Origin of the sequence: Streptomyces sp. NPDC048436 (genome assembly GCF_043200355.1) — a bacterium.
Taxonomy (GTDB): Bacteria; Actinomycetota; Actinomycetes; order Streptomycetales; family Streptomycetaceae; genus Streptomyces.
On record NZ_JBICXP010000005.1, the window covers coordinates 278,692 to 336,362 of the forward strand.

At 69.1% G+C, this 57,671-nt stretch carries 46 protein-coding genes (2 of these 46 only partly in view); 32 read left to right on the top strand and 14 right to left on the bottom strand.

Going from position 1 to position 57,671, the window contains the following annotated elements; genetic code table 11:
• On the bottom strand, positions 1–659 hold the 5' portion of the coding sequence (locus ACGFX9_RS19855; protein ID WP_393473194.1) for a methyltransferase domain-containing protein. It extends 556 nt beyond the left edge of the window; the window shows 659 of its 1,215 coding nt (coding positions 1–659); its start codon is at positions 657–659; its stop codon lies off the left edge, out of view.
• A gap of 253 nt (positions 660–912) precedes the next feature.
• On the opposite strand from ACGFX9_RS19855, the gene ACGFX9_RS19860 reads away from it, so the two are divergent.
• From ACGFX9_RS19860 to groL, 3 genes are all read left to right on the top strand, one after another.
• Complete coding sequence (locus tag ACGFX9_RS19860; protein WP_393473197.1) at positions 913–1,797, top strand: polysaccharide deacetylase family protein; 885 nt, start codon at positions 913–915, stop codon at positions 1,795–1,797.
• A 569-nt stretch (positions 1,798–2,366) separates the two neighbouring features.
• Positions 2,367–2,675, top strand: a complete 309-nt coding sequence (gene groES, locus ACGFX9_RS19865; RefSeq protein ID WP_006347174.1) for a co-chaperone GroES — start codon at positions 2,367–2,369, stop codon at positions 2,673–2,675.
• A 149-nt stretch (positions 2,676–2,824) separates the two neighbouring features.
• Positions 2,825–4,450, top strand: a complete 1,626-nt coding sequence (gene groL, locus ACGFX9_RS19870) for a chaperonin GroEL (protein WP_393473199.1) — start codon at positions 2,825–2,827, stop codon at positions 4,448–4,450.
• Positions 4,451–4,627: 177 nt separating this feature from the next.
• Here groL and ACGFX9_RS19875 read toward each other — a convergent pair whose 3' ends face one another.
• From ACGFX9_RS19875 to ACGFX9_RS19885, 3 genes are all read right to left on the bottom strand, one after another.
• Positions 4,628–5,401: an SDR family NAD(P)-dependent oxidoreductase gene (locus tag ACGFX9_RS19875; RefSeq protein WP_393473202.1), complete on the bottom strand. Its 774-nt coding sequence runs from the start codon at positions 5,399–5,401 to the stop codon at positions 4,628–4,630.
• A gap of 68 nt (positions 5,402–5,469) precedes the next feature.
• Positions 5,470–5,796 (bottom strand): hypothetical protein, encoded by a 327-nt coding sequence (locus tag ACGFX9_RS19880; protein WP_393473204.1) that lies wholly within the window; start codon positions 5,794–5,796, stop codon positions 5,470–5,472.
• A 34-nt stretch (positions 5,797–5,830) separates the two neighbouring features.
• The gene (locus ACGFX9_RS19885) at positions 5,831–6,571 is read right to left on the bottom strand and encodes an MOSC domain-containing protein (RefSeq protein WP_393473206.1); all 741 of its coding nucleotides are present in this window, start codon (positions 6,569–6,571) and stop codon (positions 5,831–5,833) included.
• A gap of 79 nt (positions 6,572–6,650) precedes the next feature.
• Between ACGFX9_RS19885 and ACGFX9_RS19890 the strand changes: the two genes are divergently transcribed.
• Complete coding sequence (locus ACGFX9_RS19890) at positions 6,651–7,547, top strand: LysR family transcriptional regulator (protein ID WP_393473209.1); 897 nt, start codon at positions 6,651–6,653, stop codon at positions 7,545–7,547.
• A gap of 39 nt (positions 7,548–7,586) precedes the next feature.
• Here ACGFX9_RS19890 and ACGFX9_RS19895 read toward each other — a convergent pair whose 3' ends face one another.
• The gene (locus tag ACGFX9_RS19895) at positions 7,587–7,958 is read right to left on the bottom strand and encodes a WhiB family transcriptional regulator (RefSeq protein WP_393473212.1); all 372 of its coding nucleotides are present in this window, start codon (positions 7,956–7,958) and stop codon (positions 7,587–7,589) included.
• A gap of 389 nt (positions 7,959–8,347) precedes the next feature.
• Here ACGFX9_RS19895 and ACGFX9_RS19900 point away from each other — a divergent pair, with 389 nt between their 5' ends.
• From ACGFX9_RS19900 to ACGFX9_RS19915, 4 genes are all read left to right on the top strand, one after another.
• Positions 8,348–8,959: a response regulator transcription factor gene (locus ACGFX9_RS19900; protein WP_003948568.1), complete on the top strand. Its 612-nt coding sequence runs from the start codon at positions 8,348–8,350 to the stop codon at positions 8,957–8,959.
• A 266-nt stretch (positions 8,960–9,225) separates the two neighbouring features.
• A complete protein-coding gene (locus ACGFX9_RS19905) occupies positions 9,226–9,801 on the top strand; it encodes a sigma-70 family RNA polymerase sigma factor (RefSeq protein ID WP_393473215.1) in 576 nt (191 codons plus the stop codon).
• A 151-nt stretch (positions 9,802–9,952) separates the two neighbouring features.
• Positions 9,953–11,458 carry an IMP dehydrogenase gene (gene guaB / locus ACGFX9_RS19910; protein ID WP_393473217.1) on the top strand — a complete coding sequence of 502 codons (1,506 nt, stop codon included), beginning with the start codon at positions 9,953–9,955 and terminating at the stop codon, positions 11,456–11,458.
• Between the two features lie 168 nt (positions 11,459–11,626).
• Complete coding sequence (locus tag ACGFX9_RS19915; RefSeq protein WP_393473220.1) at positions 11,627–12,751, top strand: GuaB3 family IMP dehydrogenase-related protein; 1,125 nt, start codon at positions 11,627–11,629, stop codon at positions 12,749–12,751.
• A gap of 62 nt (positions 12,752–12,813) precedes the next feature.
• On the opposite strand, the gene ACGFX9_RS19920 is transcribed toward ACGFX9_RS19915, so the two are convergent.
• Positions 12,814–14,067: a nucleotide sugar dehydrogenase gene (locus ACGFX9_RS19920; RefSeq protein WP_393473222.1), complete on the bottom strand. Its 1,254-nt coding sequence runs from the start codon at positions 14,065–14,067 to the stop codon at positions 12,814–12,816.
• Between the two features lie 228 nt (positions 14,068–14,295).
• Here ACGFX9_RS19920 and ACGFX9_RS19925 point away from each other — a divergent pair, with 228 nt between their 5' ends.
• Entirely contained in the window at positions 14,296–16,002 is a 1,707-nt protein-coding gene (locus ACGFX9_RS19925; RefSeq protein ID WP_393473224.1) for a glycerol-3-phosphate dehydrogenase/oxidase, read from the top strand.
• Between the two features lie 14 nt (positions 16,003–16,016).
• Here ACGFX9_RS19925 and ACGFX9_RS19930 read toward each other — a convergent pair whose 3' ends face one another.
• Positions 16,017–17,309 carry a serine hydrolase domain-containing protein gene (locus ACGFX9_RS19930; RefSeq protein ID WP_393473227.1) on the bottom strand — a complete coding sequence of 431 codons (1,293 nt, stop codon included), beginning with the start codon at positions 17,307–17,309 and terminating at the stop codon, positions 16,017–16,019.
• 135 nt (positions 17,310–17,444) lie between these two features.
• Between ACGFX9_RS19930 and ACGFX9_RS19935 the strand changes: the two genes are divergently transcribed.
• The 5 genes from ACGFX9_RS19935 to ACGFX9_RS19955 all read left to right on the top strand — a co-directional run bounded on the left by ACGFX9_RS19935 (position 17,445) and on the right by ACGFX9_RS19955 (position 28,221).
• Positions 17,445–19,667 (top strand): serine/threonine-protein kinase, encoded by a 2,223-nt coding sequence (locus ACGFX9_RS19935; RefSeq protein ID WP_393473229.1) that lies wholly within the window; start codon positions 17,445–17,447, stop codon positions 19,665–19,667.
• A gap of 160 nt (positions 19,668–19,827) precedes the next feature.
• Positions 19,828–22,821, top strand: a complete 2,994-nt coding sequence (locus ACGFX9_RS19940; RefSeq protein ID WP_393473232.1) for a protein kinase — start codon at positions 19,828–19,830, stop codon at positions 22,819–22,821.
• Between the two features lie 199 nt (positions 22,822–23,020).
• Entirely contained in the window at positions 23,021–24,679 is a 1,659-nt protein-coding gene (locus ACGFX9_RS19945) for a serine/threonine-protein kinase (protein ID WP_393473978.1), read from the top strand.
• Between the two features lie 112 nt (positions 24,680–24,791).
• A complete protein-coding gene (locus ACGFX9_RS19950; protein ID WP_393473234.1) occupies positions 24,792–26,432 on the top strand; it encodes a serine/threonine-protein kinase in 1,641 nt (546 codons plus the stop codon).
• 91 nt (positions 26,433–26,523) lie between these two features.
• Positions 26,524–28,221, top strand: coding sequence for a serine/threonine-protein kinase (locus ACGFX9_RS19955; RefSeq protein WP_393473236.1), 1,698 nt, complete (start codon positions 26,524–26,526; stop codon positions 28,219–28,221).
• 58 nt (positions 28,222–28,279) lie between these two features.
• On the opposite strand, the gene ACGFX9_RS19960 is transcribed toward ACGFX9_RS19955, so the two are convergent.
• A complete protein-coding gene (locus ACGFX9_RS19960; protein ID WP_393473238.1) occupies positions 28,280–28,681 on the bottom strand; it encodes a hypothetical protein in 402 nt (133 codons plus the stop codon).
• Between the two features lie 350 nt (positions 28,682–29,031).
• On the opposite strand from ACGFX9_RS19960, the gene ACGFX9_RS19965 reads away from it, so the two are divergent.
• Positions 29,032–30,648 (top strand): succinic semialdehyde dehydrogenase, encoded by a 1,617-nt coding sequence (locus ACGFX9_RS19965; RefSeq protein ID WP_393473241.1) that lies wholly within the window; start codon positions 29,032–29,034, stop codon positions 30,646–30,648.
• 81 nt (positions 30,649–30,729) lie between these two features.
• On the top strand, positions 30,730–32,577 hold the full coding sequence (locus tag ACGFX9_RS19970) for a GMC oxidoreductase (protein ID WP_393473244.1): 1,848 nt from the start codon (positions 30,730–30,732) through the stop codon (positions 32,575–32,577).
• 137 nt (positions 32,578–32,714) lie between these two features.
• Here ACGFX9_RS19970 and ACGFX9_RS19975 read toward each other — a convergent pair whose 3' ends face one another.
• The gene (locus tag ACGFX9_RS19975) at positions 32,715–33,821 is read right to left on the bottom strand and encodes an LAETG motif-containing sortase-dependent surface protein (protein ID WP_393473246.1); all 1,107 of its coding nucleotides are present in this window, start codon (positions 33,819–33,821) and stop codon (positions 32,715–32,717) included.
• 154 nt (positions 33,822–33,975) lie between these two features.
• Here ACGFX9_RS19975 and ACGFX9_RS19980 point away from each other — a divergent pair, with 154 nt between their 5' ends.
• Together ACGFX9_RS19980 and ACGFX9_RS19985 are read left to right on the top strand one after the other, a co-directional pair.
• Positions 33,976–34,437 carry a hypothetical protein gene (locus ACGFX9_RS19980; RefSeq protein WP_393473248.1) on the top strand — a complete coding sequence of 154 codons (462 nt, stop codon included), beginning with the start codon at positions 33,976–33,978 and terminating at the stop codon, positions 34,435–34,437.
• Positions 34,438–34,562: 125 nt separating this feature from the next.
• Positions 34,563–35,354, top strand: coding sequence for a hypothetical protein (locus tag ACGFX9_RS19985; protein WP_393473251.1), 792 nt, complete (start codon positions 34,563–34,565; stop codon positions 35,352–35,354).
• A 664-nt stretch (positions 35,355–36,018) separates the two neighbouring features.
• Here ACGFX9_RS19985 and ACGFX9_RS19990 read toward each other — a convergent pair.
• On the bottom strand, positions 36,019–36,369 hold the full coding sequence (locus ACGFX9_RS19990; protein WP_393473980.1) for a chorismate mutase: 351 nt from the start codon (positions 36,367–36,369) through the stop codon (positions 36,019–36,021).
• A gap of 414 nt (positions 36,370–36,783) precedes the next feature.
• Here ACGFX9_RS19990 and guaA point away from each other — a divergent pair, with 414 nt between their 5' ends.
• Complete coding sequence (gene guaA / locus ACGFX9_RS19995) at positions 36,784–38,370, top strand: glutamine-hydrolyzing GMP synthase (RefSeq protein WP_393473253.1); 1,587 nt, start codon at positions 36,784–36,786, stop codon at positions 38,368–38,370.
• 95 nt (positions 38,371–38,465) lie between these two features.
• Here guaA and ACGFX9_RS20000 read toward each other — a convergent pair whose 3' ends face one another.
• A complete protein-coding gene (locus ACGFX9_RS20000) occupies positions 38,466–38,939 on the bottom strand; it encodes a pyridoxamine 5'-phosphate oxidase family protein (protein WP_393473256.1) in 474 nt (157 codons plus the stop codon).
• A 151-nt stretch (positions 38,940–39,090) separates the two neighbouring features.
• Between ACGFX9_RS20000 and ACGFX9_RS20005 the strand changes: the two genes are divergently transcribed.
• The 3 genes from ACGFX9_RS20005 to ACGFX9_RS20015 all read left to right on the top strand — a co-directional run bounded on the left by ACGFX9_RS20005 (position 39,091) and on the right by ACGFX9_RS20015 (position 42,013).
• Positions 39,091–39,876, top strand: a complete 786-nt coding sequence (locus ACGFX9_RS20005) for a class II aldolase/adducin family protein (RefSeq protein WP_393473258.1) — start codon at positions 39,091–39,093, stop codon at positions 39,874–39,876.
• Between the two features lie 157 nt (positions 39,877–40,033).
• The gene (locus tag ACGFX9_RS20010; RefSeq protein ID WP_393473261.1) at positions 40,034–41,299 is read left to right on the top strand and encodes a hypothetical protein; all 1,266 of its coding nucleotides are present in this window, start codon (positions 40,034–40,036) and stop codon (positions 41,297–41,299) included.
• 189 nt (positions 41,300–41,488) lie between these two features.
• A complete protein-coding gene (locus tag ACGFX9_RS20015) occupies positions 41,489–42,013 on the top strand; it encodes a DoxX family protein (RefSeq protein WP_393473264.1) in 525 nt (174 codons plus the stop codon).
• 19 nt (positions 42,014–42,032) lie between these two features.
• Here ACGFX9_RS20015 and ACGFX9_RS20020 read toward each other — a convergent pair whose 3' ends face one another.
• A complete protein-coding gene (locus ACGFX9_RS20020; RefSeq protein WP_393473266.1) occupies positions 42,033–42,296 on the bottom strand; it encodes a hypothetical protein in 264 nt (87 codons plus the stop codon).
• Positions 42,283–43,620: a PspC domain-containing protein gene (locus tag ACGFX9_RS20025; RefSeq protein WP_393473269.1), complete on the bottom strand. Its 1,338-nt coding sequence runs from the start codon at positions 43,618–43,620 to the stop codon at positions 42,283–42,285. Before ACGFX9_RS20025 ends, ACGFX9_RS20020 begins: the two co-directional genes overlap by 14 nt.
• Positions 43,621–43,803: 183 nt before the next feature.
• On the opposite strand from ACGFX9_RS20025, the gene ACGFX9_RS20030 reads away from it, so the two are divergent.
• The 6 genes from ACGFX9_RS20030 to ACGFX9_RS20055 all read left to right on the top strand — a co-directional run bounded on the left by ACGFX9_RS20030 (position 43,804) and on the right by ACGFX9_RS20055 (position 52,175).
• Positions 43,804–45,093, top strand: coding sequence for a PspC domain-containing protein (locus ACGFX9_RS20030; protein WP_393473271.1), 1,290 nt, complete (start codon positions 43,804–43,806; stop codon positions 45,091–45,093).
• Entirely contained in the window at positions 45,090–45,944 is an 855-nt protein-coding gene (locus tag ACGFX9_RS20035; protein WP_393473274.1) for a LuxR C-terminal-related transcriptional regulator, read from the top strand. The genes ACGFX9_RS20030 and ACGFX9_RS20035 overlap by 4 nt, the downstream gene beginning before the upstream one ends.
• Before the next feature lie 66 nt (positions 45,945–46,010).
• Complete coding sequence (locus ACGFX9_RS20040; protein WP_393473276.1) at positions 46,011–47,270, top strand: ATP/GTP-binding protein; 1,260 nt, start codon at positions 46,011–46,013, stop codon at positions 47,268–47,270.
• A complete protein-coding gene (locus ACGFX9_RS20045) occupies positions 47,270–47,977 on the top strand; it encodes an RloB family protein (RefSeq protein ID WP_393473279.1) in 708 nt (235 codons plus the stop codon). Before ACGFX9_RS20040 ends, ACGFX9_RS20045 begins: the two co-directional genes overlap by 1 nt.
• A gap of 99 nt (positions 47,978–48,076) precedes the next feature.
• Entirely contained in the window at positions 48,077–50,947 is a 2,871-nt protein-coding gene (locus ACGFX9_RS20050; protein ID WP_393473281.1) for an N-6 DNA methylase, read from the top strand.
• Positions 50,937–52,175 (top strand): restriction endonuclease subunit S, encoded by a 1,239-nt coding sequence (locus ACGFX9_RS20055; RefSeq protein WP_393473284.1) that lies wholly within the window; start codon positions 50,937–50,939, stop codon positions 52,173–52,175. Before ACGFX9_RS20050 ends, ACGFX9_RS20055 begins: the two co-directional genes overlap by 11 nt.
• A 2-nt stretch (positions 52,176–52,177) precedes the next feature.
• On the opposite strand, the gene ACGFX9_RS20060 is transcribed toward ACGFX9_RS20055, so the two are convergent.
• Positions 52,178–52,630: an ATP-binding protein gene (locus tag ACGFX9_RS20060; protein ID WP_393473287.1), complete on the bottom strand. Its 453-nt coding sequence runs from the start codon at positions 52,628–52,630 to the stop codon at positions 52,178–52,180.
• Between the two features lie 129 nt (positions 52,631–52,759).
• Here ACGFX9_RS20060 and ACGFX9_RS20065 point away from each other — a divergent pair, with 129 nt between their 5' ends.
• From ACGFX9_RS20065 to ACGFX9_RS20080, 4 genes are all read left to right on the top strand, one after another.
• Entirely contained in the window at positions 52,760–53,575 is an 816-nt protein-coding gene (locus ACGFX9_RS20065; RefSeq protein ID WP_393473290.1) for a Scr1 family TA system antitoxin-like transcriptional regulator, read from the top strand.
• Positions 53,572–53,820, top strand: a complete 249-nt coding sequence (locus ACGFX9_RS20070) for a DUF397 domain-containing protein (RefSeq protein ID WP_393473293.1) — start codon at positions 53,572–53,574, stop codon at positions 53,818–53,820. Before ACGFX9_RS20065 ends, ACGFX9_RS20070 begins: the two co-directional genes overlap by 4 nt.
• A 377-nt stretch (positions 53,821–54,197) precedes the next feature.
• The gene (locus ACGFX9_RS20075; protein WP_393473296.1) at positions 54,198–55,220 is read left to right on the top strand and encodes a hypothetical protein; all 1,023 of its coding nucleotides are present in this window, start codon (positions 54,198–54,200) and stop codon (positions 55,218–55,220) included.
• A gap of 152 nt (positions 55,221–55,372) precedes the next feature.
• Positions 55,373–57,671: the 5' portion of a type I restriction endonuclease subunit R gene (locus tag ACGFX9_RS20080; RefSeq protein WP_393473298.1), read on the top strand. It continues 1,364 nt past the right edge of the window; 2,299 of the gene's 3,663 nt are visible here — the first part of the coding sequence; it begins with the start codon at positions 55,373–55,375; its stop codon lies off the right edge, out of view.

Sequence of the window (57,671 nt, forward strand, 5' to 3'; positions counted from 1 at the left end):
ATGCCGGGAGCGATCTTCAGTGCCGCGTGCGGAGCCTTGAGGGCGGTGTCGACGGCCCAGGAGAGGGGCGGGGAGTAGGCCTCGGGATCGAAGATGCGGCCTCTGCCGCCACGCCGCGCCGGGTCCACGAACACCGCGTCGTACGCCGATGTGTCCACCTCGGTGACATCGGCCTCGCGGACCTCGATGAGCTCGTCGAGGCCGAGGGCGCGCGCGTTCGCGCGGGCCACCTCGCAGGTAAGCGGGTCGCGGTCGACGGCAAGGACGCTGATCCCGGCCCGCGCGAGCGCGATCGCGTCGCCGCCGATGCCACAGCAGAGATCGGCCACGCTGCGTACGCCGAGGGCCCGGAAACGCTCGGCGCGGTGCGCCGCCACGCTCGTACGCGTCGCCTGCTCGACGCCGTTCGGCGTGAAGAACATCCGCCCCGCGTCCTCGACCCCGAACTTCGCCACTGCCCGCCGCCGCAGTCGCGCCTGCGCGAGCACCGCCGTGACCAGCTCCGCCGGATGGTCCCGGCGCAGGCGGGTGGCGACGGCCAGCTCCCGGGCCGGATCGGCCTCCCGCACCTCGTCGAGATCGAGCAGGGACCGCCCCTCGGGGGTGAGCAGCGCGGAGAAGGCGGTCAGGGCGCGGTCGAGGTCGTTCACCCGGCCCATTGTGGGCCAGTCGGTGGATGGTGCGCGCCCGGCGGCGGTGTCGCCCCCTCGGCAGGGCCGTGAGCTGCAAAGATCCGGCGCCATGCAACTAGTACGACAAAACGATAAATTCGGCGGAAGAGGGAAGAGACGGGCGGGCGTTTCGGCGGGCGGTTCGGCGAGAGCTTCGGTGGGCGGTCGGGAGAGCACTTCCGCGGACGGCTCGGCGAACCCTTCGGCAGGCCGCTCGACCCGCGGATCACGGGGGTGGCCGGTGAGGGGGCGGGCGCGGGCCGGCCTCGCCGCTCTCTGCGTCGCCGCGATCGCCTCCGGCTGCGCCTCGGGATCCGACGGCGGAGTCAACCCCGCCCCGGGTCAGCAGCCGCTCCAGGCTCCGCCCGCCCGCGCCCTCGACTCCTACGCCCAGAAGCTCGCGATCACCCAGGCCGCTCGCGCCGCCGCCGCGAAACGCTGGGGCCTGGCGAAGACCCCGCTGACCGCGCCGGCCGCACCGGCCGAGAAGCCCCGGATCACCACCCGCAAGGGGTTCGAGGTCAAGGGGCAGGCGAGCCTGCCGCCCGTCTTCACGACGATCCCGACCAAGCGGAAAGTCGTCTTCCTGACCATCGACGACGGTGCCGAGAAGGACCCGGCCCTGCTGAAGATGATGAGCGAGCTGAAGATCCCGTACACCGCGTTCCTCAGCGACTACCTGGTCAAGGAGGACTACGGCTACTTCAAGAAGATGCAGTCCCGCGGCGTCTCGCTGAACAACCACACCCTCCACCACCGCTATATGCCGGGACTTTCGTACAAGGGCCAGCGCGGCGAGATCTGCGGCATGCAGGACATCATCGAGAAGCACTACGGCAAGCGGCCCGAACTCTTCCGCCCGCCGTACGGCAACTACAACGTGGACACCCTGCGCGCCGCCAAGTCCTGCGGCATCAAGGCTGTTCCGCTGTGGGCTTCGGAGGCCTTCCCCGACCACATGGAGTGGCGCGAATGGGACCGGGACCTGCACCCCGGCGACATCATCCTCACGCACTTCAGGGGGCGCGAGGACTGGAAGGGCGCGATGCCCGACATGGTCCGCAAGGTCATGAAGACGGTCACCGACAAGGGGTACGCGGTGGCCAGGCTGGAGGACTACCTGTGACCGGGCGGGCGCGGGTGCGGCGGGTCCTTGTCGGCGTCCTCGCGGCAGGCGTGCTCGCGCCCGCACTGCTCACGGGGTGCGCACAGTCGGTGGACCCGATCGAACGGCTGGGCAGAAAGGCGGCGCAGAAGGTCCCGCCGAGAAAGCCGGGGCAGTCGGCGCTGCCCGGCTGCGGGCAGGCGTTGCGCAAGGCGGAGGCGCTGCGCGAGGCGGAGGGAATGGGTACCGCTTCACCCGCGAGCTCGCCGGAATCAGGACGTCAGGGCGGCGGGCCGCCGGGGCCGCGGCAAGAACTCCCCGACCAGGCAAAACGTTGCGCGGGCGCGGCCAACAGCCCTGGCGATCCCTCGTTCGGACCGCCGGAGAAGCCCTCGCTCAGATAAGACCCGCGTCAGCGAATTGGCACTCCGCTTGACCGAGTGCTAATCGCCGTCCTAGTGTCAACCCTGGCACTCACCACTGGAGAGTGCCAACAGCGACAGGCAGGTCCGGCACCCGCGACGACGGATCCACCTGGTCGCCACCCCAGACTGTTAACCCCGTAGATCTCCGAAGGGGGAGACCGGATCGTGACGACCGCCAGCTCCAAGGTTGCCATCAAGCCGCTTGAGGACCGCATTGTGGTCCAGCCGCTCGACGCCGAGCAGACCACGGCCTCCGGCCTGGTCATTCCGGACACCGCGAAGGAGAAGCCCCAGGAGGGTGCTGTCCTCGCGGTGGGCCCGGGCCGCTTCGAGAACGGCGAGCGCCTGCCGCTCGACGTCAAGGTCGGCGACGTCGTGCTGTACAGCAAGTACGGCGGTACCGAGGTGAAGTACAACGGCGACGAGTACCTCGTCCTCTCGGCTCGCGACGTGCTCGCGATCGTCGAGAAGTAATTCACCTGCTTCATCAAGCAGATGTGCTTTTGAGCTGCGCCCCTGGTCACCCTGCTGCTGCCGGGCGGCGAGGGGCGCAGTTCGTTGCCGCATTTTCCGGGGGTTCCCCCCGGTCCCCCCTGAGTATCCGAGAGGGCTGAACCGCTCCCATGGCGAAGATCCTGAAGTTCGACGAGGACGCCCGTCGCGCCCTCGAGCGCGGCGTCAACAAGCTTGCCGACACGGTCAAGGTGACGATCGGCCCCCGCGGCCGCAACGTCGTCATCGACAAGAAGTTCGGTGCCCCCACCATCACCAACGACGGTGTCACGATCGCCCGCGAGGTCGAGCTCGACGACCCGTACGAGAACCTTGGCGCGCAGCTCGTCAAGGAGGTGGCGACCAAGACCAACGACATCGCGGGTGACGGCACCACCACCGCGACCGTGCTCGCCCAGGCCCTGGTCAAGGAAGGCCTGCGCAACGTAGCCGCCGGCGCTTCCCCGGCCGCCCTGAAGAAGGGCATCGACGCCGCCGTCAAGGCCGTGTCCGAGGAGCTCCTCGCGACCGCGCGCCCGATCGACGACAAGGCCGACATCGCGGCCGTCGCCGGTCTGTCCGCCCAGGACCCGCAGGTCGGCGAGCTCATCGCCGAGGCGATGGACAAGGTCGGCAAGGACGGTGTCATCACCGTCGAGGAGTCCAACACCTTCGGCCTGGAGCTCGACTTCACCGAGGGCATGGCCTTCGACAAGGGCTACCTGTCGCCGTACATGGTGTCCGACCAGGAGCGTATGGAGGCCGTCCTCGACGACCCGTACATCCTCATCCACCAGGGCAAGATCTCGTCCATCCAGGACCTGCTCCCGCTGCTCGAGAAGGTCATCCAGACCAACGCCTCGAAGCCGCTCCTGATCATCGCCGAGGACGTCGAGGGCGAGGCCCTGTCGACCCTGGTCGTGAACAAGATCCGCGGCACCTTCAACGCCGTCGCGGTGAAGGCCCCCGGCTTCGGCGACCGCCGCAAGGCCATGCTCGGTGACCTCGCCACCCTCACCGGCGCCACCGTCATCGCCGAAGAGGTCGGCCTCAAGCTCGACCAGGTCGGCCTCGACGTGCTCGGCACCGCCCGCCGCGTGACCGTCACCAAGGACGACACCACCGTCGTCGACGGCGGCGGCGACTCCTCCGAGGTCGCGGGCCGCGTCAACCAGATCAAGGCCGAGATCGAGTCCACGGACTCCGACTGGGACCGCGAGAAGCTCCAGGAGCGCCTCGCGAAGCTGGCCGGCGGCGTGTGCGTGATCAAGGTCGGCGCCGCCACCGAGGTGGAGCTCAAGGAGAAGAAGCACCGTCTGGAGGACGCCATCTCCGCGACCCGCGCCGCGGTCGAGGAGGGCATCGTCTCCGGTGGTGGCTCCGCCCTTGTGCACGCCGCCAAGGTGCTCGGTGACTCCCTCGGCAAGGAGGGCGACGAGGCCACCGGTGTCGCCGTCGTCCGCCGCGCCGTCGTCGAGCCGCTGCGCTGGATCGCCGAGAACGCCGGCCTCGAGGGCTACGTCATCACCTCGAAGGTCGCCGAGCTCGACAAGGGCTTCGGCTTCAACGCCGCGACCGGCGAGTACGGCGACCTGGTCAAGGCCGGCGTCATCGACCCGGTCAAGGTCACCCGCTCCGCCCTGGAGAACGCCGCGTCCATCGCGTCGCTGCTCCTGACGACCGAGACCCTGGTCGTCGAGAAGCCGGCCGAGGAAGAGGGCGACGCCGGTCACGGTGGCCACGGCCACTCCCACTGACCCGCTCCGCTCGCTCGACCTGAGGCCCGGTACCCCGCGGTGGGGTGCCGGGCCTCCGGGTTTTCTCGGGTACGGGCCCGTCGTGGCTTGTCGCGCAGTTCCCCGCGCCCCTTCAGGGCGCAGTTGCCCGGGAGCCCTTGGGTGTCCTTGGGGTGCCCTTTCAGCGGGCATACCTCCCTACTGCGGGCCGTACTTCCTGCCCGTCCGTGACGTCACGCCGCCCAGCACCGCCCGCGGCAGCACCTTCACCACACCCATCAGCGCCTTGTACCGCGGATCCGGGATGGACAGGGACTTGCCCCGCGCCAGGTCGGCCAGCGCGGCCGCGACCAGTTTGTCCGCGTCGAGCCACATCCAGCTGGGGATGTTGGACGTCCCCATCCCGGCGCGCTCGTGGAACTCGGTCCGTACGAAGCCGGGGCACAGTGCCATCAGCCGCACCCCGGAGCCGGCCAGATCCTTCGCCGCCCCCTGGGTGAACTGCACGACCCACGCCTTCGACGCGCCGTACGTCCCGCGCGGCACGAACGCCGCCACCGACGCGACGTTGACCACGCCCCCGCGGCCCCGCTCCCGCATCGACTCCGTCGCCGCCGATGTCAGCCGCAGCACCGCCTCGCAGTGCACCTTGAGCATCGTCAGCTCGTCTTCGATCGACACCTCCAGATACTGACCCTTGTTGCCGAACCCCGCGTTGTTCACCAGCAGGTCGACCGGGTTCCTGCGGTCCGCGAGCCGCTTCTCGACCGCGCCGATCCCGACGTCTGTCGCGAGGTCCGCGGTCAGCACCTCCGCCTCGATGCCGTGCCGGTCGTGCAGTTCCGTCGCCTGTTCCCGCAGCCGCTCGGTGTTCCGTGCCACCAGGACCAGGTTGTGGCCGTCACCGGCGAGCCGCCGGGCGAATGCTGAGCCGATACCGGCGGTCGATCCCGTAATCAGAGCCGTAGTCATGGTCCAAGGCTAGTGAGATCCAGGGACCACTGTTGAGCGCGGACGTCCTGCCGGCCGCTGCCCCTCATCTACGCGACCACGAACTGCCCCATCCCATACCGCCTCGGCGCCTCCAACTCGCCTATTCGCTCCCTCAGTTCGTCCGAGGCATGCGGGGCGGCCTGCTCGTCCGGCTTCGTCCGCGGGCCACGAACGCGCGCGCCGCCCCTGCTCACACGGGACTTGGCGCCGTGCCACAGCCGCAGGACGCCCCCGCCGAACGCCAACGCGGCGACGGCGACGGTGAAGGTGACGGCGACGCTGAGGGTGACGACGACGGCGGCGACGAACGAGCCGAGGGCGATGGCGACGATGGGGACGATAGAGACGATGGGGCCGCGCTTGAGTCGGGACATGCTTCAAGATTCGCGGCTCGCCCCGCCCCGCGCATCAGGGGCGGCCCCCCACCTGACCCCGATTCAACCCTCGTACACCATCAGGGCCTTCCCCTACCCTCGCCGCATGCCGAGCGGACTTCGCCAGGTACTTCCGCGCCCCCTCGACCGACTCGGGATGCAGCGCGTCGCCGGCGGCGAGCAGGCTCGGCAGCAGCGTCCTTTCCGTGGTGACGGCCCTAAACTGGAGGGCGACGGTGACGTCGTGCTCCGGCCGGTGCACGATCTCCATCGCGTCCCCGGCCCGGATCTCCCCCGGCTCGATCACCCGCAGATAGGCACCCGGAACGCCCTGCTGGGTGAAGCGCTTGACCCACCCCTTCTCGCCGAGATGGCCCTGGAACGTGCGGCAGGGGATGCGGCCCGAGGTCACCTCCAGGAGCAGATCGGGGCCGACGCGCCAGCGCTCGCCGATCTTCGCGCCGCTCACGTCGAGCCCGGAGGTCGTGAGGTTCTCGCCGAAGGAACCATTGGCCAGCGGGCGGCCGAGCAGGCGCTCCCAGGCGTCGAGGTCCTCGCGCGCGTAGGCGTACACCGCCTGGTCATCCCCGCCGTGGTGCCGCAGGTCGCAGACCTCGTCCCCGGCGAGTCCGCTTCCGGCGGCACCCTTCGCGCCGGGGGCAGCCACCCGTATGGCCCCTTCGGCGGGCTGTTTGTCGATGCCGGTGCGGCCTGAGGGGGCGTCGGTGTAGTCGACGGCTTTGGACCGGCCAAGGTTCACGGAGAGAAGCTTCATGGGGAAAGGCTAGGCAGCCGCGCTCAAAGCGTCGACGCAATATTCGACGCCCTACCCAAGATTCGCTTATGCTCGAATCATGATCGAGGCCCGTCATCTCCGCGTCCTGCGTGCGGTCGCCACCACCGGCTCCTTCTCGGCCGCGGCGCGCGAGCTCGGCTGCACCCAGCCCGCCGTCAGCCAGCAGATGAAGGCCCTCGAAGCCTCCGTCGGTACTCCGCTGCTGATCCGCACCGGCCGTGAGATGCGCCTGACCCAGGCGGGCGAGGCCCTGGTCAGGCACGCCACGGGGATTCTCGCCGGGCTGACCGCAGCCGAGGAGGAGGTCGCCGCCATCGCGGGCCTGCGGGCGGGCCGCGTCCGCCTCGTCTCCTTCCCCAGCGGCAGCTCGACGCTGGTCCCGAGCGCGCTGGCCGCCCTGCGCGCAGCGCACCCCGGCACCCGGGTCTCCCTCGTGGATGCCGAACCGCCGCGCTCGGTCGAGATGCTGCGTGAAGGCGACTGCGATGTGGCGCTGGCCTTCCGTTATGAAGGCGCGTCCGCTGCCGAAGAGTGGGACGACCTGATCGTGCGCCCCCTGCTCGCCGACCGGCTCGTCGGTCTCGTGCCCGAGGGGCACCGGCTCGCCAAGGCGGGCTCGGTGGCCATCGGGGAGCTCGCCGACGAACCGTGGATCGCGGGCTGTCCGCGCTGTCGCAGGCAGTTGGTCGAGGTCTGCGAGGGGGCGGGTTTCGTGCCCCGGATCGATTTCGCGACCGACGACTATCCGGCGGTGATCGGCTTGGTCGGCGCGGGCCTGGGAGTCGCGGTGCTGCCCGAACTCGCTATCGAGTCCGTACGCCCCAAAGGTGCACGCACAGTGACGGTGGAGCCTGCCGTGCAACGCGAGATCGTCGCGCTCACCCTGCCGGATCTGGCACAGGTACCCGCCGTGGCGGCCACGCTGGACCACCTCGCGCGGGCCGCGGAGCGCTGAGCGGACCGGCGCGTTCGGCGCCTCAGAAGAAACGTTCCTTCAGTGCCGCGTGACCATGCCGCCGCCGATCGCGGACGCGGCTGCCGCCGAGGTCGGCGCTGAGGTCGTCGGCGCGGACGTCGTGACGAGGCGGTTGCGGGCGCGGCCCATGAGTTCCTCGCGCTCGTCCTCGGTGAGACCGCCCCAGACGCCGTACGGCTCCCGTACGGCGAGGGCGTGAGCGGCGCACTCCGCGCGTACCGGGCACCGCATGCAGACCTCCTTGGCGGAGTTCTCACGCGCACTTCGTGCCGCGCCCCGCTCGCCCTCGGGGTGGAAGAAAAGCGAGCTGTCGACCCCGCGACAGGCCGCGAGGAGCTGCCAGTCCCACAGATCTGCGTTCGGTCCGGGAAGGCGGGAGAAATCTGCCATTGCTTGTCTCCTGGAAGCCGTTCTGCGCGGGTACGGTGCCCACGACCGTACATCTACTATCTAAGGAGATGAAAATATGACTCATTGGAAAATCTAGCCACAGACACCAGTAAAAGGGAAGGAATGCCGCTAAATGGGGCATGGCTTGTGATGAAAGGTTGAGGGTCTCTTGCGCTGTCTGCGCTGTGTCCGCGCCCTCACGTAGAGTGCCGAAGGTGGCTGACCGTCCCGTAACTCTTTCGGGTGACCGTCGTTGAGAGTGCGAGGCGGTTGAAAGAACAAGCGCTCGGGCAGATGTCCGAGAGCGTCAACCGCGCAGGTGACGAATATGTACCAGCCTGGAGGCTCAAGGTGACGCGCAGCAGCTGTGAGAGCCGCGGAGGACAGTCATGACATCCGTCCTCGTCTGCGATGACTCCCCGCTTGCCCGAGAGGCGCTCCGCCGAGCGGTCGCGACCGTGCCCGGCGTGGAGCGCGTGACGACAGCGGCCAACGGCGAGGAAGTCCTCCGCCGCTGGGGCGCCGACCGCTCGGACCTGATTCTGATGGACGTACGCATGCCCGGTCTGGGCGGCGTCGAGACGGTCCGGCGGCTGCTGTCCGCCGACCCCGGTGCGCGCATCATCATGCTCACCGTCGCCGAGGATCTGGACGGGGTCGCGCTCGCGGTCGCCGCCGGTGCCCGCGGCTATCTGCACAAGGACGCCTCGCGTGCCGAACTGCGCGCGACCGTCACGCAGGCGCTCGCCGACCCGACGTGGCGGCTTGCTCCGCGCAGACTGCGCTCGGCCGAGATGGGCGCGGCGCCCACGCTCACCGCGCGTGAGATCCAGGTGCTCGAGGGCATGAGTCACGGCCGGTCCAACGCCGAGATCGGACGTGAGCTTTTTCTCTCCGAGGACACGGTCAAGACGCACGCCCGGCGGTTGTTCAAGAAGCTCGGCGCCTCGGACCGCGCGCACGCTGTGGCGCTCGGTTTCCGCTGGGGCCTGGTCCGATAGGTGTGCCGCCGTGCGGGCACGGCCGTCCCCGCCCGCCGTCCGGTGGGCGGGGCGAGGGGTGCCCGTTGCTCCCTTGTCCGGGAGCGGTTGCCGTTGCTTCGCCGCCGATGCCGCATCCTTGAGGTGTGGAGTTCCTCGGGGACAGGTCGGTCGAGCGGGAGGGGAGGGCGCAGGAGATGAGTTCCGGCGCACCTGCTCATAACGCTTCGGTGCACAACTACGGACGTGGTGCCACGGATCAATCAGCGCCAAGGCACCATGGACCGATGCGCGATGACAAGACGACGGTGATCGGTGCCCTCGTCCTTCGCGCGGTCGAGGGTGACGAGCAGGCCACGCACGATCTCCTGGCCCATGTGCACCCCCTTGCGCTGCGGTACTGCCGTACGCGGCTCTCCCGACTGCCCGGTGACGCGCGGCACTTCGTGGAGGACCTGGCGCAGGAAGTGTGCGTCGCCGTCCTTCTCGCGCTGCCGCGCTACAGGGACACAGGGCGTCCCTTCGAAGCGTTCGTTTTCGCCATCGCCGCGCACAAGGTCGCCGACCTGCAGCGCGCGGCGATGCGCTACCCCGGCTCCACGGCGGTGCCGTCGGACGAGATGCCGGAGCGGCCCGACGACTCTCTGGGGCCCGAGGAGCGCGCACTGCTCAGCAGCGATGCCGAGTGGGCCAAGAAGCTCATGGCCAACCTTCCGGAGAACCAGCGCGAGCTGCTGCTCCTGAGGATCGCGGTCGGACTCACGGCAGAGGAGACCGGGCAGATGCTGGGCATGTCCCCGGGGGCCGTGCGGGTGGCGCAGCACCGTGCGTTGAGCCGGTTGCGGGCGCTGGCCGAGCAGTAAAGGTCGGTATCGGTCGACGGCGGTCGTCTACGGCTCTTCATGCCGTATGAACGTACAAACCTGATCGATGATCTTGGTCGTGGAATGAGACACCCTCTGTTCCCGTTAGCATGGACATCCGCACCGATCAAGGCCATTTGGGGAAGGTGTCATGACTGCAAACGTCGACGGAGTGCCCGAGAAATTCGCGACGCTCGGGCTGACCTACGACGACGTGCTGCTGCTGCCGGGCGCGTCGGAAGTGCTGCCGAACGCGGTCGACACCTCGTCCCGCATCTCCCGCAACGTACGCGTGAACATCCCGCTGCTCTCCGCGGCGATGGACAAGGTCACCGAGGCCCGCATGGCGATCGCCATGGCGCGGCAGGGCGGTGTCGGTGTGCTGCACCGCAATCTCTCCATCGCGGACCAGGTCAACCAGGTCGACCTCGTCAAGCGGTCCGAGTCCGGCATGGTCACCGACCCGATCACGGTGCACCCGGACGCGACCCTCGCCGAGGCGGACGCGCTGTGCGCGAAGTTCCGGATCAGCGGTGTCCCGGTGACCGACCCCGCGGGCAAGCTGCTGGGCATCGTCACCAACCGCGACATGGCCTTCGAGAACGACCGCGGCCGCCAGGTGCGCGAGGTCATGACCCCGATGCCGCTCGTCACCGGCAAGGTGGGCATCTCCGGCGTCGACGCCATGGAGCTGCTGCGCCGCCACAAGATCGAGAAGCTTCCACTGGTCGACGACGCGGGTGTGCTCAAGGGCCTCATCACAGTCAAGGACTTCAAGAAGGCCGAGCAGTACCCGAACGCCGCGAAGGACGCCGAGGGCCGGCTGCTCGTCGGTGCCGCCGTGGGCGCCAGCCCCGAGGCGCTGGAGCGGGCGCAGGCGCTGGCCGGTGCGGGGGCCGACTTCCTGATCGTCGACACCTCGCACGGGCACAACAGCAACGCCCTGAGCTGGATGTCGAAGATCAAGTCGAGCGTCGGCGTCGACGTGATCGGCGGAAATGTCGCCACGCGTGACGGCGCGCAGGCGCTCATCGACGCCGGTGTCGACGGCGTCAAGGTCGGTGTCGGTCCGGGCTCGATCTGCACCACGCGCGTGGTCGCCGGGATCGGTGTCCCGCAGGTCACCGCGATCTACGAGGCAGCGGTCGCCGCCCGCGCGGCCGGCGTCCCGGTCATCGGTGACGGCGGTCTGCAGTACTCCGGCGACATCGGCAAGGCGCTGGCCGCCGGTGCCGACACCGTGATGCTCGGCTCGCTGCTCGCGGGCTGCGAGGAGTCGCCGGGTGAGCTGATGTTCATCAACGGCAAGCAGTTCAAGTCGTATCGCGGCATGGGTTCGCTCGGCGCCATGCAGTCCCGCGGCCAGGGCAGGTCGTTCTCCAAGGACCGGTACTTCCAGGCGGAGGTCGCCTCGGACGACAAGCTCGTGCCCGAGGGCATCGAGGGCCAGGTGCCCTACCGCGGCCCGCTGGGGAACGTCCTGCACCAGCTCGTCGGCGGCCTGCGCCAGACGATGGGCTACGTGGGCGCGGCGAGCATCGACGAGATGGAGACCAAGGGCCGTTTCGTACGGATCACCTCGGCGGGCCTCAAGGAGAGCCACCCGCACGACATCCAGATGACGGTCGAGGCGCCGAACTACACGAACAAGCGCTGACAGGCCGATAGACCAGTAGTGCGCTGACAGCGCTCCACGCGCGCGTGGGGGCGGTCCCGATTCCCGGGTCCGCCCCCTTTGCGCGTGTCGGGGATACTGGAGCGGCAGACCGAGTGCCGAAGTGCCGAAGAAGTGCGAAGTACCGAAGAAAGCTGAAGGGCCACCCACGTGACTGAGATCGAGATCGGACGCGGCAAGCGCGGCCGCCGGGCGTACGCCTTCGACGACATCGCCGTCGTGCCGAGCCGTCGTACCCGCGACCCGAAGGAGGTCTCGATCGCCTGGCAGATCGACGCCTACCGCTTCGAGCTGCCCTTCCTGGCGGCCCCGATGGACTCGGTCGTCTCGCCGCAGACCGCGATCCGCATCGGCGAGCTGGGTGGACTCGGCGTCCTGAACCTCGAAGGCCTGTGGACGCGGTACGAGGACCCGCAGCCGCTGCTCGACGAGATCGCGGAGCTGGACACCGACAACGCCACCCGGCGCCTCCAGCAGATCTACGAGGCGCCGATCCAGGCCGACCTCATCGGTCAGCGCATCAAGGAGGTGCGTGACTCGGGCGTCGTCACCGCCGCCGCCCTCTCCCCGCAGCGCACCGCCGAGTTCTCCAAGGCAGTCGTGGACGCCGGTGTCGACATCTTCGTCATCCGCGGGACCACCGTCTCGGCCGAGCACGTCTCGGGCGCCGCCGAGCCGCTCAACCTCAAGCAGTTCATCTACGAACTCGATGTGCCGGTGATCGTCGGCGGCTGCGCCACGTACACCGCCGCGCTGCACCTGATGCGCACGGGCGCAGCCGGTGTCCTCGTCGGTTTCGGCGGTGGCGCCGCGCACACCACGCGCAACGTCCTGGGCATCCAGGTGCCGATGGCCACCGCCGTCGCGGACGTCGCGGCCGCCCGCCGTGACTACATGGACGAGTCCGGCGGCCGGTACGTACACGTCATCGCGGACGGCGGCGTCGGCTGGTCCGGCGACCTGCCCAAGGCCATCGCCTGCGGCGCCGACGCGGTGATGATGGGCTCCCCGCTGGCGCGCGCCACGGACGCGCCCGGCAAGGGCCACCACTGGGGCATGGAAGCCGTCCACGAGGACGTGCCGCGCGGCAAGCGCGTCGACCTCGGTGTGGTCGGTACGACGGAGGAGATCCTCACCGGTCCCTCGCACATCCCGGACGGCTCGATGAACTTCTTCGGGGCGCTGCGCCGGGCGATGGCGACGACGGGCTACAGCGAGCTCAAGGAGTTCCAGCGCGTCGAGGTGACGGTCGCGGACTCGCAGCACAGCCGCTGACGGTTCAGTTCCACGAAGGGCCCTGGTACTCGTACCGGGGCCCTTTCGCGTGCACGCGTGGGTCAGAGGCGGTGGGCGGCGCCCGCCGGGGTCGCGCCGCGGGTGTCGAGCAGCAGCTGGGCCTTCACGGCCAGACCTTGCAGGTCGTACGTGCGGTGGTGCTGGAGCAGGATCGTGAGGTCGGCGTCGGCCGCCGCCTCGTAGAGGGAGTCGGCGCGGGGGACGGGGTGGCCGAGCACGCTCCAGTTCGGGACGTAGGGGTCGTGGTAGCTGACGGCCGCGCCCATCTCCATCAGGCGGGTCGCGACCTCCTGGGCGGGGGCGCCCTGCTGGTCGGCGAGGTCGGGCTTGTAGGTGACGCCGAGCAGCAGGACGCGGGCGCCGCGGGCGGACTTGCCGTGTTCGTTGAGCAGGGTCGCCGAGCGCTGGATCACGTACCGGGGCATGCGGTCGTTGACCTGCTGGGCCAGTTCGACCATGCGCAGGGGGTGGGCGCCCCGGCCGGGGCCCGGGATGTCCAGGGGGACGCCGTGGCCGCCGACGCCGGGGCCCGGGCGGAAGGCCTGGAAGCCGAAGGGCTTGGTCTCGGCGCAGCGGATGACGTCCCACAGGTCGATGCTCAGGTCGTGGCAGAGCACGGCCATCTCATTGACCAGGGCCATGTTCACGTGCCGGTAGTTGGTCTCAAGGAGGTGCACGGTCTCGGCCTCGCGTGGGCCACGCGCGCGTACGACCTTGTCGGTGAGCCGGCCGTAGAAGGCGGCGGCCGATTCGGTGCAGGCCGGGGTGAGGCCGCCGATGACCTTGGGAGTGCCGGCGTAGCCGTGTCTGCGGTTGCCCGGGTCGAGGCGGCCGGGCGAGTGGGCGAGGTGGAAATCGCGGCCCGCGCGCAGGCCCGAGCCCTCTTCGAGGATGGGACGGAGGAATTCCTCCGTGGTTCCCGGGTACGCGGGTGACTCAAGGATGACCGTGGTGTGCGGGCGAAGGCGTGCGGCCAGCGCGCGTGCGGCTTCGGCCACCTGGCTCAGGTCGAGGGAGCGGTCGGCCGCCGGAGGAGTGGGTGCGCAGATGACAGCGGTGCGGACGCGGCCGAGCTGGACCGGGTCGGTGGTGGGCCGAAAGCCCCCCGAGAGCATCCGGCGGACATCGGCGGCGGTGAGGGTTCCCTCGGCGCCGTCGCAGGGCAGGCGGCCGCTTGCCAGGTCGAGGGCGCGGGCCGGGTCGTAGCCGATGGTGGCGATGCCGCCGGAGACGGCGGCCTGGGCGAGGGGTAGGCCGAGGTGGCCGAGACCGATGACGGCGAGATCTGCGGGCATGGCGGTGGGCCGTCCTCCCAATAGCCGGAGCGGGACGAGCGCGCAAGCCCTGTGGACAAGGTGGACCAGCGCAATGTCAGACTAGGAGTAAATATGACCGTTATGCGGCATTGCGCTGCGCCGGGCCTCGGAGTGTTGTCCACAGGCGGGGGTCGAACTCAGCGGGCGAGACCAGAATCTGGGCATGATGTGAGCGCGACCACACCCGACAGCTAACGGGAGGCAGCGGTGAGGACAGCGACACTGGGGCCGGCGGAGCGTGCCGAGTCACTTGCGGGAATGGCCGAGCGGGAGCTGGATGTCCTGGTCGTGGGCGCGGGAGTCGTCGGTGCGGGCACCGCGCTCGACGCCGTGACCCGCGGCTTGTCCACCGGCCTCGTCGAGGCGCGGGACTGGGCGTCGGGCACGTCGAGCCGGTCGAGCAAACTGATCCACGGCGGCCTGCGCTATCTGGAGATGCTCGACTTCGCGCTGGTGCGGGAGGCGCTGAAGGAGCGCGGCCTGCTCCTGGAGCGGCTCGCCCCGCATCTCGTGAAGCCGGTGCCGTTCCTCTACCCCTTGCAGCACAAGGGGTGGGAGCGGCTGTACGCCGGATCGGGCGTCGCGTTGTACGACGCCATGTCGATGTCGCGGGGGCACGGCCGCGGCCTGCCCATGCACCGCCATCTGACCCGGCGTCACGCCCTGCGTGTCGCCCCGTGTCTGAAGAAGGACGCGCTGGTCGGCGCGATGCAGTACTACGACGCACAGATGGACGACGCGCGATATGTGGCGACGCTGGTGCGCACCGCGTCGGCGTACGGCGCGAAGGTCGCCAACCGGGCACGGGTGACGGGTTTCCTGCGCGAGGGCGAGCGGGTGGTCGGTGCCCGCGTGCAGGACGTCGAAGGCGGCGGGGAGTACGAGGTCCGGGCAAAGCAGGTGGTCAACGCGACCGGTGTGTGGACGGACGACACACAGGCGATGGTGGGGGAGCGGGGCCAGTTCCACGTCAGGGCGTCCAAGGGCATCCATTTGGTCGTGCCCAAGGACCGGATCAGCTCCTCCACCGGACTGATCCTGCGGACCGAGAAGAGTGTCCTCTTCGTCATCCCGTGGGGTCGGCACTGGATCGTGGGGACCACCGACACCGACTGGGACCTGGACAAGGCGCATCCGGCGGCGTCCAGCGCCGACATCGACTATCTCCTGGAGCATGTGAACTCGGTGCTCTCGGTGCCGCTTTCGCGGGACGACGTGCAAGGGGTGTACGCGGGGCTCCGGCCGCTGCTCGCCGGCGAGTCGGACGCCACGAGCAAGCTGTCGCGCGAGCACACCGTGGCGCATCCGGCGCCCGGCCTCGTGGTCGTCGCGGGCGGCAAGTACACGACGTACCGGGTGATGGCGAAGGACGCCGTGGACGAGGCGGTGCACGGTCTCGACCAGCGGGTCGCCGACTGTGTCACGGAGGACATCCCGCTGGTCGGGGCCGAAGGGTATAAGGCGCTGTGGAACGCGCGCGCCAGGATCGCGGCCCGCACCGGGCTTCATGTGGTGCGCGTGGAGCACTTGTTGAACCGGTACGGATCGCTGGCGGAAGAGGTCCTCGAACTCATCACGGCCGACCCGTCGCTTGGCGAGTCGCTGCCCGCCGCGGACGACTATCTGCGCGCCGAGATCGTCTACGCCGCGTCTCACGAGGGAGCACGGCACCTGGACGACGTACTGACCCGGCGTACGCGCATCTCGATCGAGACGTTCGACCGGGGCACACGCAGCGCGCGGCTGTGCGCGGAGCTGATGGCGTCGGTTCTCGGCTGGGACAAGGACCAGGTGGAGAGGGAGGTGCAGCACTACGAGAAGCGGGTGGAGGCGGAGCGGGAGTCGCAGCGGCAGCCGGATGACCTGACGGCGGACGCGGCGAGGCTGGGGGCGCCGGACATCGTGCCGCTGTAGGGACCAGGCGGTGGTCAGGCGGTCTGTGGGCAGAACTCGGCTGCCAGGAGCGCCGGTTCGAGGTCCGGGTCGGCTATGGCGTCCGTGTTGACCCGGAAAGTGAGGACGCGGTCGCCGTCACGGGTGGCCGCGGTGCGGACGTAGCTGCCGGCTATGCGGCCGTTGTGGCCCCAGACCGTGGTGCCGCAGGGCAGCTTCTGTGGATAGAGGCCCATGCCGTAGCGGCCGTCCGCGGCGCGGGTGTTGAGCATCTCGCGGAGCTGGGGCGCGGGGAGCAGCCGGCCGGCGAGGAGGGCGGCGTAGAAGCGGTCCAGGTCGACGAGGGTGGAGACCAGCTCACCGGCGGCGCCCGCGACACGCGGGTTGAGGACGGTGACGTCCTGGCCCTCGGTTGTGTACGAGCGGCCGTGCGGAAAGGGAAGCGTGGCGCGGGCACCGGGGAAGGAGGTGCCGGACAGACGAAGGGGGGTGATGATGCGGCGTTCGGTCTCGGTGGCGTACGAGCGGCCGGTGATGTGTCTGATCACCATGCCGAGGACGACGTAGTTGGTGTTGGAGTACGACCAGCGGCCGGGCAGGGTCGCGGGTTCGGCGAGGGCGGTGCGGACCGCCTGAGTGGGGGTGAGGGGAATGAGGCCTTTGGTGCCGGTCGTGTAATCCGCCAGGCCGCTGGTGTGGGTGAGCAGGGCGCGCAGGGTGAGGGCGCGGCCGTCGTGGTCCTTGCCGCGGATGAGGCCGGGCAGATGTCGCTCCACGGGGTCGGACAGGGACAGGCGGTGTTCTGCGGCGAGTTGGAGGACGACCGTCGCGATGAACGTCTTGGTGATGCTGCCGGCGCGGAAGTGGTCGGTGCGGCGGATTCCGGTGGTTCTGAGGGTGAGGGAGTCAGGGGCGGTGTAGTCGGTGTGGGAGGTTTCGGGGCTGTCGGCGGCGCTGCGGGCGGAGCCGTCTCCGGTGCCACTTCTGGCGCCACTTCTGGCGTCAGGGCGAGGGCTGGTAGCCGTGGCCGAGTCCGCGGCTGGGGCTGCGGCGATGTCCTCGGGCGTGGGCTGGCCGGCGTGGGCGAAGTGCCAGAGGGGTTTTTGGTTTCTCGGCTGTTCTGGTTGGGGAGCAGAGGCGTCCGGCTCTGTCGTTGACCTTGGGACTTCGCGGGTCAACAGAGCGGCGGCGGGGGCCTTGCCCCGGGTGACGAGCAGCGGAAGAGTGGCGTCCGTGGCCGGTGTCGCGGCCAGCGGCGCGCTGGCGGAAGTCAGGCCGACAAGAGCCACCACAAGGGGTGTGGCCAGCAGAGTTCGTGGAATGGGCATGGCGGTCCCTCCTTGTGCGGAGCCCATCATGAGGGACGTTGGACCCTGGGCGTGGACCGGTCCCCGAGTAAGGGACAATGAAGGCTCTGTCAGGGCGGGTTGCTCGGGTAGCAGCGGTAGCAGCAGAGGGGACGCATGTCGGACGCGGAGCAGGCGGGTCAGTCCCGTCAGGACCAGAGCGAACGTCTCCTCTCCGGGCGCTACCGGCTGGGGGAAGTGCTCGGCCGCGGCGGAATGGGAACCGTCTGGCGTGCCAAGGACGAGACCCTCGGCCGTACGGTCGCGGTGAAGGAGCTGCGCTTCCCGTCGAGCATCGACGACGACGAGAAGCGACGGCTCATCACGCGTACGTTGCGTGAGGCGAAGGCGATCGCGCGGATCCGTAATACCAGTGCGGTGACCGTGTACGACGTGGTCGACGAGGACGACCGACCGTGGATCGTGATGGAGCTCGTCGAGGGCAAGTCGCTCGCCGAGGCCATTCGTGAGGACGGGCTGCTGACGCCGAAGCGCGCGGCCGAGGTCGGGCTCGCGGTGCTCGACGTGCTGCGGTCCGCGCACCGCGAGGGGATTCTGCACCGCGACGTGAAGCCGTCCAACGTGCTGATCGCCGAGGACGGGCGGGTCGTTCTGACGGACTTCGGTATCGCGCAGGTCGAGGGTGACCCCTCGATCACGTCGACCGGCATGCTCGTCGGGGCACCCTCGTACATCTCGCCGGAGCGGGCGCGCGGCCACAAGCCGGGTCCCGCGGCCGACCTGTGGTCCCTGGGCGGATTGCTGTACGCGGCGGTGGAAGGCGTGCCTCCGTACGACAAGGGGTCGGCGATCGCGACCCTCACCGCGGTGATGACCGAGGACGTCGAACAGCCGACGAACGCGGGGCCGTTGGAGAAGGTGATCTATGGCCTGCTGGCCAAGGATCCCGACCAGCGGCTCGATGACGCGGGCGCGCGGGCGTTGTTGATCGACGTGATTCACGCGCCCGAGGCCAAGGACGAGCCGGAGCCGGTGGACGCGACGAAGGTCGTGCCGTTGCCTCCGGTGCCGCCGGGGCCGGGTATCGGGAAGCGGTTCGGTAAGGGCAAGGGGAAGGGCAAGGTCGGCAAGGGCACGACCCCGGGTGCTGCGGGTTCGGCGGGTTCGGCGGGTTCGGCGGGTTCGGCCGGTACGGCGGGTACGGCTGAGAGTTCCGGTGTTTCCGGGGCTGCCGGGGGCTCCGGGGCTGCTGGTTCCTCCGCGGATTCCGGTGGCCGGAAGGGCGAGGAGTCTGGTGAGCGGCTGAAGGGTGCGCTCCGGTCGGTGCGGAAGGCCGCGGCTGCGGCTACGGGGGCCGGGGCGGCTGCTTCTGGTTCGACTTCTCCGTCGGCTCCTGGCGCCGCTTCTGGGGCGAACTCCACTTCTGCCGCGCCTTCCGCCTCCCCTTCTGACTCGGCCCCTGCGTCGAAGCCTGCTTCCGGGGCTGCGGCTCCTGCTGCTTCGGAAGCTTCGGCTGCTTCTGCCGGTGGGGCGAGTACTCCGCCGGTTCCCGCGAAGCCGCCGCGTGCGACGCCCGCCAAGGCCTCGCTCACGGATGTGGTGCCGCGGCGCACGCTCGTGATCCTCTCGGTGGCCATCGTGATCGCCGTGCTCGGGACCGTGCTCGCCTTCGCGCTGAGCGGCGGCGACGACAGCGGTGGGCAGGACAGCAAGAACGGCGGCGACAAGGCCGCGTCCAGCGGGGCGACCGCGGGCGAAGGCGAGAAGGACAAGGGCAAGGGCAAGGAGAAGGACACCGGGCAGGGCAGCGGCGCCGACACCGGCAAGGACAAGGGCGACGCGGACAAGGGCAAGGGTTCGGGTGCCAGCCCTGGTTCGGGCGAGGGCCACGATCCCAGCGGGAGCGGCGACGGCAGTGGTGACGACGGCGGCAAGAAGCCGGTTGACGGTGCCGAGTCGACGTACAAGCACTCCCAAGGGTTCTCCGTGGGGCTGCCCAAGGGCTGGAAGTATCAGTCCACGGCTGCCGCGGGCGCGCGTTTCACCGGGCCGGACGGACAGAAGCTGCTGATCGGCTGGACCACCACACCCAAGTCCGACCCCGTGGGCGACTGGAAGAGCCAGGAGTCGTACATGGTCCGGTCGCAGTACAAGCGGATCCGGATAGAGAAGGTCGACTTCCGCGGCTGGAACACGGCTGACTGGGAGTTCACTTACGTGGACGGCGGCACGAAGTACCGGTCGATAGACCGTGGCTTCGTCGTGAACGGTGGTCTGGGCTACGGAATGATGTACACGGCCAAGGACGCCAAGTGGGGCGACGACGAGCGCAAGAACGCGTGGAAGACCTTCACGAAGACGTTCGAGCCGAAGAAGTAGCGAGCGGTGGCCGGAGTCCGTGGAACGGGGCCCGATGAGATCTGGCAACCCCTCAATGTGGTTTGCCTCCGGCACGTATCGTGAGTGCTTGAGGACCGTACGCAGCCGCAACAAGGCGTAAGTCGAGCGGAATTGACCACCGGGCGGACGGGAGGGCGTCGTGGACGAATATGCGGGGCGAGTACTCGCCGACCGCTATCGCCTGCCTCTGCCGCCGGCGGATGAGTACGAACTGGCCGAGGCTCGGGCCTTTGACACCTACAGCGGTCAGGAAGTCCTGGTCAGGCAGGTGCCGTTACCTGAGGTCGTCGACGCGGAAGTCCTTGAGCTCGATGAGCGGAACCTGCCGGAGGGGGAGCTTCCGGCGGGGTTCGTGAGCGCGGGGGCGGTGCGGCGGCCGTCGGCGCGTACGACGCGGAGGCCGTCCGATCCTGCGGTCCGGCGGGCGATAGAGGCGGCGCAGGCCGCCGCGCAGATCCCCGACCATCCTCGGCTCGACCAGGTCTTCGACGTCTTCGCCGAGGGCGGTTCGCTGTGGATAGTCAGCGAGTTGGTGGCGGCGAGGCCGCTGGCCGCCCTGCTCGCGGACAAGCCGCTGAGTCCCTACCGCGCGGCGGAGGTCGCGTCGGACGTGGTGACGGCGCTGCGGGTGCTGCACGCGCACGGCTGGGTGCACCGGAACATCACCGCTCGTACGGTCCTGGTCTGCGATGACGGCCGGGTGGTCCTCACGGGCCTCGCGGCGGGTGCGGCGGAAGAGGCGTTGTGCGGGTACGAGCCTCGCCCTGAGGAGTTTCTTGCGGGGTTTGAGGGCGGGGGCGACGGTGACTCTGCTGGTCCTGGTCCTGGTCCTGGTGCTGAGGCTGGTGGTGGGGGCGATGGGGGTGAGGTCGGTGGGGCCGGTGAGTCCTATGGGGTTGAGGGTTCGCGTGGGTACGCCGCGATAGAGGCTGCGCCGGTCGCTGAACCGGGGGGCGACGTGCGGGCGGCGCGGTCCAGCGCCATAGCCGCGTACCGCGCGGGGGCGAGGGCCGCGGCGCGGGTGAGCGAGGACGAGGGGCGGCGGGGGGCGGGGTCGTCATCGGGGGCGGAGCTGCCGGGGCCTCGGGGTGGCGAGGTGTATGGGGCGGGTGCGGGGTACGACGGGGCTGAGGGGTACGAGGGGTACGAGGGCTCTGAGGGGTACGACCAGGAAGGTCCGCGTGGGTATGGCGCGGGGAGTGGGAGTGGCGCCGAGAGCCCTGGCGGTGGGGGCCGGGGCGGCGGCGAGGGCGCCGAGGAGGCCGGGCGGATCCTCGATCCGTACGGCGTGGCGAGCACGAAGCAATGGCATGGGGCGGTACCGAGGAGCGGAGTTCCGGGAGCGCGGGGTTCCGGTGCGGGGACGGGCGCTGAGGGATCTCCTGCCGGGGGCTTCGCCGGCGGCAGTGGGCAAGAGGTCCCGCCCAGTCGTGGAGGGGTAGGGCAAGAGGCCGCGCCCAGTCGTGGAGGGGCAGGACGGGAGGCTGCGCCGGGCCGTGGCGGGCAGGGTGCCGTGCCTGGCCGTGGTGGTCCCGCCCCGGTCGCGAGCCGTGGCGGTCCTGCCCCCGTCCCGAGCCGCCGCGAGCCGGAAGCCACGCGGAGCTACGACTCGGCCGGTCACGATGCGCCAGGCCACACTGGCCCCGCTGGGCCGGTATCCGCCCCCGCCCACAACACCCCCGCCCAACCCGCCCCCGCCCCCGCCTCTTCCGGCCACAGCTACTGGGACGCCCTGGTCGCCGAGCGCAGCGGCAGTGCGCGGCGGGGGCCTGCCACCGCGCTTGCTGCCGAGCGTGCCCGGCATGCCCGGATGACCGTGGTCGGGTGTGTGACCGAGCGGTGGGCGCCCGAGCAGGCCGGGCCCGTGCATGAGAACTGGCAGCTCGCCCCGCCCATCGGGCCCGCCACCGATCTCTGGGCGCTGGGCGCGTTGCTGTTCCGGGCCGTGCAGGGCCACGCGCCCTACCCTGAGGACAGCACCTTCGAACTCGTCCAGCTGGTGTGCGCCGAGCCGCCCGCCTTCGCCGAGGAGTGCGGGGCCCTGCGGCCCGTCGTCGAGTCGTTGCTGCGCCAGGACCCCACCGAGCGGCTCGACGTCGAGGAACTGAGCGGCTGGCTGCGGTCGCTGGTCCGCTCGGCGCCCGAGCCCGAGGCCGGTGCCAACGTCGTGCCCGCGCCGCCGTTCGACGCCCGGCGGCTGCCCGTCGTACGCCGTCGCGGTGAGGTCGTACGACGGAAGAGGCGGCGCGCCCAGGCGTCCGCCGCGGTGGACTCCCGACAGAGCCAGAACGGACGTCACAAGCACAAGAGGGGGCGGGAAGGCAGGGCAGCAACCTTCGCTCCCACCTCCGCCCCCACTCCCGCTTCCGCCCCCAGGCCCGCTCCCAAGCGAAGCGGGACGGGACGGCCGCGGTCCTTGGGGCGCCTTCTCCTCCTGCTCATCCTCGTGGGGCTCGCGGCAGCGGTCGCGTACGCCATGGTCTTCATGCCCAAGTCGGGGAAGAACGAGGGCGGCGAGCGTGCCGGTTCCGCCGGGGACGTCGGCACCAGCCAGGCGACCGAACCCGGCAGCAGCGCCCGGCCCAGCGAGGAAGGCAAGCCGAGCAAGTCCGCCGAGCCCAGCGACAAGCCGGACAAGAAGACCCCCGGCTCGCAGAAGCCGCAGACGAGCGGGCCCGAGCTGCCGCAGGGGTTCACCCTCCGCAAGGACGCCGAGGGCTTCCGGGTGGCCGTCGCCAGCGGGTGGGACCGCCGGCCCAAGAACGGCCGGGGGCAGGTCGTCTACACCCACGGCGACTTCGAGCTGATCGTCGTGCCGGGGCGTGACGGCACGGACGAGTACGGCAAGGACCCCATGAAGTACCAGCGCGAACACGAGCGCGAGCTGCAGCCGTTCCGCGACTCGACCTGGGCCACGTCGAGCGGGATGCGCACGGTGGACGTGGGCGGACGGAAGATGGCCGAGGGACAGTTCACCTGGCAGGACGCCGAGGGCAGCGAGACGTTCGTACGCAATCTCGCGATGGCAGTCGGCGGTAAGTACCACGTCGTGCAGATCCGGGGGCCCGAAGCCGAGCGTGACGAGGTGTCACGGCTCTTCGAGCAGGCTTCGGCCACCTATCAGGTCGATTAGAGCAGCTCACCGGGACGCCGGTTGACGCATATTGACTCCGAATGACCGTTAAGTCAGCGGTAATTGACGTTTCCTGAACGCCTTCCGTCGCTGCGTCCCGCATCACAGTGAGGTCTCCGAGCACCCCCGGAGGTTCCCCGTACGCCACCCGCTCCCTAACCTGGGCCTGTCAAGACCATTGCGGGGGAACGTGAATCAGATGCAGGGCCTGCTGCTCGCGGGCCGCTACCGGCTCGGAGAGTCCATCGGCCGCGGTGGCATGGGACGGGTGTGGCGCGCGCGGGACGAGGTGCTGCACCGGACCGTCGCCGTCAAGGAACTGACGGCCGCGCAGTACGTGCCGGAGGCCGACCGCGCGGTGCTCTTCGCGCGTACGCACGCGGAGGCGCGGGCCGCGGCCCGCATCAACCACCCCGCGGTCGTCACCGTCCACGACGTCCTGGAGTACGACGACCGGCCGTGGATCGTGATGGAGTTGGTCGAGGGCCGCTCGCTCGCGGACGCCGTCAAGGAGCAGGGGCGCATCGAGCCCGTCGAGGCCGCCCGCATCGGCCTGTGGACGCTGAAGGCCCTGCGCGCCGCGCACGCCGCCGGGGTCCTGCACCGCGACGTGAAGCCCGGCAACGTACTCCTGTCGAACGACCGGCGCGTCCTGCTCACCGACTTCGGCATCGCCGCGATCGAGGGGGACTCGACGATCACGCGGACCGGTGAGGTCGTCGGCTCCGTCGACTATCTGGCGCCCGAGCGGGTCAGCGGCGCCAACCCCGGTCCCGCGTCCGACCTGTGGGCGCTCGGTGCCACGCTGTACACGGCGGTCGAGGGGAACTCCCCGTTCCGGCGCACGTCGCCGCTGGGCACCATGCAGGCCGTGGTCACGGAGGAGCCCGCGCCGGCCGAGTACGCGGGGGCGCTCGCCCCGGTCATCGGCGCGCTCCTCCGTAAGGACCCGGACACCCGGCCGACCGCGGAGGCGGCCGAACTGATGCTCGCGGAGGCGGCGGAGGGACGACGGCCGAACACGGCGCAGGCTTACGTGCCGACGCAGGTGCATGCGTCGTCGCAGCATCCGGCGCCGTACCAGACGCGTCAGCAGCACCAGCAGCACCAGGGCCAGCAGTACCAACAGCCCCAGCAGCACCAGCAAGCACCGCACCAGACCGCACACCAGACCCCCCACTCCAGCTACCCCCCAGCCGAGCCCGGCACCTCCGTCCACAACTCCGGCTCCAGCTCCCGCCGTAAGCTGCCCGCCATCGTCGCCGCAGCCGCCGCGGTCCTGCTGTTCGGCGGTGGCATCGCCGGATACCAGTACTGGGCGGACGGCAAGGACGGCGGGACCCAGCAGTCCAGTGAAACCGTCGGAAGCGGCGACGGAACCCCGGGCAAAACCGTCGACGACGTCCCCAAGAACTGGCACCGGGTGAAGGACAAGGTCGAGGGCTTCAGTCTCGCCCTCCCCAAGGGCTGGGTACGCGAGGCGAACGGCAACCAGATCGACTACACGCCGGACCACGGACGGCACTTCGTACGCGTCGGCATCGACCGCGATTCCACGTGGGAGAGCCCCTACACGCATCAGCTGGACCTTGAGAAGAACCTGCGGACCAAGCTGCCCGGCTACAAGCGGCTGCAGCTCGACTCGAACAACTTCCGCGACCGGCCCGCCGCCCTCTGGGAGTTCAGCTGGACCGCGGGTGCGAACGACACCACCGCGGGCCCGCGCCGCGCCATCGAACAGACGTATCTCAGCCGTGACGGCGTCGAGTACGTGATTTACATGTCGTCCCCCGCCGCCGACTGGGACACGGCACGGCAGCAGTTCGACGCGATGGTCCAGAGCTGGCGGGAGCCCTGAGCGCGACGCGTGCGACGGTTCCCGGCCGTGATGGCTGGGACAAGCGGCCGGAACCAGTCCGCCGCGCAGGCCCACAGGGTCCGTTCGCACACGTGTGGGGCATGATGGCCGCATGGGGAGCGTGGGGGACAACGCCCGGGTCGTCGCTGGCCGTTACCGCCTGGATGCGCGGCTCGGCAGGGGCGGCATGGGCGTGGTCTGGCAGGCCACGGATCAGTTCCTCGGACGCGAGGTCGCCGTCAAGGAACTCGCCCTCGACGAATCGCTCTCCGACGCCGACGCGATGCAGCAGCGCGAACGCACCCTGCGCGAGGCGCGTGCCGCCGCGCAGTTGAGACATCCGCACATCATCGTCGTACACGACGTCGTCGAACAGAGCGGCCGCCCCTACATCGTCATGGAGTTGATCAAGGGCGGCTCGCTGTCCGGGCGTATCTCCCGGTCGGGCCCGATGGACGCGCGGGCGGTGGCCCGGATGGGCATCGCTCTCCTCGGCGCGCTGCGCGTCGCGCACGCCGCCGGGGTCCTGCACCGCGACATCAAGCCCGCGAACGTACTGATCGAGGAGACGACGGGGCGCGTCGTCCTCACCGACTTCGGGATCGCGCAGGTCAGCGGGGCGACGACGCTGACGGAGACCGGGTCGTTCGTGGGCTCGCCCGAATACACCGCGCCCGAGCGGATGTCGGGCGAGCGGACCGGCCCCGAGTCGGACCTCTGGTCGCTCGGCGCGCTCCTCGTCACCGCCCTGACCGGCGAGTCGCCCTTCCGCCGGGACTCGATCGGCGGTGTGCTGCACGCCGTCGTCTTCGACGAGATCCGCCCGCCGCCCGCCGCTGCCCCGCTGCTGCCCGCCGTCCTCGGCCTCCTCGAACGCGACCCGGACCGGCGTCTCACGGTGCCGGAGGCGGAGAGCCTGCTGCGGCAGTACGTCGACACGGGGCGGATGCCCTCCACGCCGGCGGGGCGGGCCGGGGTTCAGCCTTCGGCGCTGCCGGTCGGGCCAGGCGGCTACACGCCCACCTTCCGTGACCTGCCCACCCGTCCTCCCGGGCAGCCCGCGGGGCCTTCCCGGGGCCGTCGCCGGGCGATGCTGATCGCTGCCGCCCTGGTGGCCGCGGTGGCCGGGGCCGGGGTGTCCGCCGCCGTCCTGTTGGGCAGGGACGGCGACGGGAACGGCGGTACGCCCTCGACGCCTGCCTCGCAGAGTTCGCAGACCGCGCAGACGGGGACCGCGAGCCCCTCGCCTTCGCCGACGCCGACGGTGACGGTCACGCGCGGCTCCCGCAGCCCGAAGCCGTCCACTCCGGAGGCCCCGGAGGGCTACCGCGTCACGAAGGACCCCAGAGGCTTCACGCTCGCCGTGCCGGACGGCTTCACGCGCGAGGTGGACGGACCCCGCGTCTTCTACAAGTCGCCCGGAGGAACGTTCCGCATCGGCATCAAGGAGTCGGCCCCGACGCCGGGCGGCCCGCTCGCCGTGCAGCGCCGCTCGGACGCCAAGGGCCCTCAGAACAACCCCGGTTACCGGGACGGCGAGGTCACCGAGACCTCGCACAACGGACGGCCCGCCGCCCTCTGGCAGTTCAGCTGGGACGGCTTCACGGCGGCGGAGGGCGACCGGCACACGTTCGACCTGTGCTGGCAGGAAGGCGGCCGGATGTACGACGTGTGGGTCTCGGCGCCGGTCGCCAAGACCAAGGAGAGCAGGCGGTATTTCGACACGGCGGTGGATTCGTTCGTGCGGCGCTGAGATGCGTGCGTGGGGCGCGTGTGGAGTGAGTCGGTCACAAGTCAGTGTCCCGAGTGGAACCTGAGGCCTTGCGCAAGGTAGTCATGTGGACATGAGCAATGACGGGGGAGCCTCCTACGGCGCGTACGAACCCACCAGTTACGGACTCCAGCCGCCGCAGCAGCCCGACGTCCAAGGGCAAGTCCCTGGGCAAGTGCCAGGACAAGTCCCAGGGCAAGTCCAAGGACAGGGTGGGCGACATGTGCAGCCCACCCAGGTGGTGCCGAACCAGCCATCCGCGCCCGAGCCCGGCACGGGCCGCCTGATCGCGGGGCGTTACCGGCTGCTCTCCAAGCTCGGCCACGGCGGCATGGGTACGGTCTGGCGTGCGAAGGACGAGACGGTGGACCGTGACGTCGCCGTCAAGGAACCCCGCATCCCCGACCACTTGCCCGAGCGCGAGCGCTCCAACGCCTTCGAGCGGATGCGCCGCGAGGCACGCGCCGCGGCACGCCTCGACCACCCCGCCGTGGTCAACGTGCACGACGTGGCGGTCGAGGACGGCCAGCCGTGGATCGTCATGGAACTGGTCCAGGGGCGTTCCCTCGGCGCCGCGCTCCACGAGGGCACCCTGGGTGCTCGCGACGCCGCCCGCATCGGTCTTGAGGTGCTCAACGCCCTGGACGCCGCGCACCAGGCGGGCATCCTGCACCGTGACGTCAAGCCGGACAACGTGATGCTGGGCCGGCACGACCGCGTCGTCCTCACCGACTTCGGCATCGCCCAGATCGAGGGCGAGACGAACCTGACGGACACCGGCGGCTTCGTCGGATCGCCGGAATTCATCGCCCCGGAGCGGGTCCTCGGGCAGCGCCCCGGCCCGGCGTCGGACCTCTGGTCGCTCGGTGTGGTCCTCTACGCCGCGACGGAGGGCGTCTCGCCGTTCCGCCGCAACAACACGCCCGCGACGCTCCAGTCCGTCCTGAACGCGACACCCGCCGCGCCCGCTTCGGCCTCGGGCCCGCTCGCCCAGGTGATCAACGGGCTCCTCATCAAGGAACCCGGCCGGCGCCCGACCGCCGCGCAGGCCCGCACCCTCCTGGAGGAGGCCGCGAAGCCGCCGCAGCCGGCGCCTACGCAGGTCGTGCAGATTGGCGGCGGCAACGGCGGTGGTAAGGGCATCCCTCTCGGTCGCAAGGCTTTGATGGGCATTGGGGCGGTGGTCGTGGTCGCGGCCGTGAGCACCTACTTGGTGATCGCGGACCCGTTCGCGGGGCCGCTGCCCGAGGGGTGGAAGAAGGAGCAGGCGAAGGAGCTAGGGGCGACCGTGGCCGTGCCCTCGGGATACGTGAAGGCGGAGCCGGCAGCCGACGCGGACGAGAAGGACCACTGGGTCAGCTACACGGATCCGAGTGGCAGTGTCTGGATCAATTTGAATCTCGACAAGAAGACTGAGGACAGCTCCGGCGAGATCTCCGAGTCCGCCGCCTCCGAGATGTACGACGACAACAAGTCGTACAAGGAGTCTGGCGACTACAGCCTCAGCATGGCCTCCGACCCCGCCCCCAAGAGCAACCCTAAGCCAGCTACCAAGTACAAGGAACGCAAGTCCGCGGAGAACACGTTCGTGTACAACACCACGGACTCCGAGAACCCACGGCCCCGCGAGCTCAGGGTTCTCTACTACAAGACCACGTCCGGTGACATGTATAAGTTGATGATCGGTTACCCGGCCAAGGGCGACTTCACCGAGCGTGGCCGCGAGGTCGCCAAGACTACGATCGAGAACCTGGAGATCGATAAGGTCTGACGGGCTGGACTTGCGCTCAGGGGCACTCGCACGGGGCGCCCCTGAGGCAGTCGGCCGATCAGCTATTGATTCGCTTGCCCGTACGAACGCTCACCGTGAGCCAAGGGGTCTTCAGTGTGTTGAAGCCAGCTCTAGTCGCGGTGATCCGATACGTCAGATGGGACCTCTCGGACAAGTTGTAGTCACAGGTCTTGATGGAATCCCACTTCCTGTTGACGCACTTGATCTTCCGGCCGCTTGTGGTGTGGCCGGCGCCCGTGAGCTTCCAGCCCTTATCGCCGTTACCTGAGTAGAAGACCTTGATGGTGTCGGTGCGGTGGTAGAAGCACACTGATCCGTCTTTGAAGGTGCCCAGCTGCACCGACCTGCAGGAGCTCGCCGAGGCCGCTTCGGCTGCCTCGCTAGGACCGATCAATGTCATGGTCGTGGCCGCGGCGATGGTGAACGCGAGCGTGGCCAACTTGGATCTCATTCCGAGAACCCCCCTGTTCTGTAAAAGAGTTCACTATGGTCAGGAAGTGAACCCTGGGTGGTGTGTGACGGTACATGTCGCGTACCTGCCAGATTGGGCTGGGGGTCCTAGCGGCACGTGCATGTGCCGCTAGCGAGCGTTCGGATATCCACCCCCGGTGATCATCCTGGGTGAGGGGGCGCGATGGCTCCTAGGCCTCCTTGAGAGGGTCAGCTCGCCGCGACAACACCCTGATCAGCGGCTTTGTTGCCAGCAATCGCTGGCGCCGTGTGTGTGCCCGGTGAAACCTGATTACCGACGGGTACCCAAAACCTTGACCTGCGCCTACGCTCACCTCCATGACGGACTCGCAGGCCACCGCAGCGCCCCTCGGCACGAACCCGATAGCCACCGCCCCCGATGGCGCGCGCACCGCCGCCGACGTGGTGACTCCCGAGCTGATCGCGCAGCTCACCCGGGATGTGATCGGTTCGGGACGGACCGCCAACCACACGCCGTTCACCGGCGAGAAGCTGGCCGACCTGCCCGAGTCCACCCCCGAGGACGTCGCCACCGCCTTCGAGCGCGCCCGGGTCGCCCAGGTCGCCTGGGAGCGCACCCCGGTCCGCCGCCGCGCCGCGGTCCTGCTCCGCTTCCACGACCTCGTGCTCCAGCGTCAGGCCGAGGTCCTCGACCTCATCCAGCTGGAGACCGGCAAGGCCCGGCTGCACGCGCACGAGGAGCTGCAGGCCGTCGCCGTCGCCGCCCGGCACTACGGCCGCAAGGCCCCCGCGTATCTGAACCCCAAGGGGCACACCGGCGTCGTACCGATGCTCACGAAGGTCACCGAGAACCGTCAGCCGCGCGGTGTGGTCGGCCAGATCGCGCCGTGGAACTACCCCTTCGAGCTCTCCATCGGCGACGCGCTGCCCGCCCTCGTCGCGGGCAACGCGCTGGTGATGAAGCCCGACACGGAGACCTGCCTGACCGCGCTGTGGGCCCGTGACCTCATCATCGAGGCCGGTCTGCCCGCCGAGGTCTTCCAGGTGGTCCTCGGCGAGGGGCCGGTCGTCGGCCCCGAGATCGTCAAGCACGCCGACTACGTCTCCTTCACCGGCTCCACCCGCACCGGCCGCGAGGTCGCGCAGGGCGCGGCGGGCCGTCTCGTCGGCGTCTCGCTCGAACTCGGCGGCAAGAACGCCATGTTGGTGCTCCACGACGCCGACATCGACAAGGCGGCGGCAGGCGCGGTGCGCGCCTGCTTCTCGTCCGCGGGCCAGCTGTGCATCTCCATCGAGCGCCTCTACGTCCACGAGTCGATCGCGGACGAGTTCCTCGAGCGTTTCGCGGCGCGCACGAAGGCCATGCGCCTCGGCCGTTCCCTCGCGTACGGCGCGGAGATGGGCTCTCTGGTCGGTGAGCGGCAGCTGGAGACCACCAAGCGGCATGTCGACGAGGCGGTCGCCAAGGGCGCGACGGTGCTCGCGGGCGGCGTCGCCCGTCCCGACATCGGCCCGTTCTTCTTCGAGCCGACGATCCTGGACGGCGTCGAGTCCCCGATGGCGGTGTGCGGTGAGGAGACCTTCGGCCCGGTCGTCTCCATCTACCGCTTCACCGACGAGAACGAAGCGGTCGAACTCGCCAACTCCACGTCGTACGGCCTCAACTCCTCGGTCTGGACGAAGGACGGCAGCCGCGGCCGCAAGCTCGCGGCCCGTCTGCGCACCGGCACGGTCAACGTCAACGAAGGCTTCGCGCCCGCCTACGGCAGTGTCCAGTCACCGATGGGCGGCATGAAGGACTCCGGCCTCGGTCGCCGGCACGGCTCGGAGGGCATCCTGAAGTACACCGAGGCGCAGACCGTCGCCCATCAGCGGCTCATGCCGCTCGCGCCGTCCTTCGGCATGGACGACGAGAAGTACGCGGCGTTCATGAGCGTGAGCCTGAAGGTCATGAAGTCACTGCGCCTGCGTTAGGCGGGCGCCGGACCCGGGTCTTCATGGGCCCGGTTTCTCAAGAGCCTTTCTCTAGGGGTTAGTTCTCAACGAGGAGAGTCGATGTCACAGGAGAGCTCTGTCCAGGAACAGCCGGACAGTGAGGCGGGCGGGTATGACGAAGCGTCGTACGACTACGACTACGACTACGACGTCATCGTCATCGGTTCAGGCTTCGGCGGCTCCGTCTCCGCCTTGCGCCTGACGGAGAAGGGGTACCGCGTCGGCGTACTCGAAGCGGGGCGCCGCTTCACCCGTGAGTCGCTCCCGAAGAACTCCTGGGACCTCAAGAACTACCTCTGGGCACCGGCCCTCGGCCTCTACGGCATCCAGCGCATCCATCTGCTGGGCAATGTGATGGTGCTCGCGGGAGCGGGCGTCGGCGGAGGTTCGCTGAACTACGCGAACACGCTCTACGTACCGCCCGCGCCGTTCTTCAACGACCCGCAGTGGAAGGACATCACGGACTGGCAGGACGAGCTCAGCCCCTATTACGAGCAGGCCAAGCGCATGCTCGGGGTGCGGCTCAACCCGACCACGACTCCGTCCGACATCCACCTGAAGGCGACCGCTCAGGCCATGGGAGTGGGCGACAGCTTCCACATGGCGCCGGTCGGCGTCTTCTTCGGAGACGAGCAGGACGCCTCAGGTACTTCAACGGCCGGGCCCGGCGCGGAAGTTCCCGACCCCTACTTCGGTGGCGCGGGCCCCTCCCGCAAGGCCTGCACCGAGTGCGGCGAGTGCATGACGGGCTGTCGGCACGGCGCGAAGAACACCCTCAACGAGAACTACCTCTACCTCGCGGAGAAGGCGGGCGCCGTCATCCACCCGATGACGTCCGTGGTCACCCTCACGGAGGACTCGCGGGGTGGGTTCGCCGTCGCCACGCTGCCCACGGACAACAAGCGCAAGGGCAACGGCCGCACGTTGACCGCCCGCGCGGTCGTCGTCGCCGCGGGCACCTACGGCACGCAGACGCTCCTACACCGCATGAAGGACACCGGTCTGCTCCCGCGCATATCGGGACGGCTCGGCGCGCTCACCCGCACCAACTCCGAGGCGCTGGTGGGGTCGCAGACCACCGACCGCCGCTACCGCAAGCAGCACGGTACCGAGAAGGCGGACTTCACCAAGGGCGTCGCGATCACCTCGTCGATCCACCCGAACGCGACCACGCACATCGAGCCGGTCCGCTACGGCAAGAAGTCCAACGCGATGGGCGGCATGACCATCCTTCAGGTGCCTTACAGCATCAAGGGCGGCAAGGCACGGGTGGCGGGCTGGCTCGGCAACGTGGCCAAGCACCCCTGGCTGACGGTCCGCTCGCTCTCCAACCGGCGCTGGTCGGAGCGCACCATCATCGGCCTGGTCATGCAGACACTCGACAACTCCCTGACGACGTACCGCAAGGAGAAGGGCATCGGCAAGGGCCTGCTGACCGCCCGGCAGGGCCACGGCGCGCCCAACCCGACGCAGATCCCCGAGGCCACCGAGGCCGCGACGCTGCTCGCCAAGGAGATCAACGGCTTCGCCGGTTCGAACATCGGTGAGCTGATGGGCACCCCGCTGACCGCGCACTTCCTGGGCGGCTGCCCGATCGGCGACTCCGCCGACACCGGAGTCATCGACCCGTACCACCGGCTCTACGGCCACCCTGGCATCTCGGTCGTCGACGGCGCCGCGGTCTCCGCGAACCTAGGCGTGAACCCTTCCCTGACGATCACCGCGCAGGCCGAGCGCGCGATGTCCTTCTGGCCCAACAAGGGCGGCGAGGAGACGCGTCCCGAGCAGGGCACGCGGTACGTACGCCTCGCCGCAGTCGAGCCGAAGAAACCCGCGGTACCGGCCGACGCGTTCGGTGCCCTGAAGCTGCCGTTCCTGGGGATGCCTGCGGTGCCGCCGAAGAAGTGACCCGGCTTCTTCTGCCGGCCCCACTGCCCCCACGTACGCCAAAGGACCTGCACCCCCCTCCGAGCGCAGGTCCTTCAGCGTGTCTCAGGTGCCGCTGAGCGGCGGGCCGTCACCGGCGTGCCGTTCAGCGGCGTGTGTTACGCGGTGGCGTCGGCCTTCTTGCGGCGGACGACGAAGACCGCGCCCGCACCGGCGACGACGGCGGCACCGCCGACGAGACCGATGGTCGGCAGCATGGAGCTGGAGCCGGTCTCGGCCAGGTTGCCCGTGGTCGGGATCTCGTTGGCGCCGCCCTGGGGCTTCTTGCCGCCGGAAGGCGTCTTGCCGCCCTTGTTCTCGTCGGCCTCACCCGGGTTCTCGTTGTTGCTGCCGGCCTTCAGGACCGTGAACTCGTAGAACGCGAACGCGTTGTGCACGCAGTTCTGCTCTGAGTCCAGGTAGCCGCCGAGGCCGAGGGCGTAGCCGTCACCGGCCGGGGCCTTGGCGCTGATGTTGACGCGCAGCTTGATGTCGACCTTCTCCTTGGCGCCCAGTTCGGTGGTACCGAAGTAGAGACCGCCGGAGACCTCGTCCGCGATGGACTCCCACGCCTTGGAGTCGGGGTTGAAGTACTGGACCTGCGCGTAGTTCGCCAGCCAGTCCTTCTCGTCCTCGCTGTCCGTGAAGTTGTCCACGGCGGCGAGCCACTGGACCTCGCCGAGGTCCTCGTCGCTCGGGTTGGCGGCGGTCAGCTTGAACTGGTGCCAGCCGCTGCCCGCGACGATCTTGCCGGGCAGACCCGAGAGTTCGAGCTCCAGCTTCGAGTCGGCGTCGACGCCGTCATCGTCGACCGCGCACTCCGTGGGCTCTTCGGTGGGCTCTTCGGTCGGCTTCTCGGTCGGCTTGGCCGTCTCAGTGGGCTTGGCCGTCTCGGTGGCCGACGAGCTCGGCGCGGGGGTGGTCGGCGCGCTGGTCGAGGGGCTCGGGGGCGGAGTCTCGGACGGCTTCTCGGTCGGGGTGGCCGACGGGGGAGGCGTGGCCGACTCGGTGGCCGACGCGCTCGGGGGCGGCGTGGTGTCCTCGGTCGCGAAGGCGGCGGGAGCCGACAGCAGCGCGATCGGGGCTATAGCAGCGGTCGCGGCCGCGGCGGCCATGACACGGCGAAGCTTCATGAAGACCTCATGGAGTCCGGCGCACCGCCTGATGAGCGGCACGGAGGTGGAGGCCTCCGCGGTGGGGACGCGGGTGTGGCCGTTGTTACGCATGCATGACCTGCGTCGCCTGTGAATGGTTGTCCTCGAACTCACATAATTCTTATGTGGCTTGGATCACATGGCTTGTGCGGCTGTTGCCGGGTGCCGTAGAAATTCCTCCGCTCTCCGGACATCCGCCGGGGAGCGAGTCGTCGGAGGGGGCAGCGTGGCGGTGCGGGACGAGATACCGGACGAGATACCGGATGGGATACCGGGTGAGGGGTCGAACGGGGGGTCGGACGAGGCGTCGGATGCCTTTCCCGATGACGTGTGGGAGCGGTTCGAGCGCGACAGCCTGCGCGACATCCGTACCTCCGCGCCGAAGGAACCGTCCGCGCGGGCGCGCATGGTGGCCGAGAGGCTGCGGCGGCTCGACGAGGAGGCGGCGCGCCAACAGGCGGCTGAGGCGGGGCTGCTGAGCCGCAGGCGCAGGAAGCGCAAGGCGGCGGAGGAGGGGGCGTCCGCCGGTGCGTGGCGCCCCGACGAGTGGCGGGCCGCACCGAGCGGGCCACGGCGCGGGGGGCGTTCGGAGCGCGGCCGCCGGGTGTGGAGCGTGGTGATCGTGGTGGGCGGGATGGCGCTGGCGATCGTGTTCTTGAGCCCGTTCAGGTTCTGGATCTGGCAGTAGTCGGTGGTGGTGGCGGTCAGGCGGTGCGGAACCGGAGTTGATGATCTTCCGTCCTAGAAGTGGGCCGGGGAGGCCGGGATGCGGGTGAATCCGCGCGACGCGAGAAGGAATTGGGGGACGGGCACGTGAAGTCAGCTGTATCGCGTGGTGTGGTGACCGCTTCGGTCGTGGTGGCGCTGGGCCTCACTGCGGCGTGCAGCGGTGGCGGCGGTGACGCCAAGGGCGGCGGGGACGGCGGGAGCGGCGGCGCGCAGCCGTCGAAGTCCGCGGCGACGGGCGAGTCCTCCGCGGCGACGAAGCTTGAGGCGGAGCTGGAGAAGGCCGCGCTGGCGACGGGCGACGTCAAGAAGTACGAGGTCGCGAAGGAGCCGGAGAAGGGCTCCGAGGGTTCCGCGGGCAAGGCCACGCCTCCCGTCGGGCGCGTGGACCCGGCCGAGTGCCGCCCGTTGTCCGACCTGCTCACGGCCGCCGCCCCGCCGCAGTCGAAGGCCCACGTCAGCCGCACACTGACCAGCACCGACGTCGCGGACGCCACAACAACGGAGGTCGTGCTCCTCGCCTACGGCCAGGCCGATGGCGATGTTGATGGCGATGCCGAGAAGACCATGGACACGCTGCGTACGGCGACGAAGTCGAAGAAGTGCGCCACGTTCCGGGAAGGCGCCCACCGCTACATCGGCGTCAGGCCGCAGCCCGCGCCGGTCGGGGGCGACGAGGCCGTCTCGTACAAGCTCGCGAGCCGTGCCGGTGAGTTCCTCGCCCGGGACCGCGTCAGTGTCGTACGCAGCGGTTCGACGCTGATCGCCTTCCGCGCCTCGAACATCTTCGACCCGACCGCTCGGACCAGGGCCTCCGACCCGAAGGTGGCGGAGACCATCGTCGACGCACAACTGGCGAAGCTGGCCGAGGCGAAGTAGCCGCGACGGCATAGCGAAGGGCCCCGCGGGACGGATCCGCGGGGCCCTTGGCCGTTCAGCACCGACGTCAGGGCAGCGTCGGTGCCACGGAGCGGCGCAGGGGGGAGTGCGCCGCGAGTCTGAGAGCGCCGGTGGCCGACCCGGCGCACAAGGGGCGCACAAGTGGTATCGACCAATGGCAATTGAGTTGTGCAGTACTGGGCGTGCGGCCTGTCCTGCTAGGCATCGTGGTCGATTCGCCGTTGGCCGCGCAACCGGTTCGACAGGATGGGTCTTCCTGAGGGGACCGACGAGCCGGAGTGGTGTGGGACGGGGGGACCGCGGGACGGGTGGGGACAATTCGGGGACGGCTCAGGGGTAACTCGGGGACGGCTCAGGGGTACTCGGGGGCGAGTCGGGGAGGGAGGCCGGTCGGCTCCGGGCGTCCCCGAAGCCGACCGTTCCCTGGGTGACCGGGCTGCTGTCCCCTGCCGTCCGGTCACGTCTCTGGAGCGAGGTCCCACGGCGCACACACGAGGTGTGCGCCTCATCGCTCCAGCGGAGCCACGCGTGGTTTTTCCGTGCCCGCCCCTGGCTGGCACGGACATCGGGACCAACGAAGCCCCGCCGGAACCGGTCACGCGCCGTACGGGTGAGAGCGGACCCGAACTCAGGTCCGGAGGGCTCAGACCCGGCCCCTGCACAGCTCCAGCAGCGTCATCGCGAGCGACGTACCGGGCTTGCCCAGAGCGTCCCTGTAGTGGCCGAGCACTTCCATCTCACGCGAGAGGTTGACCCGGCGGCCACCCGAGCTGATCCGGGCCTCCTGGATGACGGCCGATACCGCCATCCGTTCCTGTACGAGACCGATGATCCGGTCGTCGAGTGCGTCGATGCGGTCGCGCGCACCCGCGATCACGTCGGCGGCCTCGGGGGTGCGGGCGCCGGTCTTGTCGGTCGTGGCGATGGTCATCTGGGGCTCCTCATCGGATGTGGATCTCGGATGGAGCGCCCCGGAGCGACATGGCCCGGGAATGACAGAACGCCCCGGGCCTTGTCGGCCCGGGGCGCCTGGGAAGTCGCTTGTCAGTGGATCAAGCAGCTCGACCATGGCAGCCGGCGGGCCGGTTGCCATAGGTAAAGAGGAAGCTGAGGTGCTTGGTCACGAGGCCAGTATGCCCCCACGCGCGCGTGCCTGGTCAACACGGGTTCCGCCGCGGCTCGGATACTGAGACGCCGCCCCCACGCCTCACGCCCCACGCTGCCGTGCACCTGGAACCCGGCTTCACCGCGTAAGTGGCTCATGCCTCGCCGTGCGGGAAGCGGCCTCCGTCGGATGCGACGAGGGTGGTGCCCTCGGGCCCGTTAGAATCGACAAAACAGACCCCCTGCTCACGCACGAGCCCCAGCTCACGCTCAAGCTCACGCTCAACGCCGGAAGGCCGCCGCCGTGCCATCAGCGTCCCCCGCTGCCGCCGCCCCCGACACCGTTCTGGTCGTCGACTTCGGAGCGCAGTACGCCCAGCTCATCGCCCGCCGCGTCCGTGAGGCCCGGGTCTACAGCGAGATCGTTCCGGGCACCATGCCGGTCGCCGAGATGCTGGCGAAGAACCCCTCCGCGATCATCCTGTCCGGCGGCCCCTCGTCGGTGTACGCGGAAGAGGCGCCCACCGTGGACCGCGCGCTGTTCGAGGCCGGCGTCCCCGTCTTCGGCATGTGCTACGGCTTCCAGCTGATGGCGACCACCCTCGGCGGCACCGTCGACAACACGGGCGCGCGGGAGTATGGACGCACGCCTCTGGCCGTCTCCAAGGCCGGCTCGACGCTCTTCGAGGGCACCCCGACCGACCAGTCCGTGTGGATGTCGCACGGCGACGCGTGCAGCGCGGCGCCCGAGGGCTTCACCGTCACCGCGTCCACGGACGTCGTGCCGGTCGCGGCCTTCGAGGACGACGAGAAGAAGCTGTACGGCGTGCAGTACCACCCCGAGGTCATGCACTCCACGCACGGCCAGCAGGTGCTCGAGCACTTCCTCTACCGGGGTGCGGGCCTCAAGCCCGACTGGACCACCGGCAACATCGTCGAGGAGCAGATCGCCGCGATCCGCGAGCAGGTCGGCAACAAGCGCGCGATCTGCGGTCTCTCCGGAGGCGTCGACTCCGCCGTGGCCGCCGCCCTCGTACAGAAGGCCATCGGTTCGCAACTGACCTGCGTGTACGTCGACCACGGCCTGATGCGCAAGGGCGAGACCGAGCAGGTCGAGAAGGACTTCGTCGCGGCCACGGGCGTGCAGCTCAAGGTCGTCGACGCCCAGGAGCGCTTCCTGAGCGCTCTCGCCGGGGTCTCCGACCCCGAGCAGAAGCGGAAGATCATCGGTCGCGAGTTCATCCGCGTCTTCGAGCAGGCCCAGGCGGAGATCGTCGCAGAGGCGCCGGGTGACCAGCCTGTCGAGTTCCTGGTCCAGGGCACGCTCTACCCGGACGTCGTCGAGTCCGGCGGCGGCTCCGGCACCGCGAACATCAAGTCCCACCACAACGTGGGCGGCCTCCCCGAGGACCTCGAGTTCCAGCTGATCGAGCCGCTGCGCCAGCTCTTCAAGGACGAGGTGCGAATGGTCGGCCAGGAGCTCGGGCTGCCGGACGAGATCGTCCAGCGCCAGCCCTTCCCGGGCCCCGGCCTCGGCATCCGCATCGTCGGTGATGTCACCAAGGAGCGTCTGGACCTGCTGCGCGAGGCCGACGCGATCGCCCGCGAGGAGCTGACCGCGGCCGGTCTCGACCGTGAGATCTGGCAGTGCCCCGTGGTGCTGCTCGCGGACGTGCGCAGCGTGGGTGTGCAGGGCGACGGCCGGACGTACGGCCACCCGATCGTGCTGCGGCCCGTCTCGTCCGAGGACGCCATGACCGCCGACTGGTCGCGCCTTCCGTACGACGTTCTCGCGAAGATCTCGACGCGCATCACGAACGAGGTCGCCGACGTCAACCGCGTCGTCCTCGACGTGACGAGCAAGCCGCCGGGCACCATCGAGTGGGAGTAGTCCCCAGGGCCTGACCGAGACCTCGCTGAGGCCTGAACGGGCTTGAACGCCGGTGCCGCCGTCCCTCCAAGCAGGGCGGCGACACCGGCGTTTTGTCACGTCCGCCTGGTCGTCCGCGCCGGCGCACCCGGCTTCCACAACTGCACCGCCAGATACTTCCCGTCCTCGATGTACGTACGGACGACCTCCGTCAGCTCCGTACGAAAGAGGTGGAACGGCTCCGGCGGGCCGACCTCCCCGGCATAGCGGGCGATGACCTCGGGGTCCTCGACCTCGATCGCACGCCCGGCGATCCGCATGTCGCCGCCCTCCATCTCCGTCTCGGCCCCCGGATTGGCCTGCAGCGCGAACCTGGGGTCGCGGCGCAGGTCGAGCGCCTTCATCGAGTCCGCCATCATGCCGAGCCACAACTCCCCGTACAGAAAACGGACTTCGAGCCCCGTCGTACGCGGCGATCCGTCCTTGCGGAGTGTGGCGAGGGTGTGATGGGTGAACAGACCGAACCTCTCTTCGGCCACCCGCGCGAAGGCCGGTTCTGCTGCGGTGAAGGCTGCCCAGTTCGTCGTCATCCGGCGAGTGTCCCGCCGATACCCGACACCTTGTGTCCGGCATCCTGCCCGGCGTCACGTATCGATTGCGCACTCTCTTCACAGAGATCCCCTGTCTTCCTGCGCTGACCGCCGGTAACTTCCGCTCCGTACAGCCAGGGATGGAGGACATATGCAGGCGCCCACACCGATACCCGTCGAACGGTTGCAGTTCGCGATGCCGCCGGTGCACGACTCGTTGGCGGACGAACGGCGCCACCGCAAGGAACGGCTCGCCGGGGCGCTGCGGATCTTCGGGCGGCTCGGATACGAGGACGGCGTTTCCGGGCACATCACGGCGCGGGACCCGGAGCACGAGGACTGTTTCTGGGTGAACCCCTTCGGGATGCCCTTCAAGCACGTCACCGTGGGCGATCTGGTCTTGGCCAACGCGGAGGGGCAGGTCGTCGAGGGCCGTCACCACGTCAATCAGGCCGCCTTCACCGTCCACGCGCAGGCACACCTGGCGCGGCCCGACGCAGTCGCCGTCGCGCACTGCCACTCGCTGCACGGCCGCGCCCTGTCCACACTCGGCGAACTCCTCGACCCGATCACCCAGGAGTCCTGCGCCTTCTATGAGCGCCACGCGCTGTACGACGGCTACACGGGCGTCGTCGTGGACTCCGACGAGGGCAGGCGGATCGCCACCGCGCTCGGCGACCACAAGGCCGTCATCCTGCGCAACCACGGCCTCCTCACCGTCGGCGACTCCGTCGACGCCGCCGCCTGGTGGTTCCTCACCATGGAGCGCTCCTGCCAGGTCCAGCTGAGCGCGCGGGCCGCGGGCCGACCGATCCTCATCGGCCACAAGCAGGCGGTGGCGACGCGCGAGCAACTCGGCAGCGATCTCGTGGCGTGGATCAACTACCAGTCCCTGTGGCAGGACATCAGCCGCAGCGAACCGGATCTCCTCGCCTGAGCGGACGCCCTCATCCGTCAACACGAGCGTGGCGGAATCACCCTCTCTGACCTGACCCGCGGAACCTGATCGTCTTCCAGTACGGCACAATCCCCTTTCATCGCAAGGAAGTTCACGATTCGGTGCTCGAACGAGGGCGGGGAAGGTGGCGTACGCGGTGGCGGTGCAGGAGGCGCGGCAGGGCGCACACGGGGGCGGCTGCACATGCGGCGACTGCCCGCACGGCGCGCGCGAGGGGCATCGGCGCGCCGTGGCCGCATTCCTCGCCCAACGCGATGAGCTGGCGGCGGGCCAGGGAGTCCCCCCGGCGGTCGCCCACTCGGCGGGCGCTACCCGGCAGTGGGTCTCGGACGAACTGACCCAGTCCGCCCGCGCCGTCGCCGAACGCGGCCGGGCCGACGGCGAGACCTGGCTCGGTCTGCTCTGGCGGCGCACCCTCGGAGTCATCTGGGTGGCCGTGGGCGTCCTGCTCCTGGTCCAGGCGCTCACCGCGATCGGCACCGGGTGGACCCTCGCCCGGACCGCGGGAGTGCTCGCGGCCGTAGTGGTGGCCGGCCTGCTGACCGGCGCCGGGTACGTACACCGGGCGCGCGGTGGCATTCTCGCGCCGGTGATGGGCGAGGACAACCGCCTCTCCACCTCCCGCGCCGTGGCCGCCTGTTGGGTCCTCCTTGTCGTGTACTCCGTGCTCGTCCTCGCGGGCGAACTCGCCGGGGCATCGGGCCACGAGGAGCGGGACGAACTGATCGCCGGGCTCGACCTCGCCCGCGCCGCCGGCGCCGTGACCGTCCTCGCCGTGGTCTGCGGGGTCGCCATGCTCGTACGCCGCGTAGTGGGTCTGCGCGTCCTTGGCCAGCGGCTGCAGAAGGTACCCGCCGACCGCCCCCGGGCCGCCGATCTGCTCACCGACGACGCGGGCCGCGGCAGCTTCGCGGACGCGCAGTACGTCCTGATCAGCGCCGTCGCCATGATCTTCGCCGCCGTACGCCTCGCCCGCCGCCCCGAGCAGCTGCCCGACCTGCCGTGGGGGCTCGCTCTCCTTGTCCTGGTGTCGGCCGCCACGTACCTCGCGGGCAAGTACGCCGAGGGCGGCCGGCCCGTGATCCTCTCCGTGGTGCGGACCCGCGAGGCGGGTGATCTCGACGGCCCCATCCGTACCGGCGATGACATCGAGATCCGCGGCTCCGGGTTCGTGCCTCCCGGCGCGCAGACCGCCGATCGCCTCGCACGGATGGTCGTCCGCATCGGAACCGTCCACGTCCATGTGCCGCTCGTCCCCGTGCCGGGCGGATTCACCAACCCGACCGACGCGGCACTGACCGTCCCCGTCCCGGTCGACGTGGAGCCGGGGCGCGTCGACGTCCAGGTGATCACGGCCGCGGGCGTGGAGACGAACCGTTGCACGATAGACGTCACGGACTGAACGGCTCGCGACGGCCCCGGATCCGTCCGCGCGCATACAGGGTCCGGCCACGCGCCGACCGGGTCTGTCCTCGGGAAATCGCAGTACGCCACTGAGCAGGCCCCCCTCTTCGTACGTATCGTCTGATGACGGATCAATGGGCGAGACGGTCACTGGGCGAGACGGTCAAGGGAAGAGGCGGCGAGAGCGATGGCTCACGGCATGCGCACCGACAGCCACACCAGCTATATGAGAAACAACGGCTGGCGGGAGAACGCCTCCCGCTACGCCCTGCTCCCGCTCCGGATCTTCCTCGGCGTCACCTTCATCTACGCCGGCCTGGACAAGCTCACCGACAGCGCCTTCATGTCTGCCAGTGGGGCCGGGTCCATCGGCGAGATGATGGAAGGCGTCCGCGACATCTCCGCCATCCCGGCCCTCGTCGACCTCTCCCTCAAGAACCCCGTCGGCTTCGGCTACGCCATCGCCCTCGGTGAACTCGCCGTCGGTATCGGCACCCTCATCGGCCTGTTCGCCCGCATCGCCGCGCTCGGCGGAGCCCTGATCTCGCTCAGCCTGTGGCTGACCGTGAGCTGGTCCACCGAGCCGTACTACTACGGGAACGACCTGGCCTACCTGATGGCCTGGCTCCCGCTGATCCTGGCCGGAGCAGCTGTCTTCTCGGCAGACGCGATGATCGCCACCCGCCGCAGGCACTCGTCGGCACTCGGCTAGTCGCCCCTGGAGTCGTCCACTAGGTGCCCGTGGAGTCGTCCACCGAGCGATCCGTCGTGCTGTCCAGGGTGCGATTCGCGGTGCGGGAGGTGGTCCGGCCGCGTATTCCGTAGGACACGGCTGCCGCCGCGCCGCCGAGCAGCAGGCCCGCCATCAGGAGGGGGAACGCCACGAACCACGGTGTGTCCCAGGTCCCGCCCGCGTCGCCCGCGTAGGCGATGGCCGCTATCAGCAGGAACAGGCCTAGGACCAGCTTGCCGGGATGGAATTCATGACGTAGCACGGGTCACCTCCACCTGTCCGATGCCTACTTCGACGTGCAGCTTGAGCGTGCCGCCGTCCTTGCTGCCCGCGGGCGGGTCCAGCGTCACCGTTTTCTCCTTGCCCGGAGCGATGTCCACATCGTCCTTGCGGTCGTCCGGCAACTGGATGTCGCCGACGCCCACTTCGATGTCCAGCTTCACCGTGCTGTCCTTCGGCAAGATCACTTTCAGCTGTCCCGCCCCCATCTCGGCGCCGGTGGTCAGCGTCCGGCCCTTGCCGGGGCCGGCGCGGGTCAGGTCGAGAGTGCCGACACCCGTGCCCAGTTCGTACCGGGCCTTGACCTGTTCCGTGGAGGCAGGCTTCCACTCCGTGCGTGCCCAGGTGGTGCTGATGTCCTTGGGCAGCGCTGCCGCGCCCGCGAGCAGCACAGCGGTGATGACCGCGAGCACGATCGAGCCGACGCCGGTGCGCCCGAGGAAGGCGCTGAACGCGATGCCGATGCCGAACACGGCGAGAGCGAGGGCCAGGCCGGTCTGCAGGCTCGTGCCGAGCGACTGCTCCTCCCACGTCAGGCCGGTGCCGAGACCGCCCGCGAGCAGCGCGCCCAGGAAGACAAGACCGCCGATCCAGCGCGGACCGCGTGGCTTGGGCCGGGGGGCCTCCTCGGGCTCACGCCGGCGTATCCGCCCGTGCGGGGGGTCGGGCTGATACTCCACGGACACTCCCTCGGGCCCCCAGAAGTAGCCCGAGATCCCGTCGTGCGTGCCGTCCTTGATGATCGGGTCCCGCCACCACGAAGGGGCACCGGCCACCGGCGGTGCCTTCGCCTCGGGCGGAGCGTCCGCCACGGCCTGCGCGGCCACCGGGTCGGGATCGGTCGTGCCGCGCTGCTGCGACCAGTACCCCGCACCCGCGAGCAGCAGCGCGAGAACGGTGGCGAACGTCAGCGCCCCGCCGTTGTTCAGCAGAGAGAGGAAGACGCCGCAGCCGACGAGCGCGAAGAGCACGGCTGTCAAGGCCTGGCCGTCGACCCGGCCGGAGAGCAGCCTGCGCGCCTCGTTCTCCTCCTCGTCCTCGAAGGGGACGAACAGCCACACGAAGCCGTAGAAAACAAGGCCGAGACCGCTGGTGACGGAGAGGAGCGCGAGCCCGATCCGGAAGATCACCGGATCCATGTCGCAGTGCTGCCCGAGTCCAGCACACACGCCGCCCAGCTTTTTGTGCCGCCGGTCGCGGCGGAACGTACGCACGCCCCACGGCCCGCCCGGCTCCTGCGCCGTCGCGGAAAGAGGATCGCGCGGCGCGGCCTGCGGGCCCGTCCCGGCGGGCTGCTCGTCTGTCATGTGTCCATGGTGACGGGCAGGAGGCCGCCGCGGCAGTCGGGACAACCCTGGACGAACCCTGAGATCGCCCCTGACACGCCCCTGCCCTGATCTCCAGCCGCCGCTGTCCGGGTCGGAGATCAGGGGAGTATCGGGGGTCGACCCTGATGCCCACGCCCGCGTACGCGTGTGAATATCGGAGACATGCCGGAAGCCGCAGCAGTATCCATCGAAGACGAGCGGCCGCTGCGAAAGCTCTATCGCAGCGGTGACGGGCGTTGGCTCGGCGGGGTCGCACGCGGCCTCGCCGGCCACCTCGGGCTGCCCGTCGTCTGGGTGCGGCTGATCTTCGCCGGCCTGTTCATGGCGGACGGGCTGGGTGCGCTGTTGTACGCGGCGTTCTGGTTCTTCGTTCCGCTCGGTGTCGGCGGAGTCGATGCCCAGCGTCCGCCCGCGGCCATGACCACCGACACGGCGCCCGACGGCCGCCGCAGACTCGTGGCCCGCAAGCCGGACAAGGGCCAGCTCGTCGCGCTGCTCGCGATGGTCATCGTCGCCATGGTCTTCGTCGGCAACGTGGACCTGGGCAGTTCGACCAAGGCCTATCTGGTGCCGACCCTGCTTGTCGCCGCCGGTGTCGCGCTGGTCTGGCGCCAGGCGGACAACGCCCGCCGGGCCCGCTGGATGGCGGTCGGCCGCCGAAGGCGCACCCTGACCATCGCCCGAGCGGCGGCCGGAGTGCTGCTCGTCGGCGCCGGTGTCACCGGCATCGTCGTGCTGCAGGGTTCCACCTCGCACCTCAGCTCCGTGCTGCAGGCCGCGCTCGCCGTGCTCGTCGGCGTCGCGCTGCTCGCCGGCCCCTATCTCGTGCGCATGATGCAGGACCTCTCCGAGGAGCGGCTGATGCGTATCCGCGCCCAGGAGCGTGCCGAGGTCGCCGCCCATGTGCACGACTCGGTGCTGCACACCTTGACGCTGATCCAGCGCAACGCGGAGAACGCCGGGGAGGTGCGCCGCCTGGCCCGCGCCCAGGAGCGTGACCTGCGCCAGTGGCTCTACAAACCGGGGGGCACGGGCAAGGACGAGGCGGACGAGCCGGACACCCTCGCCGAAGCGGTCCGGCGCGACGCCGCCGAGGTGGAGGACAAGCACGGCGTCCCCATCGAAGTCGTCATAGTCGGCGACTGCCCGCTCGACGACAGGCTGACCGCGCAGACGCAGGCCGCGCGGGAAGCAATGGTGAACGCCGCCAAGTACGGTGGCGAGGGCGGTGCGGTGCAGGTCTTCGCCGAAGTCGAGGGGCAGACGGTGTTCGTGTCCGTCCGGGACCGCGGCCCCGGATTCGATCTGGATTCCGTGCCGGACGATCGCATGGGCGTACGAGAATCGATCATCGGCCGTATGCAGCGCAACGGCGGCACGGCGCGGCTGCGCGCGGTGCCGGGGGGCGGCACGGAAGTCGAGCTGGAGATGGAGAGGACGGCGACGACATGAGCGACGCGAGTGAGCCCGTAGGGCCCAGGGGTGGATCAGAGGGTGCGGCCGAGCCGTCCGCGGCTGAACCGAACACGTCGGCGGAACCGGCCACGTCGGCCGGGAGGACCGAACCGGCCGGGACGACCGAATCGGCTCAGTCCGCGGATGCGTCCGGTGCGGCCGTAGGCGGTGACCAGGAGGGACAGGGGCGCCGTGCGCGCGTCGTCCTCGTCGACGACCACCGCATGTTCCGTACGGGGGTCCAGGCGGAGATCGGCAGGACCGCGATCACGGGTGTCGAGGTCGTCGGGGAGGCCGCTGACGTCGACCAGGCAGTCACGGTCATCACGACCACGCGCCCCGAGGTCGTGCTCCTGGATGTGCACCTTCCGGGCGGCGGAGGGGTCGAAGTGCTGCGCCGTTGTGCGCCGTTGATGTCCGACTCCGAGCGCCCCGTCCGGTTCCTGGCGCTCTCCGTCTCGGACGCGGCCGAGGACGTCATCGGAGTCATCCGTGGCGGTGCGCGTGGCTACGTCACCAAGACGATCACAGGCACCGATCTGGTCGACTCCATCTTCCGTGTGCAGGACGGCGACGCTGTCTTCTCGCCGCGCCTCGCCGGGTTCGTCCTCGATGCCTTCGCTTCGACCGACGCGCCCCCGGTCGACGAGGACCTGGACCGCCTCACGCAGCGCGAGCGTGAGGTGCTCCGGCTCATCGCGCGTGGGTACGCGTACAAGGAGATCGCCAAGCAGCTCTTCATCTCCGTGAAGACGGTCGAGTCGCATGTGTCGGCGGTGCTGAGGAAGCTTCAGCTGTCCAACCGGCATGAGCTGACGCGGTGGGCGACGGCTCGGCGGCTGGTCTGACCTGACCGTCCGGTAGGCGCGTGCGCGATCACGCGGTTACCCTGTGCGCGACGAGAGGAGGACGGAGTGCTGCTGAGGTTCCGCACGGCCAACGTACGGTCGCTGCGCGAGGAGCAGGAGCTGTCCTTTGTCGTCCCGTCGGGCGAGGAGCCGGACGCGGCGCGCGCTCTTGCGCTGTCCGACGGGAAGTCCCTCCAGGTCTATCCGGTGCTCGGCATCTTCGGCGCGAACGCTTCGGGGAAGTCCAATGTCATCAAAGCGCTGAAGAAGATGCGGGAAGCCGTCCTCAGTTCCTATGGGCCGTGGACCTCGTATACGGGAGTTCCCGACCGCGAGCCCTTCGGACTCGATGCGAAGGCGACAGCGGAGAGCACCTTCTACGAGGTCGACTTCGTGCTGGACGACGGCGTGCGGTGGACATACGGCTTCGAACTCGGCGACAAGCGAGTCGAGTCGGAGTGGATCCACGCCTACCCCAAGGGGCGGCGGCAGGTGTGGATGGACCGCGACGCCTCCCGCGAAAACGCATACGACTTCCCGGGTGAACGGGTGCAGGACCGGGCCCGGCTCGCGCGCACGACGCGCCCCAATGCCCTGCTGCTCAGCCGGGCAGCCAGTGACAACCACCCTCAACTCTCGCGTATCTACGACTGGTTCAGGTCGAACCTGTGGGACATCTCCCCTGAGGTGGAGCTGAAGCAGCGCGAGGCCTACACGGCTGAGAAGCTGCTCGACGAACAGACCCGGGACCGGGTCCAAGAGCTGCTCCGTGTTGCTGACCTTGGTATTCGAGGCGCCGAGGTCGAGCAGCAGCCGGGAGGCCGCGCGCCGACAGTCAAGTTGCTGCACGAGGGCAGCGGGGATGAGCCCGTAGCCTTTGACTGGTCGGACGAGTCCTTCGGAACCCGCTCCTGGTTCGCGTTGATCGGGCCGCTCCTGTTGGCGCTGGACAGCGGAGCCGTTCTGCTGATCGACGAGCTGGACGCCAGCCTGCACCCGCGGTTCGCGGCCGAGGTGGTTCGCCTCTTCCAGGCGCCTTGGTCCAACACCAAGCAGGCGCAGCTGCTGTTCACGTCTCACGACGCGTCGCTGTTGAAGACTCCCCGGGGTGGCAGGTCGTTGGACCCGGGCCAGATCTGGCTCACGGAGAAGGACAAGGGCGGGGCCACAGAGCTCTATCCGCTGAGCGATGTCGATCCAGGTCCAGAAGAGGACCTCTCGGATTCCTATCTCGCGGGGGCTTTCGGAGCGGTGCCGAAGGTGAACCAAGGGCAGATCGGACGAAGAGTGCTGACCGCACTGACAGGGGAGGCCGAGCGTTCCTGATGGCGAGGGATAAGGGACGGGACAACCCGGGGCGGAACAGGAAGCCGAAAGTGCTGCGGCGCGAGGTGTACGTCTTCACCGAGGGCGAGGTCACCGAGCCGGAGTTCGTCACCTTCGTGACAGACAACGGCACACGAGCGGAGCCTGGCCGCGAGATCGTCTGCACCGTCGAGAATCTGAGCGCACCGTCCAAGCGCCGCAAACCCCTGCCGCTCGTGGACGAGGCGATCGACAAGTGGGCCGACGTCGAACGGGCCGCGAAGAAGGCGAAGTTGAAGCCGGGCGACTGGAACTGGCCCCAGGTGTGGTGCCTCTTCGACCGGGACCAGCACGAGGACATCCCCACCGCCTTCGCACGGGCGAGGCGGGCGAAGCTGCACGTGGCGTACTCCCACCCCTGTTTCGAGCTGTGGCGTCTGCTCCACTACAAGAATTCCACGAGCTCCTTCGGAGGGGTCTGCGACACCGCCGCGGACCGGCTCAGGCAGCAGCCCGATTTCCCGCAGACCTATGGGCCGACCATCCAGTCGGTCTCCAAGGAGCAGGCCAAGCGGGTCATGCCGAAGCAGCTTCGCGGGAAGTACGCGAAGGCGCGGCAGTACGCCAAGGCGCTCCCGGAGCACACCGGTCCGGACCAGAGCCGGTGGGATCCCTATACAGACGTCTGGCGCTTTGTCGAAGACGGCTTGGACGTCGTGGATTACTGAAGGTGACTTCCCGTATGCGGTGAAATCCGGGGTGGCTGAAGCCGTAGGCTTCCCGGTGCAACCGGACGGAAAAGCCAGTCATCTCAGGGAGTGCCGTACGTGGCCAAGCTCACGCTCGCGCAGCTGGAACGCCATCTCTTCGCGGCGGCGGACATTCTGCGCGGCACGATGGACGCCGCCGAGTACCGCGACTTCATTTTCGTGCTGCTCTTCCTCAAGCGCGTCAATGACGAGTTCGAGGGCGCGCGCGAAGTGGTCATCAAGGAGCGCTTGGCGGAAGGCAACAGCCAGGAAGACGCCGAGTACGAGGCGGAGTCGTACGAGTGGTACGGCCCGCTCGGCGCGATCTTCGTCCCGGAGGAAGCCCGCTGGGACAAGCTGGCGGGGGCGGTCGACAATGTGGCGACGGAGTACCTTCAGCCGGCTCTGACCGCTCTTGAGACGCAGAAGGGCAACAGCGAGCTGCGCGGCCTCTTCGCGCATGTCAACTTCAACCGTATCGGCGGTGGCGGCAGCGGCAAGGGTTCGGCCGCGGCCCTGGCCGACAAGCGCCTCGCGGCGCTCATCGAGCACTTCGGCAGTATCCGGCTGCGCGGCGAGGACTTCGAGTTCCCCGACATGATCGGCGCCGCGTACGAGTACCTGATCAAGGACTTCGCGGACTCGGCCGGCAGCAAGGGCGGTGAGTTCTACACCCCGCGTGCGGTCGTCCGGATGATGGTGGAGCTGGCCCGCCCGCACGGCGGCATGCGGGTGTACGACCCGTGTGTGGGCTCCGGCGGAATGCTCATCCACGCCATGGAGTACGTCGACGAGCACGGCGGCGATTCCCGCAATCTCGGCCTCGCCGGGCAGGACGCCAACAGCGGCTCCTGGGTCATGGCCACGATGAACATGCTCTTCCACGGCGCCAAGAAGTTCTCGCTGCGGACCGGTGACACCCTCACCAACCCGCTGCACCCGGAGGGCGACTTCGACCTGGTCCTCAGCAATCCGCCCTTCTCCATGGACTACAAGGCGGAGGAAGTGCCGCGCCTGACCGAGCGCATGCCGCACGGCCAGACGTCCGAGCGCGGCAAGGCCGACCTGATGTTCCTCCAGCACATGCTGGACATGGTGAAGAAGAAGGCCGGCGCGGTCTTCACGGTCATGCCGCACGGTGTGCTGTTCCGCGGTGGCCAGGAGCAGAAGATCCGGGCGAAGCTGCTGATGGAGCACGACCTCATCGAGGCCGTGATCGGGCTCGCCCCGAACCTGTTCTACGGGACCGGCATCCCGGCCTGCGTGATCGTGCTGCGCCCGCCGGGCCAGCGGCGCCCGGACCGTCGCAACAAGGTCCTCTTCATCAACGCGGACCGCGAGTTCCACGCGGAGCGCGCCCAGAACGTACTTCTCCCCGAGCACATCGAGAAGATCGTCTCGACCTTCCACGCCTTCGAGGACGACGAGGTGTTCGAGGACGTCGACGGCTTCGCGAAGGTGGTCGAGCGCGACGAACTGGAGCGCAACGACTTCAACTTCAACATCCGCCGGTACGTCGACAACACCCCGCCGCCCGAACCGCAGGATGTGCGGGCGCACTTGGTGGGCGGTGTGCCGCTGGCCGAGATCGAGGCGAAGAAGCCACTGCTCGACGCGTATGGGATCGGGGTGCGGGATCTGTTCGCGGTGCGGGCGGATGACCCCGCTTACGTCGACTTCCTAGCGGAGGGCGAGCGGCCGGACGCGGCGCGGATCGCGGGGTTGGCGGCTGGGCGCGAGGCTGCGCTGTGGGCTGCTTTCGAGGAGTGGTGGACGTCCGAGACGGACCAGATCGCGACGCTGGAGCCGGCGGAGGGCGACGACCGTACGGAAGAGGAGCGGAAGGCTCAACTGGCTCGGCTGCGCGGCGACTTGATCGGATCGTTCCGTGAGCGGCTGCTTGCTGTGGGACTCCTGGACCAGTACGCGCTCGCGGGCGCTGTCGCCGGGTGGTGGCACGATGCGAAGAACGAGCTGAAGGCCCTGTCGGTCAACGGATTCGCGGGCGTCGTGGACGGCTGGGTCGAGACGGTCGAGACGCTGCTTGCGGCTGAGCCGGACCCGCGTACGGGTGGGGCGCGGGACCGTTCGGCGGCGGAGCGGCGTCAGGCGTACGACCACAAGGTGGTCGCTGCCATCGCTCCTGGGTTCTTGGAGGACCTGGCGTCGGCTGAGCGTACGCACGCGGGGCTGGACGCGAAGGTGAAGGCTGCGCTTGAGGCGGAGGCGGCGGTTGCTGCGGCGCGGGCTGTGGTTGAGGGGGGCGGCTCTGAGGATTCCGAGGACTCGGGCGACAGTGACGGCTCGGGCTCGGGGGATGTTGACCCGGAGCTGCTCAAGGCGGTGCTCAGCAAGGTTGAGATGCGGGAGCTGACGAAGAAGCGGGCCGAGGCGAAGAAGGCCATCGAGGTTCTTGAGGACGACTTCTGGCCGGTGCCTGCGGTGCAGCGTAAGCGGGATGAGCAGCGGGACAAGGCGGCGAAGAAGGCTGCGGGGGGTGGGGCTTCGGGGTCGGCTTCTGGTTCTGCTTCTGCGAAGGGGCGGGCTCGGGCTGCGGAGCAGGCTGCTGCTGGGCAGGGGGCGTTGATGGAGCTTCCGGGGGCGGAGGCAGAGACGGATGGGGGCGCGGAGGCGGTTGAGGGGACGTCGTCGTCCGTTGCTGCTGGGGCAGGCTCTGGGGCTGGTGCCGTGAAGAAGGCGGGGCTCACGCGGGCTCGGGAGGAATTGGCCGAGGCGGGCGGGGAGCGTGACGTGGTGCTTGGCATCCTGCGGGATGACCTGTCCGGGAAACTGGGTGGGCATGTGGTGCGGCGTCAGCGGGAGTTGGCTGAGGCGTATCGGGTGTGGGAGGGGAAGTACGGGGTTTCTTTGCGGGATATTGAGGGGCGGCGGGAGAGGGCTTCGGGGGCGCTGGACGGGTTTTTGAGGGAGCTGGGTTATGTCGGCTAGCGGGGCGTTTCCTTACGAGACTCTGTCTGGCCTGGCTGATGTGTCTGGTGGAGTGACCCTGGGACGTACCGTTCCAGAGGGTGCCAGTGTTGAGCTTCCGTATCTGCGTGTTGCCAATGTGCAGGATGGATACATCGACACCGCCGACATGAAGACAGTCCGGGTCCTCCAGTCGGAGGTGTCGCGGTTCGCTATTCGGCGAGGTGACGTTCTCCTTACAGAGGGCGGGGACTTCGACAAGCTTGGGCGTGGGGCTGTCTGGGACGGTCGTCTGGAGCCGTGCCTACACCAGAACCACGTATTCCGAGTGCGGTGCAGAGATTCGGCGCTGTTGCCTGAGTACCTCGCCTTGTACTTGGCCTCTGACGAGGGGCGTCGCTACTTCTTGAGCATCGCCAAGCAGACGACGAACCTGGCGACTATCAACTCCTCGCAGTTGAAAGCGATGCCTATTTTGTCTCCGTCACTGGCTGAGCAGCGGCGCATCGTCGAAGTGCTTGCGGCGTTGGCTGACAAGGAGCGGGCCATTGAGGCAGCCATCGCCAAACTGAAGACGGTACGATATGGCGCGCTGATCTCGGCGATCCCAGTGGCGTCAGACGCCGTCAGCGACGGTGATAGTGCTTGGCCGACGGTGCGTGACGTCGGCGAGGTCCGCATGGGCAAGCAGCTTTCGCCGAGTAGTAAAGACTTCGGTATGCAGTTTCCCTATCTGCGTGTAGCGAACGTCCTCGATGGCTGGATCGACTATTCCGACGTAAACGTTATGGGGTTCTCGGAGTCGGAGCGCAGGTCGTACGAACTGCGCCCAGGCGACATCTTGCTGAACGAGGGGCAGAGTCTTGAACTCGTCGGCAGGAGTGCGATTTATCGGAAGGGGAGAGGTGAGTTCAACTTCCAGAACACCCTTGTCCGCTTCCGTTCTGGTGAGGATGTGGTGCCAGAATATGCGCGGGCTGTTTTCTCGTTCTGGCTGACCACTGGTGTGTTCGCCAGGATCGCGAAGAAGACGACGAGTATCGCCCACCTGGGAGGTGAGCGGTTTGCGTCTCTTCCGTTTCCTCTGATTCCGGTAGAAGAGCAGCGAAGAGTCGTCAATATGCTTGCCACGTGGGACGAGCGGATCGAGAGCGAGGAAGATGCTCTCGGTAAGCTGCGCAAGCTGAAGAGCGGCCTTGTCGACGACCTGCTGTCGGGGACTGTGCGAGTACATTCACCTGCTGCGTGAGGCTATGTCGGCGGCGTCAGGTGCAACTCGAACCAAACCGTCTTACCGACGCCGCACTCCCGCAGCTCCGCGTCCCACTCATCCGACAGTATCGCCACCAGTGCCAACCCCCGCCCCGACTCCTCCTCCGGCGAAGCCCTGCGTGGGACCGGGAGTGTGTCGTTCGCGTCTGTCACTGAGATGCGGAGGCGGTCCTCCGTCAGGACGCAGCGGGCCCAGATCTCGCGGCCCGGCGACGCCTTCGCATGGCGGTACGCGTTTGTCATCAGCTCGCTCAGGAGGAGTACCGCCGTGTCCGTCAGGTCGGGCGGGAGCTTCCATGAACTGGCCTGCTTCGTGAGGAGAGTTCGCGCCCTGCCCACGCTTCGCGCGTGACGTGGGAGGCGCCACTCGATGTCCTGGGGGAGCGAGGGCGTAGCGGGGGGTGGCGTGAAGCCTGTGCTGGATGTCGGCATGCGCAGGTCCTTGCGTGTGAGCTTTCGTCGTTTGCCGAGTTCACAGTCGTGGCTCGCGCGTAGCGTCTGGAGTAGCGGCGCGGGTACAGAGCGTGGTTGTACCTGGCGTAGACCCGGGAGGTGAGTGGCTTGGCCGAGGCGAGTTCTCAGCCGCCGATCGCTTGGCGCTACTGCGGAAGTCAGATCAAGCTCTGGCGCGCGGAAGCGGGAGTCAGCCGGGAGGCGCTGGCGAAGGAGGTCGGCTACGACTATGAGTACGTCAAGTCCATGGAGAACGGCCGCCGGCGGCCGAACCTGCGGTTGTTGCAGGTGGCAGATCAGCTGTGCAGGGCGGGCGGGAAGCTCGTTGCTGCGCAGGAATATCTGAAGCCAGATCCGTTCCCGGCGCGGTCGCAGGAGTACATGACGATCGAACCGGATGCGATTGTCGTGCACCACTACGCGCTGGGGTTGGTGCCTGGCTTGCTGCAAACCGCTGGTTACGCACGGGCGTTGATCGGCGAGAGCTGTCCGCCGTTGGATGATGAGACCGTTGAGGAGAGGGTGCGGGCCCGGCTTGCACGGCAGGAGGCTTTGGCGCGACGGGCGAGGACGGTTTACGGATTCGTGATTTACGAGGCTGCGTTGCGAACGCTCACAGGCGGATGCGAAGTCATGCGGCAGCAGCTGCGACACCTGCTATCGGTTGGCGAGCGGCGTAATGTTTCGATCCAAGTCCTGCCGTACGGCTTGTGTAGCGGCTTGGCGCTCAATGGGTCGTTCGTGCTTCTGGAGACCGCAGAGCATGACCATCTGGCTTACGTGGAAGGGCCCGAGACGAGCGCTCTGCATGCTGATGGCGACAGGGTGAGTGCTCTCACTCAGGTGCATGGCATGAGCCGCATGCAGGCCCTTGGGGGCGAGGAGTCGGCCGCGTTCATCAGGAAGGCAGCGGAAGAGCTATGAGCGACCAGTTCGCATGGTTCAAGTCGAGCTATAGCGACTCGCAGGGCGGCGAATGCCTCGAAGTCGCCCTCGACTGGCGCAAGTCCACGCACAGCGACGTCAGCGACAACAACTGCGTAGAAGTCGCCACCTGCCCCCACACCATCCACATCCGAGACTCGAAGCTCGGCCCCCGAAGCCCCCGCTTCGCCGTCCCGGCCGCCGCCTGGGCCGCCTTCGTCTCGCACGCCCGAGGCCTGGGCTAGCGAAGCCCGGTCGGCAGGGTTGCGCCCGCGCCCATTGCAGGAAAGTTCCATCCATGCCGCGCGCTTCCTGGGCCTTCCGCGGAATTTTTCTGCACCCCCCGAGGCCCCCGCGTCTCCGTCACCACGCACCGGGCCCCCGAGCCCCGAGCTTCGGGCCCCAACATCCGAGCCCCGTTTGTAAGGATTGGGTGGTTGGATTCCTACCACCCACCCCCACTCAGCCCCGGCCAACTCCCGCTCGTACCAGCGGAGATGACTTTTCGTGATCGGCTTGCCACGCGCCGTTGCGACCCTCTAGCGTTCGCAGCAACAAACAACCCCGACAGGTGTTAGCGCACCCGCCGGGGTCTCACCCCAAGATCGAAAAGAGCGATCTCGTGGCTTCCGAAGACTCTAGCGCCGCCTTGCCCGCGCCCGCACACCCCATGGCCAACCCCGGCTACGGGAAACGCTCGGCCCCCGATCAGGAGCCCCGCCGCGCGGCCGACTTCAGTCGACTCCCCGTCCGCGAGGCCTACCTCGCCGCCCTCCTGGACCGGCTCCCCGAAGGCGCCGCCATGGACGCCAAGACCCTTGCCAAAGCGCAGCTCCTCTACGGCCAGCAAGCCGTGCGTACCGCCCTCAACGAGCTCTCCCGCGCCGGGCACCTGCGCCGCGTCCGGCAGCTCGCCGCCACCGACGGCACCGGCACCCGCTGGGTGTTCCGCAGCTACTGGACCCGTACCGCACGTGACAGCGAATGGTGGGCCCGCTTCCTCGGCGGTGACGGCGTACCCCAGGGTCTACCCCAAGGCGTACCCCAGAGCGCACCCGTCGGCGTACCGCCCCAGGCGGAGTCATCAGCCGCACGCCCGGCAGGTGACGATCCCCAGCCGCACGCCCACCAGGACCCCGGGTCCACCCCCTCTGCCGCCTACCAAGCCCTCGCCCAACTAGGCCACACCGACCCCCGCCTTGCCCTCTCCGCCGCCGACTGCGACGCCCTCGAAAGCCTCGCCGCCGAGTGGTTCAGCCGAGGAGCCACCAGCGCTCAGCTGACCGGCGCTCTCATCTCGGGCCTCCCGGAAGCCGTCCACGCGCCCCGCGCCTTCCTCGCCCGCAGGCTCCGCGACAAGTTGCCGCCCGCGCCGGTCCAGGCCGCGCAGCGCGCACCCCGCCTCATCCTGGAGTGCACCGACTGCGGTGTGCCCGGCCGCCCCGAAGCCTTGCCGGAGGGGCTGTGCCGGGCATGCCGAGCGGTAGTGTCCGGCACCAGCAGTGCGCGTACGACCCACGTGCCGGAAGCCGACGTACAGCGCCACGTATCCGGTATGCGTGCCATCCTCAGCGCTCACCGCGACGCATCCCAGCCGCTCTCGCCATCCCGGACAACCCTCATGGCCGGAACTCGCCATCGCTGAACTGCCCTTCCCCGCCCCGCATTCGCCCCATCTGGCGCAGAATAGAACAGCCGTCGAATCGGCTGCCCTCGCAGCGCATCGACGTACACATGCAGACGTACACATGCACATGTGCACACGTACGCGCGGGACACGGGGAAAGGCGCCAGTACATGCAACGCGGCACGGCCGAGCGTGACGAGGTGGAGCAGCCGATCATCGATCAGCTGAAGTCGATGGGCTGGCAGCACGTCCACGGGCCGGATCTCAGCCGCAGTCAGGACGACCACGAAGGAGACGGGCGCGCTTACGGTGATCTGCTGCTCGCCAAGCGTCTACGCTCCGCCGTCCGGCGTCTCAATCGTGTCCACGGCACGGGCGAGGCATGGATGGACACGTCGGATGCCGACGCCGCCATCGACGCCCTCGCGCGCGCCGCGCGGAACGTCGCCACTGCGCCGCTCAAGGACGTCAACAGCGATGTCACGAGCCTGCTCCTGAGCGGTACGCCCGCTACCGGGCACGAGGTGCATCACCAGGGCAAGACCGTGCATGTGCAGTACGTGGACTGGGACTTGGAGGGGCTCGGCGACGAGGAGATTCTTCGTAGGAACGAGTTTCTCGTCGTCGATCAGCTGCGGGTGATCACGCCCGACGGGCGCGACGCGGTCCTCGATCTGGTCCTGTTCGTGAACGGCATCCCCGTCGCCGTCGTCGAGTGCAAGAGTCCGGACATCAAGGACCCGATCGGCTCCGCGATCCGCGATCTGCGCGCCTATGCCGGTGTGCCGCTCGACGACGACACCCGCGAGCCCGGCGAAGTACCCGGCGGGGTACCCGAGTTCTTCGCTCCCGTGCAGCTCCTTGTCGCCGCCAGTGGGGATGAAGCGGCGCTCGGCACCATCACGTCCAGCGAGGAGCACTTCGCCCCCTGGCGCAGCGTCACTCCGGATTACGAGGACGACGAAGCGCTCGCTCGTGTTCTTCAGGGGGTCAGGGGGGAGACCGGGCGACGACTTGTCGAGCAGGGGCAGAAAGAGACGGCCGATCAGCACAAGCTCGTCGCCATCGTCCTCAAGCCGCGCAATCTGCTGAACATCATCCGGCACTACGTCTTCGAGCTGCCGGTGAAGACGAAGCAGGGTGAGCCTCCGGTCACCGTGAAGGCGATCTGTCGGCATCAGCAGTACCGGGCCGTCGAGAAGATCGTGCTGAAGCTGCGGACCGGGCGCACCGTGGACGACCCGGCTGCCGAGGTCGACGAGCGTGGTGGTGTCATCTGGCACACCCAGGGCTCCGGCAAGAGCCTGACCATGGCCTTTCTCGCCCGCAGGCTCCAGACCAGCCGTGACCCGGAGCTGAACCGCTTCACCGTCCTCGTCATCACCGACCGCAAGCAGCTTGAGCAGCAGTTGTCGGCGGCCGTGAGGGTCAGCGGGTGTGTCGTGCGGACCGCCAAGTCTCAGTCGGACGTGGAGGGCATGCTGGGGCGTGCGGGGAAGCCGGGTGGGCGTGCCGTCATCTTCGCCATGATCCAGAAGTACTTGGGCCGGATTCCCGGCGTGGTCGGGGAGACCGCGAGCAGTGATGAGCGCGACCCCACCGCCGAGTTCGCGAACGCGCAGGCCCGCATCGCGGAGGGTGTGGACGCCGAGGACGCCGCCGATCCCACGCCGGACGACGCGACCATCGAGGCGGTCCGGCGTCGGTTCACCGAGTGCAGTACGTCGTCGCATGTCCTGGTACTCGTGGACGAGGCGCACCGGTCGCACACCTCCGTGCTGCACGCGTGTCTGCGGGACGCGGTACCGAACGCCGCCCGGATCGGCTTCACCGGTACGCCGATCATGAAGGGCAGGCTCACCGACACGGGGCGGATCTTCGGTCTTGAGCCCGACGACAAGTTCCTCGACTCGTATCTGATGGACGAGGCCGAGCGGGACAAGGTCGTCGTGCCGGTCCGCTACGAAGGGCGTACCGGGTCGGCCGAGGTGCGGGAGAAGGACGAGCTCAACCGCAAGTTCGAGGATCTGATCGCGCGGCTGAGGGAAGAGCAGAAGGACCGCGTCCGCGGCAAGCTGAAGCCCACCAGCCGTGCCGTCGCCGAGTCCGTACCGATGATCCGGGCCAAGGCCGTCGACATGCTGGAGCACTACGTCACCGGGCCGCTGACCGGCGGTTTCAAGGCGCAGGTGGCGGCTGTCAGCCGGCGTGCGGTCGTGCTCTACCGGCACATGCTGAACGATGCCCGTGCCGAGCTGCTCGCCCGTGTCAGGGAATTCGACCCGGCGACACTGCGGCACAAGGATCTGAAGGACTACACGTGGGATGACCTGGTGCTGCTTCGCGCGTGGCAGTACCAGGAGGTCCTGCGGCGCATCGACTTCGTGCCGGTGATCTCTGCCGGGAGCGAGCAGAAGCAGGGGCTGTGGCGCGAATGGACCGATCCGCTGCGCCAGCAGGAGCACGTCG

Coding starts and splice junctions, on each gene's coding strand:
- ACGFX9_RS19900 (WP_003948568.1), top strand. CDS start 8,348: ATGACATCCGTCCTCGTCTGCGATGACTCCCCGCTTGCCCGAGAGGCG.
- ACGFX9_RS19895 (WP_393473212.1), bottom strand. CDS start 7,958: ATGGCAGATTTCTCCCGCCTTCCCGGACCGAACGCAGATCTGTGGGAC.
- ACGFX9_RS20015 (WP_393473264.1), top strand. CDS start 41,489: ATGGCTCACGGCATGCGCACCGACAGCCACACCAGCTATATGAGAAAC.
- ACGFX9_RS20025 (WP_393473269.1), bottom strand. CDS start 43,620: ATGACAGACGAGCAGCCCGCCGGGACGGGCCCGCAGGCCGCGCCGCGC.
- ACGFX9_RS20030 (WP_393473271.1), top strand. CDS start 43,804: ATGCCGGAAGCCGCAGCAGTATCCATCGAAGACGAGCGGCCGCTGCGA.
- ACGFX9_RS19890 (WP_393473209.1), top strand. CDS start 6,651: ATGATCGAGGCCCGTCATCTCCGCGTCCTGCGTGCGGTCGCCACCACC.
- ACGFX9_RS19930 (WP_393473227.1), bottom strand. CDS start 17,309: ATGCCCATTCCACGAACTCTGCTGGCCACACCCCTTGTGGTGGCTCTT.
- ACGFX9_RS19955 (WP_393473236.1), top strand. CDS start 26,524: ATGAGCAATGACGGGGGAGCCTCCTACGGCGCGTACGAACCCACCAGT.
- ACGFX9_RS20045 (WP_393473279.1), top strand. CDS start 47,270: ATGGCGAGGGATAAGGGACGGGACAACCCGGGGCGGAACAGGAAGCCG.
- ACGFX9_RS20000 (WP_393473256.1), bottom strand. CDS start 38,939: ATGACGACGAACTGGGCAGCCTTCACCGCAGCAGAACCGGCCTTCGCG.
- ACGFX9_RS19935 (WP_393473229.1), top strand. CDS start 17,445: ATGTCGGACGCGGAGCAGGCGGGTCAGTCCCGTCAGGACCAGAGCGAA.
- ACGFX9_RS19965 (WP_393473241.1), top strand. CDS start 29,032: ATGACGGACTCGCAGGCCACCGCAGCGCCCCTCGGCACGAACCCGATA.
- ACGFX9_RS19970 (WP_393473244.1), top strand. CDS start 30,730: ATGTCACAGGAGAGCTCTGTCCAGGAACAGCCGGACAGTGAGGCGGGC.
- ACGFX9_RS20005 (WP_393473258.1), top strand. CDS start 39,091: ATGCAGGCGCCCACACCGATACCCGTCGAACGGTTGCAGTTCGCGATG.
- ACGFX9_RS19905 (WP_393473215.1), top strand. CDS start 9,226: ATGCGCGATGACAAGACGACGGTGATCGGTGCCCTCGTCCTTCGCGCG.
- ACGFX9_RS20055 (WP_393473284.1), top strand. CDS start 50,937: ATGTCGGCTAGCGGGGCGTTTCCTTACGAGACTCTGTCTGGCCTGGCT.
- ACGFX9_RS19975 (WP_393473246.1), bottom strand. CDS start 33,821: ATGCGTAACAACGGCCACACCCGCGTCCCCACCGCGGAGGCCTCCACC.
- groL (WP_393473199.1), top strand. CDS start 2,825: ATGGCGAAGATCCTGAAGTTCGACGAGGACGCCCGTCGCGCCCTCGAG.
- ACGFX9_RS19875 (WP_393473202.1), bottom strand. CDS start 5,401: ATGACTACGGCTCTGATTACGGGATCGACCGCCGGTATCGGCTCAGCA.
- ACGFX9_RS20035 (WP_393473274.1), top strand. CDS start 45,090: ATGAGCGACGCGAGTGAGCCCGTAGGGCCCAGGGGTGGATCAGAGGGT.
- ACGFX9_RS19945 (WP_393473978.1), top strand. CDS start 23,021: ATGCAGGGCCTGCTGCTCGCGGGCCGCTACCGGCTCGGAGAGTCCATC.
- ACGFX9_RS20060 (WP_393473287.1), bottom strand. CDS start 52,630: ATGCCGACATCCAGCACAGGCTTCACGCCACCCCCCGCTACGCCCTCG.
- ACGFX9_RS19885 (WP_393473206.1), bottom strand. CDS start 6,571: ATGAAGCTTCTCTCCGTGAACCTTGGCCGGTCCAAAGCCGTCGACTAC.
- ACGFX9_RS20070 (WP_393473293.1), top strand. CDS start 53,572: ATGAGCGACCAGTTCGCATGGTTCAAGTCGAGCTATAGCGACTCGCAG.
- ACGFX9_RS19950 (WP_393473234.1), top strand. CDS start 24,792: ATGGGGAGCGTGGGGGACAACGCCCGGGTCGTCGCTGGCCGTTACCGC.
- ACGFX9_RS19880 (WP_393473204.1), bottom strand. CDS start 5,796: ATGTCCCGACTCAAGCGCGGCCCCATCGTCTCTATCGTCCCCATCGTC.
- ACGFX9_RS19920 (WP_393473222.1), bottom strand. CDS start 14,067: ATGCCCGCAGATCTCGCCGTCATCGGTCTCGGCCACCTCGGCCTACCC.
- guaB (WP_393473217.1), top strand. CDS start 9,953: ATGACTGCAAACGTCGACGGAGTGCCCGAGAAATTCGCGACGCTCGGG.